Source organism: Bradyrhizobium sp. SEMIA (assembly GCF_014844175.1).
GTDB lineage: Bacteria > Pseudomonadota > Alphaproteobacteria > Rhizobiales > Xanthobacteraceae > Bradyrhizobium > Bradyrhizobium arachidis.
Genome location: NZ_CP046601.1, coordinates 794,584 through 851,290, shown reverse-complemented (window position 1 = coordinate 851,290; position 56,707 = coordinate 794,584). Strand labels below are relative to the sequence as shown.

Here is a 56,707-nt window from a genome sequence, read left to right as displayed (position 1 = left end):
CGGGATCGCCCGAGGTGACCGGCGTGCTGAAATAGTCGCCGCCGGGCCGATCGAACGCCGTCTGGGCGCGCGCGGGCCAGCTCGCAAATGCGAACGAAAGCAACGCGACGCAGGCCGCGACGCTTGCCAAGACCTTCGCCATGACGGCCCTGGTCGGGCGGCCCTTCCCCATCAGAACAGCTTTCGAGTTATTGACGACGCTCAGGTTTTTTCAGCCGGTCATTTGATCGCCGCAAACCTGTATGGGCGATGAACGGCTCAACTCCTGGGCGTTGGCCTATGTGTCTAGAAAGCGTATTCCGCGTAGGCCGGTTCCACCGAGCCGTTCCAGGGACCGTTGAACTTCTCGAGCATCTCCTCGGCCGGGGTGCGGCCGGAATCGATGATGCGATCGAGCGGCTCCAGATGCCGCGTCTCGTCGCGGCCGAGCTGGTCGATCCGGCCGCGCCGGCGCAGGCCGGCATGTGCCAGAACGAGGCATTCCTTGGCGATCTCGAACAGATAACGGTCCTTGATCCGCGCCTTGAAGCCGAAGCGCGGCACGTCGTCGCGCAAGGCCTGACGCTCGTGTGCGCTCCAGTGCTTGACGATCTCCCAGGCCGCATCGAGCGAGACGTCGTCATAGAGCAGCCCGACCCAGAACGCCGGCAACGCCGGCAGGCGGCCCCACGGACCACCGTCGGAGCCGCGCATCTCGAGATAGCGCTTCAGCCTCACTTCCGGGAAGATCGTCGAGAGATGGTTGGCCCAGTCCGACAGGGTCGGACGCTCGCCGGGAAGATTGTTGTTGCGGCCGTCGAAGAAGGCGCGGAACGAGGAGCCCGAGACGTCGATATACTCCTCGCCGCGCTTGACGAAATACATGGGCACGTCGAGCGCGTAATCGACATAGCGCTCGAAACCCATGCCGTCCTCGAACGCCCACGGCATCATCCCTGAGCGCGCATTGTCGGTATCGCGCCAGATCTCGGAGCGGAACGAGAGGAAGCCGTTCGGCTTGCCCTCCGTGAACGGCGAATTGGCGAACAGAGCGGTCGCGACCGGCTGGAGCGCGAGCGAGACGCGCAGCTTCTTGACCATGTCGGCTTCGGAGGAGAAGTCGAGATTGGTCTGCACGGTGCAGGTCCGGTACATCATGTCGAGGCCGTACTGGCCGACCTTCGGCATGTAGTTGGTCATGATCTTGTAGCGTCCCTTCGGCATCACCGGGATATCGGCGCGCGACCAGGACGGCGTCATGCCGAGGCCGAGGAAACCGATGCCAAGCGGAGCCGCGATCTCGCGCACCTGCGCCAGATGCGCCATCAGCTCGCTCTGGGTCTGATGCACGTTCTCGACCGGCGCGCCGGAGAGCTCGAACTGTCCGCCGGGCTCGAGCGAGATCGCGCCGCCGCCGGTGACGTCGTAGAGGCCGATGATGTTGCCCTTCTCCATGATCGGCTCCCAGCCAAGCAGGAGCTTCATGCCTTCGAGCAGCGCGCCGATGCCGCGCGGGCCTTCGTAAGGCACCGGACGGTGGCCTTCGAGCGTGAACGGCGTCTTCTCGTGCTCGGTACCCATGCGGAATTCGGACGGGTCCTTGCAGCCGGCCTCGAACCACGCGACGAGCTCGTCGCGCGATTGCAGCGGCGTCATATCGATCTGGTCTCGCGCCATATCAAACTCTAATCAAAAGCGCTTCGACCGAATGCGCGCGGGTGACGGGATGGTCCGCGAACCCACCGGGCGCGCGGACGTGCTGGTTTGCCGCGCGATCATCGCGTCGGCGAAGTTTCGTTGACGTTGGCGACGGGCGGCAGCTTCATCTCGCCGCACGAGCAGCCCAGGCGGTCGAGCAGACCGCTGAGCTTGACGGCGTCGGCATCTGACAGTTTCGAGCCGACATACTTCTCGATCGCGGCCGAATAGGCGCCCCACATCCGCTTCTGCAGTTCGCGGCCGGCTTCCGTGATCTCGACGAACTGGCCGCGCTTGTCGATCTTGCATTCGCGCCGGGAGGCAAGGCCCTCATCGACCAGGCGGTCGATCAGGCGCGAGGTGGAGTATTGCGGGATCAGCATCTGCCGCTCGAGTTCCACCGGCCGCAGCTCTCCGCTCGGCGCGCGCGACAATTCGAGCAGCGCGTCGTACCATGCCAGCGGCGGGAACCCCGCCTTCTTCAGGTCCTGCTCGACGCAATCGAGCACGCGGCTCTGCACCCGCATCAGGCGGATCCAGGCGGAAGTTGCCTCGGTCGATGGTTTGCGTTTCATGGTCCCGCTCAAGCTCGTCGTCCGTGTCTTACTCTATTCTATGCAGCTGCATCAATCTTGACTATTTCATGCAGGCGCATGTAGTCGTTCTTTCGCCCTAGCCAAGCAGCAAGAGGAGGAAATTCCATGAAACTGTACTATTCGCCCGGCGCCTGCTCCCTGTCCCCCCACATCGCGCTCCTGGAAGCCGGCCTGCCTTACGAGCTGGTCAAGGTCGATATCCGGGCCAAGAAGCTCGAAAACGGTGAGGATTATCTGAAGCTGAACCCCAAGGGCCAGGTCCCCGCACTGGGCCTCGACAGCGGTGAGATCGTGACCGAAGGCCCGGTGATTGTCCAGATGATCGCCGATCGGGCCTCAGCGAAGACGCTGGCGCCGGCCCATGGCAGTTCCGAGCGCTACAAGCTGCTCGAGTGGCTGAACTTCCTCACCTCGGAGGTCCACAAGAGCTTCGGTCCGCTGTTCGCGCCGGCGCTGAACGACGAGGCCAAGGCCTTCTTCAAGGATCGCGTCATGGGCAAGCTGAAATACATCGACAGCCAGCTCGCCGGCCGCGACTACCTCATGGGCCAGCAGTTCACGGTCGCCGACGGCTATCTCTTCACGATGCTGACCTGGGGCGACCGGATGAAGTTCGATCTCTCGGCGATGCCGAACCTTGCGGCCTACAAGGCCCGCGTCGCGGCGCGGCCGAAAGTGCAGGAAGCGCTGACGAAGGAAGGGCTGGCGCAGGCGAAGTAAGGACGGATCACCACTGCAACGACGAAGAGCCGGACGATGATCCGGCTCTTCGCTTGCGGAACCCGGCGGTTCGTGACGCCGCACCATCAATTTTTATGAGGATTGTCGGGGTTAACAATAACTCCGCCTTGTTTGCTCCACGAACGTCACCATCCTTGTGAGAGCAATACAGTTGGCTCAACCTCAGCTAGGGACGCGATGCGGACCGCTGAACTGGGAAGCTGTCGTGACGATCGTATTTTGTCTATTGCTCGCGAGCGGAATCACCGGACTGGCGACCGGGCTGTTCTTCCGGGTCTGGGCGTTGGTGCTCGTCTCGCCGGCCATCGCACTTCTTGCAGCGATCGTTCTGCAGAGCTCGAACTTTGGATTTTGGACGGGCATCCCGGTCGTCGTCGGCTGCCTGATGGTCGGCCAGCTCGCCTATCTGGCGGGGGCGTTCCACCTGCAAACAGGGGAACTCTCAATGCAGGACGACGCTGACGGCGAACCAGGCAAGCACAGCCAACGCCGTATCGGCGACCAGAACGAGTAGGGCCAGGCCCAGCCACGAGGGAACTTTCCTGCGCCGCCGGAGCATCTTGCGGCGCGACCACGGCCGACCCAGCAGCAACAGCGGAGCGTATCTGACCGCAACGCCGGCTGCGCTATCTTGAAACACCATGGGGCTCATTGCGGGACACCTTCAATGCTAATCGTCGCAGTGTGGATTCGTTAGCAAGAGCGGTGCCAGTGCGGAGCGGGCGTGACCGTTGCGGGGATTTGGAGCGGCCCTAGTGTGGCACGGAAACACACGAACCGATGTGACAGGCCCCAAGCCAAATGTGGCGGGATCGGTGATCCGGTCTTTTTCATTGTGAACCATTTGGCGGGCAACGTCGTCGAAGGAGCATCTCCACGAGACAATGCCCCATGAACATGATCGGGTGCGTATTGGCCGCGGCGACGAAGGTCGCTGGAAAGCCAGTCTCGCCGACGATGCGGTCTCGGGCCGCGCGTTCTCGCCGTTCGGCGACGGAAAATAAAAAGGCCGGATCAACGATCCGGCCTTTGTTGTTTCTGCGTCCTCGGAAGACCGTCAGGCCGCCGTCTTCTTCGGCGCGAACCGGCCGTAGAAGGTTTCGCCCTTCGCCGCCATCTCCTCGAGCAGCTTCGGCGGGGTGAAGCGCGAGCCGTATTTCGCCTCGAGCTTGTGGCAGAGCTCGACGAACTTCTTCGTGCCCATGAAGTCGATGTAGGACAGCGTACCGCCGGTGAACGGCGCGAAGCCAAAGCCGAGGATCGAGCCGACATCCGCCTCGCGCGGATCGGTGATGACGTGGTCCTCGACCGTGCGCGCGGCTTCCACCGCCTGCACCACCAGGAAGCGCTGCTTCAGCTCCTCGACGTCGAGCGTATCAGGGTCGAGCTGCTTCGGCTGCAGCGCCGAGAGGCCCGGCCACAGGCTCTTCGAGCCCTTGCCCTTCTCTGGATAGTCGTAAAAACCCTTGCTGTTCTTGCGGCCGAGGCGGCCCTGGTTCTCGACCATCTCCACCATCAGCTTCTTCTGATCGGGGTTGATGGCGTTGGGGCCGAGATCGGCTTCGGTGGCCTTCATGATCTTGAGGCCGAGATCGAGCGCGACCTCGTCCGACAGCGAGAGCGGGCCGACCGGCATGCCGGCCATCTTGGCGCAGTTCTCGATCATCGCCGGCGGCACACCTTCGAGGAACATCTCGTTGCCTTCGGCGACGTAGCGGCCGACGCAGCGATTGGCGAAGAAGCCGCGGCTGTCGTTGACCACGATCGGCGTCTTGCCGATCTGACGGACATAGTCGAGCGCGGTCGCGAGCGCGACGTCGCCGGTGTTCTTGCCGAGGATGATCTCGACCAGCATCATCTTCTCGACAGGCGAGAAGAAGTGGATGCCGACGAACTTGCCCTGGTCCTTGAAGCTCTCGGCCAGCGAGGTGATCGGCAGGGTCGAGGTGTTCGACGCGAAGATCACGTCCGGCTTGAGATATTCCTGCGCCTTGGCGAAGGTTTCGGCCTTGACCTTGCGGTCCTCGAACACGGCCTCGATGACGAGGTCGACGTCCTTCAGCGCCGCGTAGTCAGCCGTCGGCGTGATGCGCGCGAGCAGCGCTTCGGCATCCGTCGGCTTGGCGCGGCCCTTCTTGATCTGCTCCTCGATCACCTTCTGCGCGTGCGCCTTGCCCTTGTCGGCGCTTTCCTGGTCGCGGTCGATCAGCACGACGTCGAGGCCGGCGCGGGCCGAGACGTAGCCGACGCTCGCGCCCATGAAGCCTGCGCCGATCACGGCGATCTTCTTGACCTTGGTCGCGGGCACGTCCTTCGGACGGCGCGCGCCCTTGTTCAGCTCCTGCATCGACAGGAACAGGCTGCGGATCATCGCAGCCGCCTCCTTCGAGCGCAGCACCGAGGTGAAGTACCGCGACTCGACGCGCAGTGCGGCGTCGATCGGCAGCTGGAGGCCTTCATAGACGCAGCTCATGATCGCGCGCGCGGCCGGATAATTGTCGTAGGTCTCGCGGCGATAGATCGCGTTGCCGGCCGGGAACATCATCATGCCGGCTTTGGAGAACACGGGGCCGCCGGGCAGCTTGAAGCCCTTCTCGTCCCAGGGCGCGACAGCCTTGCCGCCGCCCTTGATCCAGTCCTTCGCGGCCTTGATGAGATCGGCGGCGGGAACGATGGCGTGGATCAGGTTCAGCGCCTTCGCCTTCTCGACGGTAACAGGATCGCCCTTGAGCAGGATCGTCATCGCATCCTGCGGCGGCACCAGGCGCGGCACGCGCTGCGTGCCGCCGGCGCCGGGGAACAGGCCGACCTTGACCTCGGGCAGGCCGAGGCGCGTTTTGGGGTTCTCAGCCGCCACGCGATAGTGGCAGCACAGTGTGATCTCGAAACCGCCGCCGAGCGCGAGGCCGTTGATCGCGGCCGCCCACGGCTTGCCTGACGTCTCGATCGAGCGCAGCACCTGCGAGAAGCGGCGGCTCTGGTCGAACAGCATCTGGTTCGCGGCGGTCTCGCCCTGCTCCTTCAGAACCTTGGCATAGGCCTGGTTCATGCCTTCGAGCATGGAGAGGTCGGCGCCGGCGCAGAACGCTTCCTTGGCGGAGGTGATGACGACGCCCTTCACCGCGGCATCGGCCGTGGTTGCTTTGACGATCGCGTCGAGCTCGCTGGTCGAGGTCTCGTCGAGCACGTTCATCGAACGGCCCGGGATGTCCCAGGTGACGAGCGCGATGCCGTCGGAATCGGTCTCAACCTTAAAATTCTTGTAAGCCATGTTGGTTGCTCCCTATCCCTAGACGCGCTCGATGATGGTCGCGGTGCCCATGCCGCCGCCGATGCACAGCGTCACCAGCGCGGTGGACTTGTTGGTGCGCTCGAGCTCGTCGAGCACGGTGCCGAGGATCATCGCACCGGTGGCGCCGAGCGGATGGCCGAGCGCGATCGCGCCGCCATTGACGTTGATCTTGGCGTTGTCGATGTCGAAGGCCTGGATGTAGCGCAGCACCACCGAGGCGAAGGCCTCGTTGAGCTCGAACAGGTCGATGTCCGACTTCTTCATGCCGGAGCGCGCGAACAGCTTCTCGGTGACGTCGACCGGACCGGTCAGCATCATCGCCGGCTCTGAGCCGATGTTGGCGAAGGCGCGGATCTTTGCGCGCGGCTTGAGGCCATACTTGCTGGCTGCCTCCTTGCTGCCGAGCAGCACGGCGCCGGCGCCGTCGACGATGCCGGAGGAGTTGCCGGCGTGATGCACGTAATTGACGCGCTCGATCTCGGGATGCGACTGCACCGCGACGCCATCGAAGCCGCCCATCTGCGCCATCATCGTGAACGACGGCTGCAGCTGCGCCAGCGACTGCATCGTCGTCGAGGGACGCATGTGCTCGTCCTTGGCGAGGATGGTGAGGCCGTTGATATCCTTCACCGGCACCACGGACTTGTTGAAGCGGCCTTCGTCCCAGGCCTTGCCGGCGCGCTGCTGGCTCTGCACGGCGTAGGCGTCGACGTCATCGCGCGAGAAGCCATACTTGGTGGCGATCAGGTCGGCCGAGACGCCCTGCGGCATGAAATAGGCGGGCACCGCCATCGACGGGTCCATCGGCCAGGCGCCGCCGGAGGCGCCGATGCCGACGCGGCTCATCGATTCGGCACCGCCGCCGATCACCAGCTCATGCTGGCCGCTCATCACCTGAGCTGCGGCAAAATTCACGGCGTCGAGGCCAGAGGCGCAGAAGCGGCTGATCTGCACGCCCGGCACGGCTTCGCCGAGACCTGCTTTCAGCGCCGCGAAGCGCGCGATGTCGGAGCCGGCTTCGCCGACCGGATCGACCACGCCGAGCACGACGTCGTCGACGGAATCTTCCGGCAGGTTGTTGCGGTCCTTCAGCGCCTTCAGCGGCACCGTGGCGAGCGCCAGCGCGGTGACTTCGTGCAGCGCGCCGTCCGGCTTGCCGCGGCCGCGGGGAGTACGAACGTGGTCGTAGATGAATGCCTCAGGCATGACGCCCTCCTGATCTGTTGTTCGAATTTCGACGGCGCGGAAGCAGCCTCAGAACGCTTCCGCCGGCAGTTCCATGATGGTGGCGCAGCCGGACTGGATGCGCGCGAGATTGGCCGCGGTCTCCGGCAGCATCCGCTCCATGAAGAAGCGGCCGGTGACGAGTTTCGTGGAGAGATAGGGGGTGGCGCCCTGCTCGGCAATCTTGACCTGGGTGACCTTGGCCATCTTCGCCCACATGTAGCCGAGGGCGACGAAGCCGAAGAGATGCAAATAGTCGGTCGCGGCCGCACCGGCATTGTCGGGCTTCATCATCGCATTCTGCATCAGCCAGGTGGTGGCCTGCTGGAGATGGCCGAGCGAAGCCGAGAGCGGCGTGATGAACGGCTTCATCGCCTCGTCGCCGCCGTTCTCCTTGGCGAAGGCCATGACCTCGCCGAAGAAGGCCATGATGGCGCGGCCGCCGTCGCGCGGCAGCTTGCGGCCGACGAGATCGAGCGCCTGGATGCCGTTGGCGCCTTCATAAATCATCGCGATGCGGGCATCGCGGACGAACTGCTCCATGCCCTGTTCGGCGATATAGCCGTGGCCGCCATACATCTGCTGCGCCTGCACCGCGTTGGCAAAGCCGTAGTCGGTGAGGAAGCCCTTCAGCACCGGCGTCATCAGACCCATGTGGTCGTCGGCGGCCTGGCGGTCCTTCGGGTCCTCGGAGCGATGGGCGACGTCGCTCTTCAGCGCGGTCCACATCACGAAGGCGCGCGCGGCCTCGTTGAAGGCGCGGATCGAGAGCAGCGTGCGGCGCACGTCGGGATGGACGATGATCGGATCGGCCATCTTGTCCGGCGCCTTGGCGCCGGTGAGCGCGCGGCCCTGGATACGCTCGCGGGCATAGGCAACGGCGTTCTGATAGGCGACCTCGGATTGCGCGAGACCCTGAACGGCGACACCGAGGCGGGCCTCGTTCATCATCACGAACATGCCTTGCATGCCCTTGTTCTCTTCGCCGATCAACCAGCCGGTGGCGTTGTCGTAGTTCATCACGCAGGTGGAGTTGCCGTGGATGCCCATCTTGTGCTCGATCGAGCCGCAGACGACGCCGTTGCGCTGCCCGACCGAGCCATCGGCATTGACCAGGAATTTCGGCACGACGAACAGTGACACGCCCTTGATGCCGGCGGGCGCGCCCTCGATGCGGGCGAGCACGAGGTGGATGATGTTGTCGGCGAGGTCATGCTCGCCGGCCGAGATGAAGATCTTGGTGCCCGTGATCTTGAAGCTGCCGTCGGCCTGGCGCACCGCCTTGGTGCGCAGCATGCCGAGATCGGTGCCGCAATGCGGCTCGGTCAGGTTCATGGTGCCGGTCCACTCGCCCGCCACCATCTTCGGCACGAAGGTCTGCTTTTGCTCCGGCGAGCCATGAACGATCAGCGCTGCGGTCGCGCCCATGGTGAGGCCGCCGTACATCGAGAACGCCATGTTGGCGGAGATCTGGAATTCGTTGACGGCTTGCGAGAGCGTCACCGGCAGGCCCTGGCCGCCGAGCTCGGTCGGCGCCGAGAGACCAAGCCAGCCGCCCTCGGCGACCTGCTTGAAGGCGTCCTTAAAACCCTTCGGCGTGGTGACGCTGCCGTCCTCAGTGCGCTTGCAGCCTTCGAGATCGCCGACGCGATTGAGCGGCTGGAGCACCTCTTCGGCGAGCTTGGCGGCCTCGCCCAGGATCGCCTCGCGCACGTCGCTCGAGGCATCGGAGAAGCCGGCGAGGTTGTCGTAGCGGTCGATCTGGAAGACGTCGTTGAGCAGGAAGTTCACGTCTTCGACGGGGGCTTTATAGATCGGCATTGCGTTCTCCCGGCATGGGGCTTGAAGTGGCGGAATTCTCTAGGATTGGGCGGCGAGCTGCTCCGCCATCAGGCGGTGCAGCATGTTGATCGCCTTGAGCGGACGCACCATCACCTTGAAATGGGTGATGCGTCCCTCGGCATCGAAGGTGATGATGTCGACGCCGTTGATCTCGATGCCGTCGATGATGGTCTTGAATTCGAGCACGGCGCCGCTCGCGTTCTTCCACTCCCCGACATAGGTGAAGCCGGGACCACCGAGCACCTTCTCGGCGCTCGCGAGATATTTGAAGGTGATGTCGCGGCCGCGCTGGGGTGAATGCACGACGGGGCTTTCGAACACGGCGTCAGGATGCAGCAGGTCCCAGAGCGCGGCGCGGTCATGGGACTTCATGAAGGCGTACCAGGAATCGAGGCCGGTCATGGTCAGGATGCCTCCCTAGATAAAAGCCTTGGCAAGAAACTCGAAAACAACCCCATGCACAGTAGCGAGGGGTTGATTCGGCTGGGTTTTCCGGTCGGGTCTCGAACCCCGACCTTGGGTCACCTCATATGCACATTGACGCATATGCACCAATGCGCATAAAGTCAAGTCAATTGGTCGGGACTTCAAGAAGGAGCTGGTGCCATGGCGCTGGGCGACGCAATCCTCGCATGCCTGACGGAACGTCCGATGACGGGCTACGAGCTCGCCAAGACATTCGACTCCTCGATCGGCTTCTTCTGGAAGGCCGATCACCAACAAATCTACCGCGAACTCTCCAAGCTGCGCGACCGCGGCTATATCCAGGGGCGCGAGGTCGTACAGTCCGGCAAACCCAATAAGCTCATCTATACGCTCACTCCGGAGGGCCGAACAGCGCTGCGGCACTGGGCCGCGCGGCCGAGCACCCCGCCCTCGATCAAGGACGACCTCTTGGTGCGGCTGCATGCGCTCGACAGCATCGATATCGAGCCCATGCGCACCGATTTGATGGACCGGCTGGAGCACCACCGCGACCGTCACGCCAATTACGAGCGCATCCTGAAGAAGCGTTTTCCGGACGGCACGGCGGAGGGCAGGCTCGACCTCGGCAATCTGCTGCTGCTCCGCCTCGGCGCCCGCCACGAGCAGATGGTGGCCGATTTCTGCGAAGAGGCGCTCGAGGCGCTGTCGGCCATGAGCGGCAAAGGCACGGTGGTGCCGCTGGAGGACAGCAAGCGCGAGGGCAAGGGCTAGGCCCAGGCTTAGAACTTCGTCACGACGGGCTTGTCATCCCAGTTGAAGCGGACGTTCACGCCGGCGCGAACGATGTCGTCGGTCAACCGGACATCGCGGGTGCTGACGGTGAGTGCACCAGTCGGGACGGCCGGGTCGACATATCGCTTGCTGCCGAAATCGACGTGAACGTATTCGAGCTTGAAGCTTACCGCGCCCCAGCTATCGGTCCACGCCGCCCATTCGCCGCCAAGACCAGCCGCGAGGCCGGTGCGGGTCTTGGAGTCCGTGACCTGCCCCTCCGGACTGGACACGGTGACCTCCGTGCCGGCGAATGCGACGCCGGCGGTGCCATAGATCAGGAACTGATCGATCGCATAGCCGATGCGGCCGCGAAACATGTCGATCCAGCGCTCCCGCGTGCTGCTCAAGGCTGTGCGATTGAAGGGTGGCAGGTCCTGCGCGGAGCCGTGCGTGTTGGTCCATGAGGCGTCGTTCTCGAATCCGAGCACCGTCTTCTCGATCTGAAAATCGCAGCCGAAAGCCCCGCCCGCGACCCCGCCGGTGAGATTGAAGGTACCTGTGAGCGTGGGACCGACGGCATCGCCGGCGCGCGCGACGTGCTCGCTCTTGCCCCAGGAGCCGCCACCCTGGACGCCGACATAGCAACTCGTCCAGTTGAAGCCTGCGGGCGCCGGCGCTTTCACCACGGGCTTTGCCGCCGGGGCATCGGCGGCAAAGGCGGACGATACCAGTCCGGCCGCCATCGCGGCCACGAGCAACCATTTCATCTCAGCAACAATCCGCTCAGGCGGAGCGCAAAACGCAGCGCTCGCTATCCCTGAGACGGGCCGGCGATGCCGGCGGCGAAATTTTTGTCGAAGGCACGCCGGTCGTTCACTCCCTCTCCCGCTTGCGGGAGAGGGTCGGGGTGAGGGCTTTCTCCTCTTGGGGGTTCTCGCCTAGAGGAGCCACCCTCTCCCCAACCCTCTCAGCGCGAGCGAAGCTCGTCGCGCCCCGCACACGGGGGAGGGAGCACACCGACCCCCGCGGTGGCGCCGCGGTTCCCGCCGCCCAACTTTAAGACACCGGCGCCGCATTCCTTAACCCGTTATTTACCGTAACAGGAAAAAGTCGGTTTTCGAGGCAGACGACCCGCGCCAAATCCGATTGTCTTTGCAACCGGCACGCGAGGGAAGGCTGGAGGCGCCGGGGTGGGGCGCTGAAGTCGGAACCGGACAGAGTCATGAATTCGCGCGTATCGTGGAGTGTTGACGGCATCGATCCATCCGTCAGGGAGCGGGCCGAAGCTGCTGCGCGTCGTGCCGGCATGTCACTCAACGATTGGCTGAACTCCACGCTCGGCGAGACTGCACCGCCGAGCTTTCGCCCGCCTTACGATCAGCGCCAGCAACAGCAGCACATGCCGAGTCAGGAGAGCCGCGAAGTCGCGGACATTCACCAGCGGCTCGACGCGATCACCCAGCAGATCGAACGGATCTCGAAGCCCGCGCCGCGCCAAGACTCTTCTCGTGAAAGAGACGTCGCGCGCGAGCAGGGCGTCGCGCGCCAGCTCAACGACGCGATCTCGCGGCTCGATGCGCGGCTGTCGCAAATCTCCCGCCCGCAGCAGCCGCAGCAAGCTCAAGCGCCGCGGCCCGCGCCCGCGCCGTCACCGGTCGAAATGCGCCAGCGCCAGGCCGATGCGGTCGAGCGTGCGGCAACACAGGTCTATCGCAGCTCACCACCCCTGAGCCCTGCCTCGTTCGACGTCGCGGTCGCCGAGATCACCGCACGCCAGAGCGAGCTCGACGGCTTTACGCCGAGGCAAATGCCGCCGCGCGCCGCGCCCTCGATTGCACCCGCAGCACCTTACGCGCCGGCCATGGCACCGCCCCCGCCCGCCTATGCGCCGCCGCAGCCGGCGCCGGATTTCTCGGCGCTCGAGCGCCATCTGCTCAAGATCACGAGCCAGATCGAATCGCTGCAGCGCCCCGACAATACCGAGCAGGCCATCTCCGCCTTCCGCGGCGAGCTCGCCGAGATCCGTCAGGCCATCACCGAGGCGATGCCGCGGCGCGCGATCGAATCGATCGAGAACGAGATTCGCTCGCTGCACCGTCGCATCGACGAGACCCGCTCCAACGGCACCGACGGCCAGGTGCTGTCGGGCATCGAGCGCGCGCTGTCCGACATCAAGCAGGTGCTGCGCACGCTGACGCCGGCCGAACAGCTCACCGGCTATGACGAGGCGATCCGCAATCTCGGCGCCAAGCTCGATCTGATCCTGCGCGCCAATGACGATCCCTCGACGGTGCGCCAACTGGAGGACGCGATCTCGGCGCTGCGCGCCATCGTCTCCAACGTCGCCTCCAACGAGGCGCTGGCACGGCTGTCCGAAGACGTGCAGCTGCTGTCGTCCAAGGTCGACCAGATCACCCGCGCGTCCGGCCACAGCGACAGCTTCGCGGTGCTCGAGCAGCGCATCGCCGCCCTCACCGCCGCGCTGGAAACGCGCGAGCGGCCGCAGCCGTCCGAAAGCACCGAGCATCTGGAAGCCGCGATCCGCGCATTGTCGGACCGCTTCGACCGCATGCAGGTCGGCAACGATTCCGCCTCGACTTTCGCTCATCTCGAGCAGCGGGTCTCGTACCTGCTGGAGCGGATCGAGGCCGCCGCCGATCCGCGCAACGGCAACTTGAGCCGCGTCGAGGACGGACTGCACGACATCCTGCGCCACCTCGAGCGGCAGCAGGCGACCTATTCCGCACTGGCCGAGAGCCGCAATTCGGCGCCGGCGGCCGATACCGGCGTGGTCGATCTCGTCAAGCGCGAACTCTCCGACATCCGCTTCAGCCAGGCCGAGACCAACCGCAGCACGCAGGACTCGCTCGAAGCCGTCCATAGCGCGCTCGGCCACGTCGTCGACCGCCTCTCGATGATCGAGGGCGATCTGCGCGCGGTGCGCTCGGCACCGCCGGCCCCTGCGCCGCAGCCGATGCCCATGTCGTCGATGCCCATGGCGTCGATGGCGATGCCGATGACCGCGCCCATGGAGTCCGCGCCGATGGTGCGCGAGCCGTGGCAACAAGCGCAGCAGCAGCCGAAATACGATCCGAAGCCCGAGCTGCCGAATCCCGCCGCCGCGCAGCACCCGCCGCATTCCGCCTTCGTCGCCGCGCCGCGCGAATTCCACGCCGCTGCTCCGGCCGCGCTCGCGTCCCGTGCGAAGGACAAGGGCCAGAGCCAGGAAGGCGGCTCGACCATCACCTCCAAGATCCGCTCGCTGCTGGTCGGCGCGAGCGTGGTCGTGATCGTGCTCGGCACCTTCAAGATGGCGATGAACCTGCTCGAGGGCGGCGGTCCGGCGCCAGCGCCACAAGCGATGGAGAATTCGTCGCCCGCACCCGCGCCGCAGCCGGCACCGCCGCCGGTCGAGACCAAGCCCGCCGCGCCCGAGCAGATCACGCCGTCAATGACCTCGCCGACGCCGATCGGCCGGCAGTCGCAGAACAATGCCGCGCCGGCCCCCATGAATAATTCCGGCGGCACTGCTTCGGTCGAAATCCCGCCCGCGCCCACAGTGCCGCCTCCGCCCGCTGCGTCGAGCGATGTGACTGGCGCGCTGTCGGGCACGAGCCGCGCGAAGCTCGGAACGATCCAGGTGCCGCCGAGCGAAAAGCTGCCTGATGCTATCGGCGGTCCCGGCTTGCGCACCGCCGCCATGAAGGGCGATGCGACCGCAGCCTACGAGATCGGCCTGCGCTTTGCGGAAGGCAAGGGCGTCGCCACGAATTACGACGAAGCCGCCAAATGGTACGACCGCGCGGCGCAGGCCGGCGTGGTGCCCGCGACCTTCCGCCTCGGCACGCTCTATGAGAAGGGCCTCGGCGTGAAGAAGGACGCCGACATCGCCCGCCGCTACTACACCCAGGCCGCCGAGCGCGGCAACGCCAAGGCCATGCACAATCTCGCGGTGCTCGATGCTGACGGCGGCGGACGCGGCGCCAATTACAAGAGCGCGGCGCAGTGGTTCCGCAAGGCGGCCGATCGCGGCGTCGCCGACAGCCAGTTCAACCTCGGCATCCTCTATGCCCGCGGCATCGGTGTGGAGCAGAACCTCGCCGAGTCCTACAAATGGTTCAGCCTCGCGGCCGCCCAAGGCGATGCGGATGCCGCCGGCAAGCGCGACGATGTGGCCAAGCGCCTCGACCCGCAATCGCTCGCCGCCGCCAAGCTCGCGATCCAGACTTTTAGCGCAGAGCCGCAGCCTGACGATGCCGTCAACGTTCCCGCCCCGAACGGCGGCTGGGACAGCGCGCCGCAGGCGAGCGCCAAGCCCGCGCCGAAGCAGGTTGCGACGAAGCGTTCGGCCTCGGCGCGCATTAAAGGCGCATCGTTTTAAGTCGACAATCGGGCCGCGTGCTCGGTGCACCCCTCCCGCTTGCGGGAGAGGTCGGCGCGTAGCGCCGGGTGAGGGCTTTCTCCTCTGGGGGAGTCTCACTGCGGAGACACCCTCTCCCCAACCCTCCCCCGCAAGCGGGGGAGGAAGCGCGCGCCTTTGTCCTGACAGCTATTGAACCCAATCTCTTCGCTCTCGCTTCACCCATTCACCACGCCCCAAATTCCCGGTCCCGCCCGGCGCCGAATTCCGCTATTGAGAGACGCGGCAATCGTTCCAACCTTCCCGCGAGCATTTCCGCGCACTCGATCCGTCTCGCCGGAGCGTGGTCCTTCGATGCAGCTCTATCTCCCGATCGCCGATCTGCCCGTCAACGTCTTCCTGGTGTTGGCGATGGGCGCGGCGGTCGGCTTCGTCTCCGGCATGTTCGGGATCGGCGGCGGTTTTCTCATGACGCCGCTCTTGATCTTCATCGGCATCACGCCGGCGGTGGCCGTCGCTTCGGTCGCGAGCCACATCGCGGCCTCGTCCTTCTCCGGCGCGATCTCTTATTGGCGGCGGCGCGCGATCGATCCGGCGCTGGCGAGCGTATTGTTATGCGGCGGCGTCACCGGGACGGCGCTCGGGGTGTGGACCTTCACGCAGCTGCGTGCGCTCGGCCAGCTCGATCTGATGATCGCGCTCTCCTACGTCGTGCTGCTCACCACGGTCGGCAGCCTGATGTTCTCCGAGGGCCTGCGCGCCCTAATGCGGACCCGGCACGGCGCGGTGCCGCCGCGGCGCACGCATAACTGGATCCACGGCCTGCCGCTGAAGATGCGGTTCAAGCGCTCGAAGATCTATCTCTCCGTGATCCCCGTGGTGATCGTCGGCATCGTGATCGGCTTCATCGGCGCCGTTATGGGGATCGGCGGCGGCTTCATCCTGGTGCCGATCATGATCTACCTGTTGCGCGTGCCGACCTCGACGGTGATCGGGACCTCGATGATCCTCACCCTCGTCACCATGCTGTTCGCGACCATGCTGCATGCGGTGACCAATCATCTCGTCGACGCCGTGCTGGCGCTGATCCTGATGGTCGGCGGCGTCACCGGCGCGCAGTTTGGCGCCCGTGCCGGCCAGAAGATCCGCGGCGAGCAGCTGCGGCTGCTGCTCGGCCTCCTGATCCTGTCGGTCGGCGTGCGCTTCGCGATCGAGCTTGTGATCCGGCCCGAGGATCTCTTCACCATCCGCGAGCTCGGGGTGACCGGATGACGCGCGCGCTTCTCGCAATCTTTCTCGTCCTGCTGCTCGGCTCGGCTGCGCGCGCCGAGCGACTGATTGTGTCGGTCTCCAACCACCGCGTCACCGTGACGCCGAACTATTCCGGCGAGGAGCTGGTGCTGTTCGGCTCGGTCGAGAGGGACGCCACGACGCCCACTGACCGCACCGCTTACGATCTCGTCGTCACCGTGATGGGCCCGCGCGCCGATATGGTGACGCGACGGAAGGAGCGCAGATTCGGCATCTGGATCAACACCGACTACCGGCAATTCCTGGAGGTGCCGAGCTATCTGGCGCTGTTCGCCAACCGTCCCTTCAACCTCATCACCTCGCCCGAGATCGCGCGCCGGCAGCAGATCGGGCTCAACAACGTGCTGCTGACCCAACGTGTCAGCGGCGACTATGCCGACGTGGTGCCGGACGATGCGTTCCGTTCCGCCTTCATCCGCCTGCGGACCGAGCGTGGACTCTATCGCGAGGATGCGAGCGCGGTGACGTTCCTGACGCCGACGCTGTTCCGCACCGGCATTCCGCTGCCGGCGGAAGTGCCGATCGGCACCTACGAGGTCGAGATCAAGCTGTTCGCGAACGGCACGCTGGTCACCAAGACCGAGACCGCGTTCGAGATCGTCAAGGTCGGCTTCGAGCAGTTCGTCGCGACCAGCGCCCGGCAGCACGGGCTGATCTACGGCCTCGTCACCGCAGCGATGGCGCTGATGACGGGATGGATGGCGTCGATCGTGTTCAGGAAGGATTGAGGGTCGTCATTCCGGGGCGCGCGAAGCGCGAACCCAGAATCCGTCCATCGGTGGAGTTGGTGGCGCGATGGATTCCGGGCTCGACGCTTCGCGTCGCCCCGGAATGACAGCTACGGCGGCTCGATCACTGTCGGCACGCCCGGCTCCAGCAGGCGCAGCCGCGTCCCGAAGCCGAGCACGTCAAACGTCTTGCGCAGGTCCTCGCTGTTCTGGCGGAAATGCGCCCAGCCCTCGGTATGCAGCGGCACGATCATCGCGTCAGGAAAGGCGCGCGCGGTCTCGATGGTGTCGTTGGTGTCCATGGTGAGATGGAACGGCCCGCGCGTTTGCGCCGCCCCCGCGAACGGCAGCACCACCCGACATTTGAAGCGGCGCGCGACCTCGGCGACGCCGTCGAACCAGGTAGTGTCGCCGCTGATATAGATGGAATGCGTGTCCTTGCGGCTCGACTGCACCACGAAGCCGATGACGTCGCCCGACAGCGGCTCGATGCCGGCCGGACCGTGACGCGCCGGTGTCGCGGTGATCGTGAGCCTGTTGCCGTCATCGTCCTTCAGATGCGCGGTGGCCCAGGGCGCGAGGCCCTCGACATGGCCGCCGAGGCGTTTTGCGCCGGCTTCGGTCGTCAATGCGCGCGGCGCTTTGAGGAGGAAGTCGCGGCCGGAATTGTCGAGATTGTCCGAATGCTGATCGTGGCTGAGCAGCACGGCATCGATCGGACCGATCGCATCGGGCTTCATTGCGGGACCGATGGTCTTCTCCAGCTTCACATGCGGCAGCTGGTAGGCGCCAGGCGCATCAAAGGTGGGGTCGGTGAGCAGGCGAAAACCGTCGATCTCGATCAGCGCAGTGGGGCCGCCGATCAGGGTGATGGAAATGGGCATGAGGAACTCCTCTTACGCGACGGCCTTTGCCGGCCGCGTCACCAGGTAAATGCCGAGCGCCACCGGAATGATCCCCAGGAGGTCGCGCATCTCGATGTGCTCGCCGAGCACGATGTAGGCGAACAGCATGCCGAGCGGCGGCATCAGGAAATGATAGGCGCTGGCGGCGGTCGCGCCACACACTTTCAGGAGATGAAACCAGAGCCAGTAGGCGAGGATCGAGCCGCCGAGCACCAGGAACGCGAAGGCGCCGATCAGGCTCGGCGTGAAATCAATCGCGTGGACGTCCGCAAAGGTGAGCGCGATCGGCGTCAGCACGATGCCGGCCGCGAGGTTCTGCACGCCGTTGCCGATCCACAACGAGCCCTTCGGCGCCAGCAGCTTGAACAGGATGGTGCCGGCGACGATGGAGGCAAGCGAGGCCAGCGTGAAGACGATGCCGTGGAGACTATCGGTGCCGACCGACAGGCGATGCCAGACGATCAGGGTGACGCCGATGATGCCGAGCGACAGGCCGCCCGCCTTGCGCCAGCTCATGCCCTCGCCGAGCAGCAGCGCGGCGAGCGCCGCGGTGAACACCGGATTGGCCGAGACGATCAGGCCGCCGAGGCCGGCGGAGACCGATTGCAGGCCGGTGTAGCCGAGCCCGAGATAGAGCGCATTGTTGGCGATGCCGAGGACGGTGAAGATCACCGCATCGCGCCATGACAGCGACCAGTCGCCGCGGACCATCGTGGCGCCGAGGATCAAAATGCCGGCGAGCGAGAAGCGCGCCGCGAGCAGGATCAGCGGTGGGCAATGGGTGACGCCGATCTTGCCGGCGACGAAGGCGTAGCTCCAGAGCAGGCAGAACAGGCCGATATAGAGCGGCAGCGCATTGAAGCGGCTGCGGGGGACGGACATCGAAGGGGCAAGCGACATGACATTTCTCCTGAGCCTTCGACATAGGGGGACGGCTTGCCATTTGGAAATTAAATGATTAACTGCCGATCAGTTGATTTTCGAATGGAGGCGGCCATGCTCGATCTGGAGCTCCTGCGCAGCTTCGTCTCGGTGGTCGAGGCCGGCGGCTTCACCCGCGCCGGCGAGCGCGTTCACCGCACACAGTCGACCGTCAGCCAGCAGATCAAGCGGCTGGAGGAGGATGTCGGCCAGGTGCTGCTGCACCGCGACGGCAAGGACGTGCGTCCGACCGAAGCCGGCGAGCGGCTATTGTCTTATGCGCGGCGCCTGCTCTCGCTCGCGGAAGAGGCGCGCGACATTCTGCGCGAGCCTGGCGGCGAAGGCGCGATCCGGTTGGGCATCCCCGAGGATTTCGCGGCGTATCGTCTCGCGAAGCTCTTGGGCGCGTTCTCGCGCTCGCATCCGGGGCTGCGCCTCGATGTGCGAGCCGACCAGAGCAAGAACCTGTCGCGCGATCTCGAACGCGGCGAACTCGACCTCGCGCTGTTCAAGCGCGGCGCCGGCGAGAAGGGCGCGATCGCGGTGTGGCCGGAGCGGGTGCACTGGGTCACCAGCAAGAGCCATCCGGTCGACGTCAATGTGTCGTCGGTGCCGCTGATCGGCTTCCCGCTCGGCTGTCTCTATCGCGCCGGCGCCATCCACGCACTGGAAAGCGCCGGTCGCCCCTGGCACATGGCCTATTCGTCATCGAGCCTCGCCGGCATCCAGGCAGCCGTGGCCGCCGGCATGGGCCTCAGCATCTTGTCCGAGATGTCGATCCAGTCCGATCACCGCGTGCTGACCGCGAAGGACGGTTTTGCTCCGATCAACAGGACCGAGGTCGCGCTGATGGCCGCGCCCGATGCGAGCCCGGCAACTCTGCGGCTTGCGGATCGTCTCGCCGAGTTCTGCGATACGGTGCAGGCGAAGGCAGCCTGAGCGCGCGAAGCGCCCGGCCTCAATTCGTCGCCGACACCAGCCTGTCGCCGCACGCATTGGCGTAGAACTTGCCGCCGCATTGACGCTTGATGACGGCGCAGCGGGCTTGGGGCGAGGCATTTTGCGGGACAGTAAAGCTGCAGCTGAGACCATCGGCGCTGCGGCCGGGCTTGCCGGCGGCGAACGCGGCGCTGGAGGCGGTGATGCAGACCACGAGCAGGGCCGCAGCGGCGATTTCGATCAGCAGTCGCATCATGGGCGTCTCTCTCCACACTGATGGCTGAATCCGACCGCAATCTAGCACGGAATCCAGGTTTCTCCGTGCATGCCCGGGTTCCCAAACCGGCCCATTCCTTGCATAATTTTACGCCAGCGCAGTGCATGCGCGCGCCGGCGATGGTTCCGGCGCAGCGGCAAGACGCGTAGGGTGAGTAGCAGTTTTTCGACCAGGAAGTGACGGCCTTGCAAGATCAATCGTTCCAGCCCAGTTTTCCCGCGCCCGGGCAGCCCATCGACGAACTCGCGCTGGCCGAGATCAAGGGCGCAATCCTGGCGAAGCTGCGCCTTGCCATCGGCAAGGACGCCGGCATGGCGACGAAGCACGACTGGTACCAGGCCGCGGCGCTGGCGCTGCGCGACCGCATCGTGCATCGCTGGCTCACCGCCGAGAAGCGCAGCTACGATGCCGGACGCAAGCGCGTCTATTATCTCTCGCTCGAATTCCTGATCGGCCGCCTCTTCACCGACGCGCTCAACAATATGGGCCTCTTGAAGATCTTCGAGGTCGCGCTCGGCGATCTCGGCGTGTCGCTGCCGGACTTGCGCAAGTGCGAGCCGGACGCGGCGCTCGGCAATGGCGGCCTCGGCCGTCTCGCCGCCTGCTTCATGGAGAGCATGGCGACGCTGTCGATCCCCGCGATCGGCTACGGCATCCGCTACGATTACGGCCTGTTCCGCCAGATCATCAATCAGGGCTGGCAGCAGGAATATCCCGACGAATGGCTGAGCTTCGGCAACCCCTGGGAATTGCAGCGGCCCGAGGTGATCTACGACGTCAATTTCGGCGGCGGCGTCGAGCATGTCGACGACAAGGGCCGCGACCGCGCGATCTGGCATCCGGCCGAGACCGTGCAGGCGATCGCCTATGACACGCCGATCGTCGGCTGGCGCGGTCAGCACGTCAATGCGCTGCGGCTGTGGTCGGCGCGCTCGCCCGATCCGCTCAAGCTCGATGCCTTCAACAAGGGCGATTACGTCAGCGCCAGCGCCGAGCAGGCGCGAGCGGAGGCGATCTGCAAATTCCTCTATCCCAACGACGAGAGCCCGGCGGGCCGCGAGCTGCGGCTGCGCCAGGAATATTTCTTCGTCTCGGCTTCGCTGCAGGATCTGGTGAAGCGGCATCTTGCGTCCGACGGCCAGCTGCGCAGCCTGTCGTCGAAGGTCGCGGTGCAGCTCAACGACACCCATCCGAGCCTTGCCGTCACCGAGCTGATGCGGATCCTCGTCGACCTGCACAATTTCCGCTGGGACGAAGCCTGGAAGATCACGGTCGCCACACTCTCCTACACCAACCACACGCTGCTGCCCGAGGCGCTTGAGACCTGGCCGGTCGAGCTGTTCGAGCGGCTGTTGCCGCGGCATCTCGAGATCATCTACCGCATCAACGTACAGCACCTCGCGCTCGCCGAAGCGCGCGCGCCCGGCGACATCGACTTCCGCGCCTCGGTCTCGCTGATCGACGAGAAGAGCGGCCGCCGCGTGCGCATGGGCCAGCTCGCCTTCGTCGGCTCGCACCGCATCAACGGCGTCTCGGCGATGCATTCCGACCTGATGCGCGAGACCGTGTTCCACGATCTCAACCATCTCTATCCCGGCCGCATCACCAACAAGACCAACGGCATCACCTTCCGCCGTTGGCTGATGCTGGCGAACCCCAAGCTCACCGACCTGTTGCGCGAGACCTGCGGCGAGGCCGTGCTCGACGATCCGACCCAGCTCTCGCTGATCGAGGCGCGCGCCAGCGACGTCGAATTCCAGAAGAAATTCCGCAGCGTCAAGCTGCACAACAAGGCCGCGCTGGGTCGCCTGATCGGCGAGCGGCTCGGCATCAAGGTCGACCCGAGCGCGCTGTTCGACGTGCAGATCAAGCGCATCCACGAATACAAGCGTCAGCTGCTCAACGTCATCGAGACGGTCGCGCTGTATCAGTCGATCAAGGACGATCCCAACGGCAATTGGGTGCCGCGGGTGAAGATCTTCGCCGGCAAGGCGGCGGCGAGCTACCGCTACGCCAAGCTGATCATCAAGCTGATCAACGACGTCGCCGAGGTCGTCAACAACGATCCCGCCATCGGCGGCAAGCTGAAGGTCGTCTTCCTGCCCGACTACAATGTCAGCCTCGCGGAAGTCATCATTCCAGCGGCCGACCTCTCCGAGCAGATCTCGACTGCCGGCATGGAAGCCTCCGGCACCGGCAACATGAAGCTGGCGCTGAACGGTGCCATCACCATCGGCACGCTCGACGGCGCCAATATCGAGATCCGCGACCAGGTCGGCAGCGAGAACATCGCGATCTTCGGCATGGAGGCCGGCGATGTGATGATCCGCCGCAAGCAGGGGCTGGATGCCTCCGACGTGATCCGCAGGTCGCCGAAGCTGCAGCGCGCCATCAACGCGATCGGCACCGGCGAGTTCTCGCCTGGCGATCCCGGCCGCTTCGAATCGATCGCACACGCGCTGCGCTATCTCGACCATTACATGGTCAGCGCCGATTTCGATTCCTATTACGAGACCCAGCGCGCGGTCGATGCGCGCTGGCTGGTCTCGCCGGCCTGGACGCGCGCCTCCATCCTCAACGTCGCGCGCATGGCGTGGTTCTCCTCGGACCGCACCATCCGCGAGTATGCGCAGGAGATCTGGAACGTGCCGGTCAATCCGATCACGCCGCCGTTCCAGGACGCAGAGGACCAGCGCGGCGCCACGGCCTGATTTTTCCGCGGCGTGAAATCGGCGTTACGCGACAGGTAATTGCACAGACAGGCGATGGCTGTGATATGACGACCGTCATTCCGAGGCGGCTCGCAGAGCCGAACCCGGAATCTCGAGACGGAAACGAACATGCACGCCAAGCTCCCGCACCCCTTCGACGACGCCACCCGCATCACGGCGGGTGACTCGAGTTGGCAGGGGCATACCAGCGACGATTACTGGGCCTTTGTCGGCCCGTTCGGCGGCGCCACGGCCGCGACCATCCTGCGCGCGCTGATCGAGCATCCGCAAGCCGCCGGCGATCCGCTGGCGCTGACCGTCAATTACTGCGCGCCGATCGCCAAGGGCCCGTTCGATCTCGACATCCGTCTGGTGAAAGCCAACCGCTCGAGCCAGCACTGGAGCGTCGAACTGTCGCAGGGCGGCGGCGAGGTCGCAACGCTCGCCACCGCCGTGTTCGCCGAGCGCCGGCCATCCTGGGAGCACAGGGTGGCGCAATATCCCGAGACAAAGCCGTTCGAGCAGACTCTGCCGTTCCCGAAGATCCAGGCGTCCTGGGCCAACCAGTATGAATTCCGCTTCGTCGAGGGCGAGATGCGCATCGGCCCGCCGCAGGCGGAATTCGCCAGCACCTATTCAAAGCTCTGGATCAGCGACCGCGAGCCGCGCAGGCTCGACATGCCCTCGCTGATGTCGATGTCGGACGCCTTCTTCGGCCGCATCTTCCACGCCCGGCGCGAGCTGGTGCCGTTCGGCACGGTGTCGCTGACGACCTATTTCCACACCGACAGCGAGGAGCTCGCCGCAGAGAACATCACGCGTGTGCTCGCGACGGTGGACTCGAAGATCATGCACAAGAGCTACGCCGACCAGAACGCCGAGCTGTGGTCGCCGAACGGCCGGCTGCTCGCGACCACGACGCAGATCGCGTATTTCAAGGCGTAGCTGCTCTTCCCCTCTCCCCGTTCTTACGGGGAGAGGGTTGGGGTGAGGGGCTGCTTCCGCGAATACAATAAAAGACGGACTCGCGGAAAGGCTGCTTCCGACGATACACGTAAAAGACGGACTCGACGGAAGCTCCCCTCACCGCCGCGCTACGCGCGTCGGCCTCTCCCGCGCGCGGGGAGAGGCGAAGGTCCGCAAAACAAAAAAGGGCGGCCTTGCGGCCGCCCTTTTGCATTGAAGACGGAGCGATTACTCCGCCGCGAGCTTCACGTCGGGCGCCGCGGCGCGCACTTCGGCGTCGACCTGGGCCTCGAACTTGGCAAAGTTCTTCTGGAACATGCCGACCAGCGCGCGGGCGGTCTTGTCGAACTCGTCCTTGTCCTTCCAGGTGTTCACCGGGTTGAGGATCTCGGCCGGCACGCCCGGCAGCGCAGTCGGGACCGCGAAGCCGAAATATTTGTCGGTGCGGAATTCGACGTTGCGCAAGGAGCCGTCGAGCGCGGCGGTGAGCAGCGCGCGGGTCACCTTGATCGGCATGCGCGAGCCGGTGCCGTACTTGCCGCCGGTCCACCCCGTGTTGACCAGCCAGCAATCGACATTGTGCTGGGCGATGAGGTCGCGCAGCATGTTGCCGTAAACGCTGGGGTCGAGCGGCAGGAAGGGCGAGCCGAAGCAGGTCGAGAATTCCGGCTGCGGCTCATTGCCGAGACCGCGCTCGGTGCCGGCGACCTTGGCGGTGTAGCCGGAGAGGAAGTGATACATCGCCTGCGCCGGCGACAGCTTTGCGATCGGCGGCATCACGCCGAAGGCGTCGGCGGCGAGCATCACGACGTTCTTCGGCTGCGGCGCACGGCCGGTGCGCGAGGCGTTCGGGATGAAGTCCAGCGGATACGCCGAGCGCGTGTTCTCGGTCTTGGAGCCGTCGTCGAAATCGACCACGCGGGTGTCTTCGTCGAGCACGCAATTCTCGAGCACTGCGCCGAAGCGGGTCGAGGCCGCGTAGATCTCGGGCTCGGCTTCCTGCGAGAGCTTGATGCACTTGGCGTAGCAGCCGCCTTCGAAATTGAAGACGCCGTTCGGGCCCCAGCCGTGCTCATCGTCGCCGATCAGCGTGCGGTTCGGATCGGCCGACAGCGTGGTCTTGCCGGTGCCGGACAGGCCGAAGAAGATCGCGGTGTCGCCGTTCGCGCCGACATTGGCCGAACAGTGCATCGGCATCACGCCGCGCTCGGGCAGATAGTAGTTCAGTGTGGTGAAGACCGACTTCTTCATCTCGCCGGCATAGTAAGACCCGCCGATCAGGACGATCTTGCGGGCGAAATCGATCGCGACGACGTTCTCCGACTTGCAGCCGTGCCGTTTGGGATCGGCGCGGAAGCTCGGCATGTCGATGATGGTGAGCTCCGGCGTGAAGCTCGACAGCTCGACCGCCTCGGGGCGGATCAAGAGCGTGCGGATGAACAGCGAGTGCCAGGCGAGCTCGGTGAAGACGCGCGTCTTGATCCGGTAGGCCGCATCGGCGCCGCCGTAGAGATCCTGCGCGAACAGGCTCTTGCCTTCGGCGTGCTTGAGGAAGTCCTGATAGAGCGTCTCGAACTGCTCTGCGGTGATCGACTGGTTGCCGGCCCACCACATCTTCTTGTCGGTGGTGGCGTCACGCACCGTGAACTTGTCCTTCGGGCTGCGGCCGGTGAACTCGCCGGTGTCGGCGCAGAGCGCACCGTCGGCGGAGAGCACCGCCTCGCCCGCGGAGAGCGAGTATTGATAGAGTTGCGGCGCACCGAGGTTCCAGTGAACCTGCTTGAGATTCTTTAAGCCGAATTTGTCGGCACCGAAGGCACCGTTGCGCACGCCCGTCTCTTGCACGAAAAAATCCTCCTAGAACCCGCGACACTCAGCGCGGCCAAGCTTTGGCACCATCGCGGTCACCGTTAATAATAGACCATCCGGCCTCGGCTGGGCGACCTAATACTGATGAACGCTGGCGTTGCCAAGCTGATCCCGCAGGATTTGGTTTATTCAAGGACCGCGCCAAACGTCGCGCATGTCAGCTCTGAGCAGGCGCATCATAAAATCGCAAATGATCGCGCAACCAAATACGCATTTCTGCGTTGTTTGAGGTTTTTGCGATGCACAACCCAAGCACGGACTTCAAGTCCGGCCTATCGTACCTCTCCTTCGCCGACGAGTGCGAACGGTCCCCACATCGCGGGGTAGGCATTGCGCGGTGACGAAGTGTCATCAACGTAGGTTAACATCGCGCGGCGCAAGGCTTCGGCACGCCCGATCTTTGGTTCGTTTTTGAGCAACTCGAAAGTCGACGTGGTCAGGCGGGTGGCAGCTTCCGAATCCACCGCCCAATGCGAGACCAGCAGCGCGCGGGCGCCGGCGTAGAAGAACGCGCGCGCCAGCCCCGACAGCGCCTCGGCGCCGGGCTTGTCGCCGGCGATCGTGTTGCACGCCGACAGCACCACCCAATCCGCATTGAGCTTGAGCTGGGCGACCTCGCTCGCGGTCAACAAGCCGTCGTCGAGCTCGGTGGGCTGATCGGGAATGGAGAGCGCGAGCGAGGGCTCACCAAGTCCCTTGATGTCGCCGGCAACGAGGCCGTGGGTGGCGAAGTAGATGATGCTGTATTGAGCAAGCGCTGCACGCTTCAGCGTCGTCTCGCTGGCGTCACGGCCGAGATGGATGTCGGCATCGGTGGCGCCGACATCCTTCGCCACCGCGTTCAGCTCGTCGGCGGTGTCGGGCAGCTGCGGCAGCGCTTTTGCAAGCTGCGCGCGATCGACGCCGGCACCGCGCCAGAAGTCGGTATAGGCGGTGGTCGCAATGTTGCGCGCGGCGACCTTGCCGCTTGCGGCGCGCCGATCGGCCGGGCCTTCCAGCGCCGGGTTGAAGACGGGATCGCCAAAGCCGGTCATCGGCTTGACTCCCTGATCCCGGCGCGCAAACGCACGCAGCGATTTCAGGCTGATCACCGACGGCAGCACCGACACCGCCTGACGCCGCAGCAGCCAGGCGGCGCTGCGATAGCCTTCGAGCGTGTCCGGGATCGCAGCCTGCGGCTTCTCCGTGACCAGCAAGTGAAACGGCAACGCGGTAAGCGCCGCCGACGGCACCACCAGCAGGTTGCGCTTGTCCTTCGTCAGCGCCTCGACCGGGCCGAGCAACGCGACATAGAGCTCGTTGGCAAGCGCAAGGTCGAACAGTCCCGATTTGCCCGAGCCATCGCGCGCCTTGCCGACGTCGAGCCCCTTGCGGAATGCGGTGACCTTTTGCGTCAGCGCGTCCGCACCGAGCGGAATCTCTTTCCAGTCGACGCCCTCACGCGTGATCGCGATGACATAGCTCTGCTTGTCGACAACGGAATAGAGCACCATCGCCTCGTCGGCAGACAGCAAGGGCTGGATGTCCTTCAACGTCAGCGGCAGCGGATTGGATAGCGAGGCATAGTCGGGAAACTCGACCGCGAGCGTGTTCTGCAAGCCCGCACGCTCCTTGGCGATCGCGGTGATCCGGGCGCGGCTGCGCTGCTCGGCGGCAAGATCCCGCTGGGCGGATTGCTTCGACACCGCGGCGATGATCGCCTTGTCGAGCGCCTCGGTCTCGGCCGCGAGGTCCTGGTCCTTGCGCACGAGTTCGGCGAGCCGGTCGCTGCCCGCGGCGAGCCGGACCGCAAGCTTGTTCACGGCGGAGGCGGCGGAGGATTGCGTGCCGCGCTGGATCGCGGCCAGCGCCTCATCGAGCGCCTTGTCGTCTGGCAGCAGGGATTGCTGGCGCGCCGCGAACAGGATCGGCAACACCACGCGCAGCTGCGCGCGGTTGGCCGCGAGCGTCTTTTCGGCGAGCGGCAGCGCATCGGCTGTTCGTCCCGACGCCTGAAGGAAGGCGGCGAGATTGCTGGTCGAGGTCGCGACATCGGGATTGTCAGGTCCGAGCGCACGCTCGCGGATCGCCAGCGCGCGGCGATAAAGCGGCTCGGCCTCGGCATAGCGCCGCTCGTGCTGATAGAGCCCCGCGAGATTGTTCAGCGAGCGGGCCACGTCCGGATGATCCGGTCCAAGCACCTTCTCGCGGATTGCGAGCGAGCGCTTGATCGGCGCTTCGGCCTCGGCATCGCGGTTGAGATCGCGATCGACCTGGCCGATGTTGTTCAGGACCGTGGCAACCGCGGGATGCTCGGGCCCGCCGACTTTCTGATAGATCGCGAGAGCGCGCTGGAATAGCGGCTCGGCCTCGGCATGCCGCTCCTGCTTCACATAAAGCGTGGCGAGATTGTTGAGGGCCCGGCCGACATCGGGATGCTCGCGCGACAGGCCTTTTTCGCTGACGGTAAGCGCGCGCTTGAACAGCGGCTCGGCTTCAGCGAAGCGGCCCTGGCGCTGATAAAGCGCGGCGAGATTGGTCAACTCCGCCGAAACCAGTGGCGTTTCGAGACCGAGCGCCTTTTCCATCAGCGCGATGGCGCGCTTGTAGAGCGGCTCGGCGAGGTCATCCCGCCCCTGGCCGGCATAGACCTGGCCGAGATTGTTGAGCGCGGCAGCGAGCTCGCGGCCGTTGTCACTCTCCAGGCGCGTGGCCATGCCTTGCGCGAGCGGCAGCGCTTCCGAATACTTCCCGGCACTGATGAGCGCGCTAATCCGCGCGCTTTCCGCGGCAAGGCCTTTCTGGGCAAGACTGGGAGTGGCAAGCGATATCGTGGTCGCGAGTGCCAAACCCGCAACCAGCGTCAAACGACGGCGTGTCATGAACCCTCTCGCGGCCGACTTCGAACCATTACGGTCTTGGGTCGCAGCGATGGGGGGCCGCGTTCAAACGGCTGCGCTTCAGTCCACCATTGTGCGCGCTTCGCCAGCGAGGCGGACCAGCATCTTGCGCAGGCCTGTGCCGTCGGTCACGCGCTCCGGAAAATCCAGCCGGAGCGCGGTCTGGCCATCCTGCATGTCGAGGCCTTCGGGATCGCAGCCGGTGCAGCGCCAGTCGCCGGCGGGGGCGCCGAGGAGCTTTGTTGCATAGAGGCCCATGGCGTCGCGATGGTCGGCGTTCATGTGCTCGACGGCCCCCTCCTCCGCCGCGAGCAGATCCTCGGCGCCAGTGAGGTCGGTGAGGAACTGTTCGGGCTTGAGGTCGACGATCCGGCCGAAGCCCGCAACCAGATGGGTTCCCGTCGGGCGAATCCGGAAGAAGGAGAAATCCTTAAATGAAACAAAAGCTTCCGCGGACGGATGGGCATTGAGATACCGTCGCTGGAGGAGATCCTTGTCCGCCCCGGCCCCTTCGGCCCGGCCCGACAGCATGATCCGGGCGCCTTCCAGGGGATCGCCGGCGGCGCGCTCGTCCAGCATCAGGGAGACCCTGTTGTCGGCCAGGATATTCCTGGTGTGCACGGCTAAACCGGAGATCAGCAGGATCGGCGAGCCGTCCGGATGGCTCGCCAGATTGACCAGGGAACAATAGGGATCGCCTGAGCCCGCCATCAACGTTGCGAGAGCGCCCTGCCGCGACCGCCGCAGCAGCGATTTGGCGAGCTTTTCGGGAGCGAAATCGGGGGTCGGTTGCATCGGCTTTCTCGGCTCAGGTGGTTGCAAGGTGGGTCTTTTTTCGGGTAAACGGGGGTCTGGTTATGGGTCGAGATGCGGCGAATCTGCCGTGTTTCGTGGAACTTGGTCACACTTCAGCCCAGCTTGCATTGCTCGGTGACAAGGTTCGTACGCCACTTTGGCACCCATGTATGCGGCGCATCACTGGATTGCTCGCCGTTTCAAGCCACGACCCAAACGGAAAGCAGAAAGCAGAGGCTCATGCCCACAATCGCTTTGGTCGACGACGACCGCAACATTCTCACATCCGTCTCGATCGCGCTGGAAGCCGAAGGCTACCGCATCATGACCTACACCGACGGTGCCTCCGCGCTTGACGGCTTCCGCACCACTCAGCCCGATCTTGCCATCCTCGACATCAAGATGCCGCGCATGGACGGCATGGAGACGCTGCGGCGCCTGCGCCAGAAGTCCGACCTGCCGGTGATCTTCCTGACGTCCAAGGACGAGGAGATCGACGAGCTGTTCGGCCTCAAGATGGGCGCCGACGATTTCATCCGCAAACCGTTCTCCCAGCGCCTCCTGGTCGAGCGCGTCAAGGCGGTGCTGCGCCGCTCGGCGCCGAAGGACCCGACCGTCGCGCCGAAGGAGAACGACGCCAAGGCGCTCGATCGCGGCCTTTTGCGCATGGACCCCGAACGGCACACCTGCACCTGGAAGAACGAGCCGGTGACGCTGACCGTCACCGAATTCCTGATCCTCCAGGCGCTCGCGACCCGGCCCGGCGTGGTGAAGAGCCGCAACGCGCTGATGGATGCCGCCTATGACGACCAGGTCTATGTCGACGACCGCACCATCGACAGCCACATCAAGCGGCTACGCAAGAAGTTCAAGGTGGTCGACAACGAGTTCGAGATGATCGAGACGCTGTACGGCGTCGGCTATCGTTTCAAGGAAGCCTGAAGCTCAGCGCGCCTTCGCGAAAGATTGAGAGCATCGCCGGTTCTCGTTTCATCGGGACCGGGATCGCTCCAAGGCGCGACCGGGACGACGCTTTGGATTGCTGTTTGAGGATGATCCTTTCGGAAAACCGCTGCACACTTTTCCGGATCATGTTCTAGGATGCGAGGACCCTTCGCACGAGATGCCTAACGCGGGCGTAAGCATTGCTTGACCGAACGCAGCCTGACGAGAACCAGAACGCCGGGGATATCGGATCCGACGGCGTTCCGGAGCACGTTGCCGACGACAAGCCGGCCGCGCAGGGCTGGCGGCCGCTGAACTGGCTGAAGCGCGCCGGGCAGTTCTTCTTCGCGCTGTCCTTCTCGAGCCTGACCCGCCGGATCGTCTCGCTCAACCTCGCCGGCCTGGTCGCGCTGGTGGCGAGCATCCTGTACCTGTCGCAGTTCCGTGCCGGCCTGATCGACGCGCGCGCGCAGAGCCTGCTGGTGCAGGGCGAGATCATCGCCGGCGCGATCGCAGCCTCCGCGACCGTGCAGACCAACGCCATCACCATCGATCCCGACCGCCTGCTCGACCTCAAGACCGGCGACAGCTATGGCGGGACCGACGATTCGCTCGATTTCCCGATCAACCCGGAGCGCGTGGCGCCGGTGTTGCGCACGCTGATCTCGCCGACCAAGACCCGCGCGCGGATCTTCGATCCTTACGGGACCTTGCTGCTCGACAGCCGTGACCTCGACAACGTGCTGAGCTTCCCGCTGCCGCCGCCGTCGCAGAAGCCCGGCCTCGTCGAGCGCGGCATGGTCGCGATCCGCACCTGGCTGAACCGCGGCGACCTGCCGCTGTATCGCGAGCTCGGGCGCGAGAACGGCAATGGCTATGCGGAAGTGAGCGACGCGTTGCAGGGACAGAAGCGCTCGATGGTGCGGGTCAATTCGCGCGGCGAGGTGATCGTCTCGGTCGCCGTGCCCGTGCTGCGCTCGCGCGCCATCCACGGTGCGCTGATGCTCTCGACCCAGGGCGACGAAATCGACCAGATGGTGACCGCGGAGCGCCTTGCCATCCTGAAGGTCGGCGGCGTCGCCGCCGCCGTCATGATCATGCTGTCGCTGCTGCTGGCGAGCACGATCGCCGGGCCCGTACGCCGGCTCGCCGACAGCGCCGAGCGCGTCCGCCGGCGCATCAAGGCCCGCATCGAGATTCCCGACTTCACCCGCCGCCGCGACGAGATCGGCCATCTCTCCGGCGCGCTGCGCGACATGACCAGCGCGCTGTACAGCCGCATGGAGGCGATCGAGATGTTCGCCGCCGACGTCGCCCACGAATTGAAGAACCCGCTGACCTCGCTGCGCTCCGCGGTCGAGACGCTGCCGCTGGCGCGCAACGAGAACAGCCGCGCCCGCCTGCTGGAGGTGATCGAGCACGACGTCAAGCGGCTCGACCGCTTGATCTCCGACATCTCCGACGCCAGCCGTCTCGATGCCGAGCTCCAGCGTCAGGATGCGATCCCGGTCGATCTGCGCCGTCTGCTGACGACGCTCGTCTCCGTCGCAAACGAGACCAAGCTCGGCCACGGCGTCGCGGTCGAGACACGGTTCGAGGGCCGCGGTCCGACCGACACCTTTGCCGTGACCGGCCATGATTCGCGGCTTGGACAGGTGGTCTCCAACCTGCTCTCCAACGCGCAGTCGTTCTCGGAAGCCGGCAATAAGGTGCGCCTCACCTGCCGCCGCGTGCGCGGAGAGATCGAGATCGTGGTCGACGATGACGGCCCCGGCATCCGCGACGATGCGCTGGAGCGCATCTTCGAGCGCTTCTACACCGACCGGCCGCATCAGGGCTTTGGCCAGAACTCCGGCCTCGGCCTGTCGATCTCCAAGCAGATCGTCGATGCCCATGGCGGACGGATCTGGGCCGAGAACCGCGCAGGCCCGGTGGACGAGGACGGCGCACCGACCGTTGCCGGCGCGCGCTTCGTGGTGAGACTGCCGGCGCTATGAGCCAAGGCAGCTTGAACGAAGGCGGACCCAGCATTCACGCCTCCGCAGTCAAGGTCGGCAATCTGGCGGTGCTGATCCGCGGTCCGTCGGGCTCCGGCAAATCGCGCCTCGCCTTCGATCTGATCATGGCGGGGCGATCAGGCATGGTCGAACCGGCCGTCCTGGTCGGTGACGACCGTGTCCATCTGGCGACACTCGGCAAGGAAATTGAGGTCCGTCACGCACCGACACTCGCCGGCCTGATCGAGATCAGGGGCCTCGGAATCCGTCGCTGCGACTTCGTGGAGCGTGCGACCGTCGGTCTCGTGGTCGATCTGGACGCTCAGGACGCCGAACGGCTGCCTCGGGCAGAATCCCTGAAAACCAGCATTTTGGGTGTCGAAATACCGCGAATCCCCGTCGGCCGCGACTATTCGCCCCTCCCTTTGGTTGTCGCGGCCTTGACCACTACCAAGAGTTAACCTTCTGCTAAGCCCTGAGGCGATTGTTTGAAGGGAAATGGTAACCATATGAACCCCACTATCGCGGCCGAGTAGACCGGCGCAGCTCCCCTCATCCATCCGTCTAGATTCAGGGAGATACGCAACATCCCCTCTTGCGCGGGGGCTCTGGATGGTCAAAGTGGCGCGTTCGTGCGGTGCACCAAAAGCGCCCGCGAGGAGTTTTCCGATGATTGGTCTAGTACTTGTGACCCACGGGCGCCTTGCCGACGAATTCAAGGCAGCGCTTGAGCATGTCATGGGCCCACAAAAGCAAATCGAAGCGATCACGATCGGCGCCGAAGATGATTCCGATCTCTGCCGAAGCGACATCATCGAAGCGGTTAACCGCGTCGATTCCGGCGACGGCGTTGCGATCCTCACCGACATGTTCGGCGGCACGCCGTCCAACCTTGCGATTTCCTGCATGAGCCGGCCCAAGGTCGAAGTGCTCGCGGGAATCAACCTTCCCATGCTGGTGAAGCTCGCCAAGGTGCGCGAGGAGCGTTCGCTGCCCGACGCAATCGCAATGGCCCAGGAAGCGGGCCGCAAATACGTCACCATCGCCAGCCGCGTGCTCGCCGGCAAATGAGCGAAGAGGCGCCGCAAGCGGGGACGGGCGTGCCCGCGGGCGCGATTTCCAAAGAGCTTCTGATCATCAACAAGCGCGGCCTGCATGCGCGGGCTTCGGCGAAGTTCGTCCAGGCGGTCGAGCGCTTCGATGCGCAAGTGTGGGTGACGCGCGGCGGCGAGACCGTCGGCGGCACCTCGATCATGGGCCTGATGATGCTCGCTGCAGGCCCGGGTACGACGATCACGGTCGCGGCGGCCGGAGCGGAAGCGGAAGCTGCGCTTGCCGCGATCACCGAGCTCGTTGAGAGCAAGTTCAACGAGGAAGGGGTTTAGGCCCTCCACGCGCTCAGTGCCGTAGGGTGGGCAAAGCGAAGCTGCCCACCACGTCTCATGATTGTCGAAAGGTCGTGGGCACGGCGCTTCGCGCCTTTTCCCACCCTACGGCACTACGGCACCTTCGGTCACTTCGCCGGCGGGGCGATGTAGACGTTCCAGCTCATCGACGGGCCGGCCTTGCCGTGGGTGAAGCGGCGCGTCGTCATCACGATGCGCTCCGCATTCGGCGCGACCTCCGCCACCCATTTCTCGAACGCGGGCAGGCGGCCGTCGGTCGGGTCGAACACGCCGATGAAGCCGTACTTCTTCGCGTCCTCGCGCGAGGTCAGCCCGGAATCCCAGGCCTCCAGCGGCATCAACGCCGCCGGGTGATCCGCGCTGTAGAACACCAGCGGCTGGATCTGTTCCATGGTGCCGGCAACGACGGCCCAGCGCGAGCCGAAGCGGGTGTGCCAGGCCTGCGTCAATTCGCGCGCGAGATCCGAGCGCGCGCCATAGATCGCGGCGTTGCCGGCATTGGCCGCCATCTCGCGCGCGGCGATCCAGGGCGAAGCCGCCAGCGTCGCGACGCTCAGCACGAGCCAGATCGCGGCGATGTTGAACAGCACCGCGCTCTGCACCCGCAGCGCCGGGATCGCGACCAGCGCCACCGGCACCAGGAAGAACAGCGAGATGCCCCAGTCCGTCTTCATGTAGATGCTGAAGGCGAGCGCGCCGAGCGGCGGGCCGACCGCGACGATGATCTGGACGATCCAGACATTCAGCGCCTGCGCAACATTGACGCCGGGATTTTCGCCGCGCGCCCAGGCCCGCGTGACGATGCGCAAGGGCGCACGCACGAGCAGCCTGAGCCACGGCGGCACCAGCGCCATCGCGAGCGCAGCGAGCGCCACCGGCAGCGCCAGCAGCGCGAAATTATGCAGGGCATAGCCGGCCACGAGCTGATGCACGAGGCCAGCATCCTCGAGGCTGTAGGTGTCGCCGGCATAGGTCAGCGGCACGAAATGCGCCTCCGCCAGCCAGACGATGTGCGGGATCATCGCCACCACCATCGTCGCGATCGCCACCCACGGCGTCGGCGACAACAGGAACCTCATGCGATCCGGATGGATCAGCGCGGCAAGGCCGATGGCGCCGATCATGGTCAGCACCCAGTATTTGGTCATCAGCGCCAGCGCGCCGGCAAGGCCGAGCCAGACGCCGGATTGCCACGTCCGCTTCTCGAAGGCGTTGAGATAGGCCAGCACCAGCAGCGGCAGCGTGACGAGCTGGAGCAAATCCGCGTTGTACTTGAAACCCTTGAAATTGAAGATCGGGTAGAGCGCGACCATCACCACGACCAGGAACGCGCGCCGCGCATCCACCACGCGCAAGGCAACCAGCCAGCAGATCACCATGCCGACGCCGACGGTCGCCATCGCCAGCGCATAGGTCGCCCAATCCGCCGCCGGGAACACCTTGAACCAGAGCCCGGCGACCCAGCCCGACAGCGGCGGGTGCTTGCCGTAGCCCCAGAGGAATTTCTGGCCCCAGCCATAGGCTTCTGCGACGTCCATATGAACGTCCTGCGCTGCCTTGAGATTGATCAGGATGAAGGTCCACAGCACCGCGTGCAGGATCGCGAGCTGGATCACCAGCCACAGCCGCGCCTCGGGGCGGATCGCGCAGGCGACCAGCCAGGACCGGAAGCGGTTGTAACTCAAGCGGGTCTTCGCCCGCGCTCTGGCCGTGGGAAGAGAGGTGGTCGACATGGCCCGCTTGCTAGCGCGTTTTGGCCCCGCTTGGAATCAGCTTGGCGTGAACAAAGACCCTGAAAATACAGCAATATGGTTGCCGCACGGGGATGTGAGTGGTATCCCGCGCCCATGACGACCGTCCCCATTTCCAACATCCGCAATTTCTCCATCGTCGCCCATATCGACCATGGCAAATCGACGCTGGCCGACCGCCTGATCCAGATGACCGGCGGCCTCTCCGACCGCGAAATGGCGGGCAAGGAGCAGGTGCTCGATTCCATGGACATCGAGCGCGAGCGCGGCATCACCATCAAGGCGCAGACGGTGCGCCTGTCGTACCGCGCCAAGGACGGCAAGGATTACATCTTCAACCTGATGGACACGCCCGGCCATGTCGACTTCGCCTACGAAGTCTCGCGGTCGCTGGCGGCCTGCGAGGGTTCCCTCTTGGTGGTCGACGCCAGCCAGGGCGTCGAGGCGCAGACGCTCGCCAACGTCTACCAGGCGCTCGACAACAATCACGAGATCGTCCCGGTCCTGAACAAGGTCGACCTGCCCGCGGCCGAGCCGGAGAAGATCAAGCAGCAGATCGAGGACGTCATCGGCATCGACGCCTCGGATGCGGTGATGATCTCGGCCAAGACCGGCCTCGGCGTTCCCGACGTGCTGGAAGCCATCGTCACCCGCCTGCCGCCGCCGAAGGGCGACCGCGATGCAACCTTGAAGGCGCTGCTGGTCGACAGCTGGTACGACGTCTATCTCGGCGTCGTCGTGCTGATCCGCGTCGTGGACGGCGTCATGAAGAAGGGTAGCCGCGTGCGCATGATGGGCACGGGCGCGGCCTACGACGTCGAGCGCGTCGGCTTCTTCACGCCGAAGATGCAGCAGGTCGAGGAGCTCGGCCCCGGCGAGATCGGCTTCATCACCGCCGCGATCAAGGAAGTCGCCGACACCCGCGTCGGCGACACCATCACCGACGACAGGAAGCCGGTCGCCGACATGCTGCCCGGCTTCAAGCCGGCGATCCCCGTGGTGTTCTGCGGCCTGTTCCCGGTCGACGCCGACGACTTCGAGACGCTGCGCGCCGCGATGGGCAAGCTGCGCCTCAACGACGCCAGCTTCTCCTTCGAGATGGAGACCTCGGCCGCGCTCGGCTTCGGCTTCCGCTGCGGCTTCCTTGGCCTCTTGCACCTCGAGATCATCCAGGAGCGGCTGTCGCGCGAGTTCGATCTCAATTTGATCGCGACCGCGCCGAGCGTCATCTACAAGATGAAGCTCACCGACGGGACCGAGCTCGAGATCCACAATCCCGTCGACATGCCCGACGTGGTCAAGATCGCCGAGATCGACGAGCCCTGGATCGAGGCGACGATCCTCACGCCCGACGAATATCTCGGCAGCGTCCTGAAGCTGTGCCAGGACCGCCGCGGCTCGCAGAAGGAGCTCACTTACGTCGGCTCCCGCGCCATGGTGAAATACGACCTGCCGCTCAACGAGGTCGTGTTCGACTTCTACGACCGCCTCAAATCGGTCTCCAAGGGCTACGCCTCGTTCGACTATCATCTCACCGACTACAAGCCGGCCGACCTCGTCAAGATGCAGATCCTCGTCAACGCCGAGCCGGTCGATGCGCTCTCGATGCTGGTGCATCGCACCCGCGCGGAAGGGCGCGGCCGCGCCATGGTCGAGAAGATGAAGGAGCTGATCCCGCCGCACATGTTCCAGATCCCGATCCAGGCGGCGATCGGCGGCAAGGTGATCGCGCGCGAGACGGTGCGCGCGCTGCGCAAGGACGTCACCGCAAAGTGCTACGGCGGCGACATCACGCGTAAACGAAAACTTCTGGAGAAGCAGAAGGAAGGCAAGAAGAAGATGCGGCAGTTCGGCAAGGTCGACATCCCGCAGGAAGCCTTCATTGCCGCGCTGAAGGTGGACAGCTGAGACCGTCGTAGATCAGTTCGCCGACCTCGTGCCCGGGCCTGTCCCGGGCATTTTCGTTGTTGGAGCCGCGGAGAAGCCGACCGGACGACAAAAATGTCGAAAACAACCCCATGCACAGTAGACTTGTTCGGATTGATGATTTTTGATTTTCAGAATTGAGCTTGCTCCGTCGGGCAAAACAGGGGCATAATGCAATCCTCGCGGTGTGTGGCACATCGCCATTCCCAGGCACGCCAATTGGCGCGAGCCCGCAAGCCCTTCTCCGCATTGATGCTCCGCGATGGATTCCGGGCTCGCGCGTAGCGCGCCTGGCAATGACGATGCGGCGAAGAGCTTGATCATCGCGACGGGATAGATCGCGTTCACGGCAGGGTGGCAAAGCGCGTATAGCCGCCAGCCTTGCCCTCCGCCGCCCGATAGGCCACCATCCCAGCGCGCACCACCAACAAAACCAAGCGCGAGGAAACGCATGAGCAAGCCGTCGGGCTTCGACTATGGCTGGGTCATTGTCGCCGCGGGCGCGCTGATGACCTGTGTCGGGTTCGGCACGATGCTGTCGCTGGCGGTGTTCTTGCAGCCGATCTCGGAAGCGATGGGATGGTCGCGCGCCGGGGTGTCGGCAGCGGCGACGCTGGATTTCCTCTGCATGGGGGTGGCCGCGTTCCTGTGGGGCACGCTGTCGGACCGGTTCGGCACGCGCATCGTGGTTCTCGCAGGAAGCGTTCTGCTCGGGCTCGGTCTCGTCACCGCGAGCCAGGCGACGAGCTTGTGGCAATTCCAGCTCAGCTTCGGCGTGCTGATCGGGATTGCCGCCGGCAGTTTCTACGCGCCGATGATGGCGCTTGCGAGCGCGTGGATCGAGAGGAATCGCAGCCTTGCGGTGGCGCTGGTCTCCGCCGGCATGGGCGTGTCCCCGGTGACAATCGCGCCGACCGCAAGCTGGCTGATCACGGCCTATGACTGGCGCACCGCGATGCTGGTGATCGGCTGTGCTGCCTGGGCGCTGCTGATTCCAGCCTGCTTCCTGGTGCGTCCGGCGCCGGCAACGGCGGGCGCCGCCACCACAGACGCAGGACCCGAAGTCGAGCTGACAGCGGCGCAGGCGCTGCGCACGCCGCAATTCATCGCGCTCGCGGCCGCGCATTTCGCCTGCTGCGCCGCACATTCAGGCCCGATCTTCCACATGGTGTCTTACGCGATGGTATGCGGCATCGCGCCGCTGACAGCAGTGACGGTCTACAGCGGCGCCGGCGTCTCAGGCCTCGGCGGACGCCTGCTGCTCGGCGCACTCGCCGATCGCATCGGCGCAAAACCCGTGCTGGTCGGCGGCCTGTTCGTGCAGGCGATGTGCATCGCGACTTATCTCGCGGTGGCCCAACTCGGCGAATTCTATGCGCTATCGGTTGTGTTCGGTCTCGCCTATGGCGGCGTGATGCCGCTCTATGCGGTGCTGGTCCGCGAATATTTCGGCGCGCGCATCATGGGGACCGTGTTTGGCGCGGTGTCGGCGTTCGCGAGCCTCGGCATGGCACTCGGCCCCTGGGCCGGCGGGCTGGTGTTCGACAGTTTCCAGCAATACACGTGGCTGCATGTCGGCTCCTTCGCGATCGGGCTTGCCGCCGTTGCGGTGGCGCTGAGCTTTCCGACCAAACGGAGGCAGACACTCGGGCTTGGCCGCGCGACGGCGTGAGGAAGGACGCATGAGCAGGCGTTTGCTGCTGCTTTGGATCGTTCTTTCTTTGCTTTGGGGCTGTGTCGCTGGCTCGATGGCCATCCTTGTTTGGAAGGGAGATGCCCATGCGCGCGCTTACGAGCGCGCATCGGCTGCGGTCTGGGCCAAGTACGATAGTGACTGTGCGTCGTTCAAGACGAAGGCACCTTTGTGCGATTTTCCTCCCGCCAAGCCACCTGTTTCTGCGATTCCGAACTTCGCTTATCCAGCGGTGGTTTTGGGTCCTCCTCTCGTGCTCTTCTTCTTTGGCTGGGTGTGGCTCGGGGTAACTAGCGGCTTGCGCCGATAAACACACAGCGGCGAGCAAAGCGAAGTCCAATTACCGCTTTCTTCCCATCGAGGTAGCTCTAAATTTTTCACCCTGCATAGGAATATTTGCAACAATATAAGCGAGCGGCTGCCTCGCGATGCACGCCGACTTTCTGGGTGGCAAATGAGCAATTGGCGTGCATCCGTGCACCATAATTACAGGGTATTCATCCTCGCAAATGAGCAATTGGCGTGCATCCGTGCACCATAATTACAGGGTATTCATCCTCGACAACGAAGGCCACATCATCAACCGCGCGCACCTATCGTCGCAAAATGACGAAGCTGCAAAGGAACGCGCCAGGCACTTCGCCAGCTCCGGGCTGGCCGTGGAGTTGTGGGACGGCCCCCGCAGGATCGCGACCGCTATCGAAAGCCGGACGATGCGAGCAATTGCGTGTTCGCGATCACGGCGCATCGCCACCGTCGACGTCGTCCACGATCTCGCTGCCGCTGAAACAGTCTGGCGCAGTCTTGAGAGTCCAAACCATTCCGCAACACCGTACCAACGGTTCGATTTTCTCGCCGCTTGGCAGCGGCAGGTCGGTGAGCGCGCCGGGCTTTCGCCGTTTCTCGTGATCGCCAGTGATGACGACGGCAGGCCGCTGGTCCTGCTGCCGCTCGTGTTACGAACGGTCCTCGGGATACGCTGCGCTTGCTTCATGGGCGGGAGCCATTCAACTCTCAATATGGGCCTGTGGGAACGCGACTTCGCGGCGGCAGCAACCGAACATGATCTCTACTCCTTGATAGCGATGCTCGCCGCGCGCGACGAAGCCGACGCGCTCGTGCTGCGCTCGCAGCCGACCTACTGGTTCGAACTGCAAAACCCGCTGAAACTGCTGCCTCACGAGCCCTCGACCTGCCCCTGCCCAGTGCGCACGATCGAGCCCCGCGCCACACCGGTGAGCCTGATCAGCGAAGCTCTCCGTCGCCGGCTGCAGCGCAAGGAGCGAAAGTTGCAACGGCTTGCCGGCTATCGCTATCATATCGCGTCTGATGACGCTGACATTACCCGCCTGCTCGACTGGTTTTTCCAGGTCAAGGCGCAACGAATGGCCCAAAGGAAGCAGCCATTCGTGTTCGCCGAACCTGGCGTGCAGGAATTCATTCGCGCTGCCTGCATAACTCGGCTGGCCGACGGCGGCCGCGCGATCGAAATCCATGCGCTCGAATGCGACGAGGAAGTGATCGCGGTCTTCGCCGGTGTCTCGGACGGCCACCGCTTCTCCATGATGTTCAACACCTATACCGTGTCGCAGAATGCGAGGTTTAGCCCTGGCCTGATCCTCATGCGCGAAGTTATCGATCATTTTGCGGGTCAGAACTATCGCGCCTTCGACTTCGGTGCCGGCTCGTATGATTACAAGCTGCTCTTCTGCAAGGACGAGGAGCCGATCTTTGACAGTTTCATCCCGCTCAGCGTGCGTGGCCGCTTCGCCGTCGGCGCGATGTCCGCCGTCAAGAAGGCTAAACGGTTTATGAGAAGTAATCCGGCGCTGCTCGACGTCGCTCGGAACCTGCGCAGCAGATTCCAGCGTGCAAGAACTTCCGAACAACTTCTCTGAGTTTCTTACTTCAACACTGCTAGTCAAGTTCTGACACACACGGACAGGCTGTCATCGACGCGACCATCGCCGCTACCCTGGGCAGATTGCAGGGAAAATACCTTCAAGGCTCTGGAAAACTCGGCGCTCACGTTTTTGGAGTGCTATGCGGTGCCGCGATACTTCTTCGACGTCAGGAGCGGATTGGCCTTCTACCCCGATGAGGAAGGCGTGGAATTGCCTTCGCAAGCAGATGCTGAGGCAGAGGCTCTAGATTCCCTGGCGCAATTGGCCCGCGATCTGGCGAAGGAAGCTCCAGGACAAGACCATCGGCCAGATGTTGCCATCGAGGTCAGAACAGCGTCAGGCCCGGTCTTTCAGGCTGCGTTGCTCTTCGCGGCTAATAGAACCACGTTGCAATAATGCGCTCGGGAAGGCTGCGTTGCTCTTCGCGGCTAATAGAACCACGTTGCAATAATGCGCTCGGGACGGAGTGATCGAGACTGGCGGCCGCACAGCGCTTCGGCGCGCTCACCGAAATCCGAACGAATGTCGGACCGGTCGAGCGGACATGTGACCTATGTCTGCAAGCGACCCAAAGCGGACGTCCAACGTCCGCCATTTATTGAGCTTCTACATAGCGAATAATGCTCTGGTTCTGAACGTTTGCGACCAGTTCATCCGCGCGGGACAAAAGCCGACGGAGCAAGGGTGATGGATTTGCCCGATTGTATCCCAGGGCGAGGTTCGTAGGATGGGTAGAGCGAAGCGAAACCCATCGCGCCGACGCGACATCTCACAGTTTTCGTCAAGTTGGTCCGATCGTGCGGATGGTGTTTGATGGGTTTCGCTTCGCTCTACCCATCCTACAAGTGCCAACGCCGGGATCCACCGAGTCAGATCATCCTCACCCGATCGCGAAATCGGCTGCGGTCTCCGCGTGGATCGCCGTCGTGTCGAATGTCTCGACCGTTGTGTCGTCCGCGCCGACCAGCATCGTGATCTCGGTGCAGCCGAGGATGATGCACTCGGCGCCCGCGGAGACGAGCGCCGCCATCACATCCTGGTAGCGGCGACGTGAAGGATCGGCGACGACGCCAAGGCACAGCTCGTCATAGATGATGCGGTTCACGTCGGCCCGCTCATCGGCGGGAGGCACGAGCACGTCGAGGTCGTGCGCGCGCAGCCGGTCGATGTAGAAGGTCTCCTCCATCGTGAACCTGGTACCGAGCAGCCCGACGCGCCGGTAGCCTTTGGACCGGATGCGCTCTGCCGTCGCGTCGCCGATGTGGATGAAGCGAATGGTCAGCTTCGACGTGATGTCGGGCGCCAGCTTGTGCATCGTGTTCGTGCACAGCGCGATCGCCCGCGCGCCGGCCTTTTCGAGGCGCCGCGCGACCTCGGCGAGGCTCGCCGCCGCTTCCGCCCAGCGGCCGGCATACTGCATCTCCTTGATCTCCTGGAAATCGTAGGAATACATCAGCAGCGGAGCTGAATGCAGCTTGCCCATGCGGTCGCGGACGCGCTCGTTGATGAGCTTGTAATAGAGCGCGGTGCTCTCCCAGCTCATGCCGCCGATCAGGCCGATGGTTCGCATCCTAGCGTCTCCGATGAATTGCGCGCTCGGATCGTAGACGAAGACGTGGAAGCTCGCCATCTCGATGCGGGGTGTAGGAACTTCCGCCAACAACCTTGCCGTTTATTAGGAATTCCGCGAAGCTGGGCAGCGTAAGGCGAGACGAACCATGATTTCAGGGAGGACGTATTCCATGAAGATCGTAGTGGCAGCCGATTTGGCGTCATCGTTGGTGTCGACCGCAAGTGCTCGGGACTCCCCGTTCCGCAAGGAGCTGAAGCGGGGCGACCTGACCGGCACCAACATGGAAATCATCACGAGCATCAGCGAAATAAAGCCCGGAGAGACGTCGACCCGGCACATCCACCATGGCGACGAATCGTATTACTTCCTCGAAGGCGGCACGATTGAGCTGCCGGACGGAAAGCAGGTGCCTATCCCAACAGGCTCTGTCGGCTTGAACGCAAGGGACGTACCGCACGGCGCCTACAGGGTCGTCGGTGACAAGACGATCAAGCTGCTGACCGTCCACATCGTCGACAAGGGCAAGCCGCTTTACGACACGCCGCCGAATAGCGCGGAAGATGGGATGAGCTCTGCGAAGCGCGGCCGGCCGCCCGTTGACGCAGCCGCGCCCCGACGCTAAATGGCCATGTCGGAAAAGGCAGACTTGGTCTGGTAAGCCCAAGTCCTCTCGGTAACGAAAGCTCTGGTCTTTGGCCTCGCGCCCGAGATCCCCACGACGAACAACGGTCGCCAGTCAGGCGATCCCTCGTTCGTCCGTGAGGTCCTCGGGTTCGGGAAACGCTCCGGTCGAACATCGACAACGGAGCGATTCATGCAAAATCCCGACACCATCCCCTATGACGTCATCATTGCCGGCGCAGGTCCGGTCGGCCTGTTCCTGGCCTGTGAGCTCAGGCTTGCGGGCTGCTCGGTGCTGGTGCTGGAGAAGGCGCAGGATCCGCATTCGCCGCTCAAGGGCCTGCCGTTCGGGCTGCGCGGGCTTTCGGTGCCGACCATCGAGAGCCTCGATCGCCGCGACCTGCTGGACGATCTCACACGCCGCGCCGCCGGCCGCGACACGCCGGCGGCCGCGCACTGGATGCAGCAGCAGCGCCGCCCGGGCGGCCATTTCGCCGGCATCCAGTTCTTCCACGACCAGATCGACAGCGCGCAATGGCCGTATCGCCTGCCCGGTCCGATCGGCAGCATCGCGGCCGACATGGCGAGCATCGAGGCCGTTCTCGCCATGCGCGCGGGGACGCTGGGCGTCGAGATCCGGCGCGGCTGCGGCGTCGAGGCTCTCACGCAATCGGACGATGGCGTCACCGTTGCAACGGCTGGCGGAATGGTCCGGGGTCGCTGGCTGGTCGGCTGCGACGGCGGACGCAGCATGGTGCGAAAGACCGCCGGTATCGGTTTCGCCGGCACCGATCCGGAATTCACCGGCTATTCCGCGCTGGTCGAGCTGGCCGACCCGGCCGCACTCGCGCCGGGCCGCCATTACACGGCGTCGGGCATGTACACCTATGCGGCGCCCGGCACGATCGCCATGGTCGATTTCGACGGTGGCGCCGCTCACCGTAGCGAACCGGACCGCGGCCATGTCGAGGCGGTGCTGCGCAAGATCTCGGGCCTCGACGTGAACGTGACGGCCCTTCAGCTCGCCACCACCTGGACCGACCGCGCGCATCAGGCGACCTGCTATCGCGAGCGCCGCGTCTTGCTGGCGGGCGATGCCGCCCATATCCATTCGCCGCTGGGCGGCCAGGGCCTGAACCTCGGCCTTGGCGATGCCATGAACCTCGGCTGGAAGCTCGCCGCGACCATTCGCGGCAATGCTTCGGCCGGCCTGCTCGACACCTATGCGGCCGAGCGGCAGCCGGTGGGAGCACAGATCCTCGACTGGTCGCGCGCCCAGGTCGCCCTCATGCGTCCGAGCAGGAGCTCGCGCGCGTTGGAGGCGATCATCCGCGACCTCATCGACACGCGCGACGGCGCGACCTATTTCGCCGAGCGCGTCTGGGGCGTCTCGCTCCGCTACGATCTCGGCGATGCCCATCCTCTGGTGGGCCGCAGCGCGCCCGATTTCGCACTCGCCGATGGAAGGCGGCTGGGCGAGCTGCTCAGGACAGGACGAGGGCTGCTGCTGGACTTCGGCGCCCAGCCATCGCTGCAGGCGCTTGCGCGCTGCTGGATCGGCCGGATCGATCATGTTGCAGGCGAGCCTGAGGATCGACTGGGGTTGAGCGCTTTGCTCGTGCGCCCGGACGGCATCGTGGCGTGGGCCGGCGGGGAGCCGCCTGACCTCGATGAAGCGGCTCGCGCTACGGTGCGATGGTTCGGTGAACCCGTGAGGCTACCGTAGCGCCCTGCAGGCCCTTACGACGCTTTCTGCTTCGCCGCGACGTAACGTGCAAAATTGTCGAGGATCGCCTGCCAGCCGCCCTTCTGCTGCTCGACCGAGTGAGTCTCTTCAGCATCGAAGACGACGCGGACGGTGACGCCCTTCGGACCGGGGACGAACTCGACCTCGGCCTTGCGATCGCCGAACGCATATTCGATCAGCTTGTGCTCGACGATCGTCGTGTAGGTGCCGGCGAAGTCAAAACCCATGCTGCCGTCCTTGGCCTCCATGCGCGACGAGAAGAGGCCGCCCTCCCGCAGGTCCACCGTCGCCTTGGTCGTGTGCCAATCGTCGGACGCGGCGTTCCACCTCACGATGTCGGCCGGCGTCGTATAGGCGCGCCAGACCTGATCGATGGGGGCGGCGACGCTGGTTTCGACGGTGATCCTCATGGGCATTGCTCCAGTTGCGGCTCTGATGGCTCGAATTGACGAAATCACTTTCACATGTGCCGGGTCCGTGTCCAGCACGTCCCGGGACGTGTCTCCCCAAGGACGATCGAGACCGGTCCGTGCCGACATGGTGCGGCCGTCAATTCGCAAAAAAGTTGGAAAAATGTCGTCGGCACGACTGCTCGCCGCCCGCTGGGGGCTGTCGGGGCGCATTGCGCTCCCCAGGCAACGCTATCGACGGGGCGCCGAGAGCTCGTAATTCACGCAGTCCATCTTGATGTCGTACGGACCCTGATAGATGCCGTCGCTGACCCACCGATAGACCTTGCGGTAGGTGGTGATCTGCTCCGAGCGCGGTTGATGGCCGGCCGGACGGTTGACATCGGAGATCGTCTTCGACGACGTCTCGGTCAGGGTCAGCTTCTCGTCGGGATGGTCGTCACGCTTGAACACCATCGTCGCGGCAAGCCCCGAATTGTTGTCGGTTGCGCTGAAGCTCGCGCTCAAAAGCTGATCGTTGACCGCCCCGAGCAGCGGCCCGCCGACCCAGCCCTTCGGCAACATGATCAGCGAGGAGCGATTGAAGATGATGACCGGTGCATCGCCGCTCGGCAGCACGCCCCGGCAGCCGTAACGCCATTCGCTGGCCGCGACCGGCGAAGCATTCGCCATGAACGCAAATGTGATCAGGCCAGAGAGAATGGAGCAAATCGGACGATTCTTGGCGATGGCGGAAATCAAGTCGCGCATGGCTGGTCAGATCGGCCTTGTCTTGCCTCGAATGGCCATCGACCGTTTCAGGACCTGTTGGGCATCGGCATAGCGCCCCTGATCCCGGTAGAGACCGGCGAGGTTCTCCAGCACCTCCGCCAGATCCGGGTGGTTCGGCCCGAGCATCTTCTCCATCGCGGCCGCCGATCGCTTGAACAACCGCTCGGCCTCGGTGTTGCGGCCCTGACGCGCGTAGAGCGCGGCCAGATTGTTCTGCGCCTGCGCGACGTCGGGATGATCGGGACCGAACGCCTTCTCGGTCACCGCCATCGCCCGCTTGAGCAGCCGCTCGGCATCGGCATAGCGATGCTGGTGGATGTAGGCATCGGCCAGATTGCTCATCAGCACGGTGGCTTCGGGATCGTCGGGGCCGAGCGCTTTCTCGAGGATGGCGAGCCCGCGCTTGAACAGCGGCACCGCCTGGTCGTACCGCCCTTCATTGCTGTAGACGGCGCCGAGATTGCTCAACGCCAGCACCACCGACGGATCATTGGTTTTCTCGCCAATGGCGATCGACCGCTTGAGCAGCGGCTCCGCTTCCGCGTAACGCTCTTCCGCGCGGTAGAGATCGCCCAGATTGTTCAGCACCATCGCGACTTCGGCATGATCCGGACCGAGCGTCCGCTCCCGGATCGCCAGCGCGCGCTTGTACAGCGGCTCGGCGACCGCGTATTGCCCGAGATTATAGTGGATCGTGCCGAGGTCATTCAGCGGCATCGCGACGTTCGCATCGTCGGGGCCGAACTCCTTCTCACGAAGGGCCAGGGATTTCTGGGCCAATGGCAGCGCTTCGGTGTACTTCCCGGCCCGGTAAAGCTGCTTCATCTGCCGCGTGAGCGTGCCCGCCTCGTCCTCTTCGGCATGGGACGGCGCGGCGAACGACAGGCTCAGGGCGAGCGCGGTGACCGCGACACGGATCGATGCTTTCAGGGCCTTCATCGCGCGCTCCTTCGTCGCGGCTTTTCGGGACTTACGCGCCGTTGGTGCGTCCGGAGGCCGGAGAGGTTCAATGCAGGCGCGGCGCCGGCGGACCCGATCACGTCGGGGGACGCCGCGGCGGTTGAACCAACCGCAAATCCAGCCGCACCAAACCAGGTCGCACCAAAGCATCATCGTGCATCCCGCCGATCGATGCGCGACACCGATGAAACGGGTCCATGCATGCGGTTCTTCCTGTGTGAGGTCGTTGCTCGCATCGTCGCGATCTATCTGTGCGTCGATTGCGGCCGCATGCTGCGGGACGGCTATACGGAGCGCGAAATCAGGGCTTTCAGTCCCGATCTCGTGGACTGGCTGCTGGACTGGTCGCGACAGGTGGTCCAGAGGGACACCGCGCCGGTCTCCTACTGGATGGAAATGGGCCACCAGGCCGTGTGCCTCGCGGCGTGCCTCGTCGTTGCGATCTTCGGGTGGTGGCTGCCGAACGGCTGAGAGGCCCTTTGGCCGAACCCGATGTCACTGCACCTCAAGCGCGGGCAGACCGGGCGGCGGCTTGCGCATGTTCGACGCCTGTTCATAGGCGTAGGCGAGACGCAGCAGCTTGTGCTCGCTCCAGGCGCGGCCAGCGAAGGTGACGCCGAGCGGATAGTCGGGCGTGTCCTTTGCCGTCGGCTCCCGAGACGAAACCGCCCGGTACCGCGACGCTGGGATAGCCCGCCCTGGCGGCAATCGCCGCTCCGGTCGCGCCGGGGAACAGGACGGCGTCCAGCTTGTGCTGGTTCATGTAGGCGTCCATGCCGCGCGTCCTGGCGGTGAGGAGGTCCATCGCGCGCGCCGATTTGTACTCGCGCTCGCTCAAATCGCCCCTGGTGCTGTTGGCGGCGAGGAACAGGTCGTGGCCGAAGCGCAGCGCCTTGTCGGCATGAGCCTCGTTGAAGGCAACGATGTCCGCGATGGTCTTGATGTCGGTGTGGGTCGCCCAATCCTTCAGGTAGAGGTTGAGATCATGCTTCAGCTCGTAGAGGAAGACGATCCGCTGCACGACCGCATTGCCCTTGTTACCGCTCAGCGGATTGCGATTGAGCACGGCCATGATCGTGCCCGGTCCGCTCATCCAGCCCGCCGCCGACATGCTGGCCCGCACGATGACGGCGCCGAGATCCTCGAGCATCTTGATGGTCTCGGCCATTAACTTCGTAGCGTCAGGCGGAAGCTTGCCGTAGTAGGGATCGTTCAAGGGATCGGCGGGATCGCTCGGCACGCCGATGCGCGCGCCCTTCATCGCATCGCGTGCGAGGTCGGCGGTGTAATCGGCGGGCCTCTGCTGCCGCTCCGTCACGGGATCGAGGGGATCCTTGGCCGCCAGCACATTCAGCAGCATCGCTGCATCGCGCACGGTGCGCGTCATCGGCCCGGCGGTGTCCTGGCTGTGCGCGATCGGCACGATGCCGGCGCGGCTGATCAAACCAACGGTCGGCTTCACGGTGACGAGGCCATTGCGGCTGGCAGGGTGCAGCAGCGAGCCTGAGGTCTCGGTGCCGATCGAGGCCGCGCACAGGCCGGCGGCGACAGCTGCCGCCGAACCCGAGCTCGAGCCACCGGGGTCGACGACCGGGATGCCCCGATCATCCAGCAGCGTCGGCACGTAGGGATTCTTCACCTGGCCGCCGAGCGAGGAATAGCCCCCCGGCATATCGATCGCGAGGATGTTGGCGAACTCCGTCAGGTTCGCCTTGCCGAGGATCACGGCGCCGGCGTTTCGCAGCAGCTTGACGATGGTGGCGTCACCCTTGGCGCGCGCGCCGTCCAGCGCCAGCGAGCCCGCTGTGGTCGGCTGCTTGTCGCCGGTGGCGATGTTGTCCTTCAGCAGGATCGGCACGCCCGCGAGCGGCCGTTTGGCCGACGGCCTGACGCCGTCGAGCTTGCCCGCGATCGCGCGTGCGTCGGGATTGAGCGTGCGGACGGAATTGAGCATGAGCCCGTTGCGGTCATAGGCCGCGATGCGCGCAAGATAGGCCTCAGTCAGCGCCGTGGCGGTGACGTGCCCGCCCGCCAACGCATCGACGATGTCGCCCATGGATGCGTCCTCGAGCGTCAGCCCGGTCGCCACGGCGCGTGTGACGGCCGGGGCGGGGCGAGCGTCGCGTCGGGGTGGCTTCGTCATGCGGTGCCTCTTGGACGGTACCTTACGAATATGCTACCAACGGTAGCATTAACTGCGATTGCGCGACAAGCTCATGGCCATGAACTACACGATCCGGCCCGCACGCGAGGACGACGCAGCTGACATCAGCGGCGTGATCCTGCGCGCGCTGCGCGAAACCAACGCGAAAGACTATACCGACGAGATCATCGCGCGGGTCGCGCGCAGCTTCAGTCCGGACGCCGTGCGGCAGCTGATCGGAAGGCGCCGCGTTTTCGTCGCCAGCATCGGCAGCCGCATCGTCGGAACGGCAAGCCTCGACGGCAGCGTGGTGCGCACGGTCTTCGTCGCTCCCGACGTTCAGGCGCGCGGGATCGGCAAGCTGCTGATGGCGGAGATCGAGCAGACGGCGCGGGCGAGAAACATTCCCTCGCTGACCGTTCCTTCGTCGGTCACCGCCGAGGCTTTCTACGCAAAGCTCGGGTTCAGTGCCGTGCGCGACAGCTATCATGGTGACGAGCGCACGATCATCATGGAGCGGCGGCTGGATGATCCGACCTAGGCCGGTCTAAGCGCCGTCATCCTGAGGCGCGAGGCATGCGATGCGAACGCAGCGCAGGCCGAGCCTCGAAGGATGAACGGCCACGATGCAGCCGGGCCGTCGCCCTTCGAGGCTCGCCCAGCGGCGCATTCGCGCCGCTCAGCTCGCACCTCAGGGTGACGGGGGGGCAAGTTGGTGGCCTGCAAATCAGGCCCCGGATGTAATCTTGATCCCAGGCATCAAATAGATCACCATCGCGCATCTACCGCTCACGGCAGAAGGAGCGAGGAAGCGCAGCAATGAACGCAACTCCCGGAGTGGGCCTCATCGAGCGTACCCGCGCTCTCGCGCCGCTGATCGCGGGCGAGGCGGATGAGATCGAGCGGACGCGGCGGCTGACGCCGGCGGTCACCTCCGCGCTGATCGAGAACGGCCTCTATCGCGCGCTGCTGCCGCAAAGCCTCGGCGGCGCGGAAGCCCCGATCGAGAGCTTCATGCAAATGCTGGAGGAGGTGGCGAAGGCGGATGCGTCCACGGCCTGGTGCCTCGGCCAATGCAGCGTCTGCGCGATGATCGCGGCCTGGCTCGATCACGATACCGCGCAGGAGATCTTCAACACACCGCCCGGCATCCTCGCCTGGGGCGCGATCGCACACGAGGCGCGCGCCGTCGCGGGCGGCTATCGGGTCACCGCGCGCTGGGATTTTGCCTCGGGCTCGCGGCAGGCGAGCTGGCTGGGCGCGCATGTGCGCATCGTCGATGGCGACGGAGTGCCGCGCAAGAATGCCGAGGGATCGCCGGAGGTGCGCACCATCCTGTTTCCGGTCGCAAGCGCGGTGCTGCACGACGTCTGGCAGGCGATCGGGCTCGCCGGCACCGGCACGGATTCCTACGAGGTGCGCGACCTGTTCATCCCCGAGCGCTTCACCGCGTTCCGCGACGTGACGCCGGCGCTGCGCGAGCCGGGTCCGCTCTACAGGATCGGCACCGGCTCGACGTTCAGTCTCGGTTTTGCCGCGGTCTCGCTCGGCGTCGCGCGTGCCACGCTGGATGCGGCCATCGCGCTCGCGCGCGGAAACATCAGTCGCTCGCGGCAAGCGCCATGCGGGACAACGGGGCGGTCCAGGGCCTGATCGGCCGCACCGAGGCGGATCTGCGCGCCGCGCGCGCCTATCTCTATGCGACGGCGAATGCGATGTGGCGCGATCTCGTCGCGACCGGCGAATTCAGCGCGGCGCATCGCAGCGCGGTGCGGCTCGCGGCGACCTGGACGATCCACCAATCGGCAAAGGTGGTCGACACCGCCTATCACATGGCCGGCGCGACGGCCGTGTTCCGCAGCAATCCGTTCGAGCGTCGCTTTCGCGACATGCATGCGATCGCGCAGCAGATCCAGGCGCGGGATACGCATTACGAGGATGTGGGGAAGGTGATCCTGTCGACGCCCGCGCCGTAGTCCGCTCGTCCTCTCAAGTTCGGCGCCATGTGGCGATCGCACCAGGGCGTGCAGGGCTGGATTTCCGGCGCTGCTCAACCCAATTTGATCATGCAGCTCAGCCGCTTGAAGTAGCGTATCGCAACGGCATCCGGTCCGGTGCATTCAGGGGATTGGCGACAAGCAAAGGGGGATGATATGCGTCGGATTCCAACCGTGATCAGTATGATCCTCTTCACGTTGGCCGTGGCAGATACCGCGTACGCGGAGCAGGTCTATTACCTTCACGACCCAGGCGGCAACACCGCCGCACACATCTACACATATACGCACGTCAATGCGGAATATGATCGCGTCGTGATCGATGGCCGCTGCAAATCGTCTTGCACGACGGTTCTTGGGGTCGTTCCGCTCAACAAGATCTGCATCACCCCGAGCGGCTACTTCATGTTTCACGCGGCGCATCACGGCGACCGCAGCATCAATCCGGGCGAGACTCAGCTGATGATGTCGTCCTACGCGCCCGAGGTTCGCGACTGGGTGATGAAGCACCACGCGCTCGACCAGGTTGACCCCTACACGTACCTGTACGCCAGGAACGTGACGTTCATCCGGCACTGTCCCCGGTAGGGTTGACGGCAACGCCGGTGAGATCGTCGGAAGACCTGTACCCCCTCACCCGGAATCCGCGCTATGCGCGCATTCCGACCTCTCCCCGCAGACGGGGAGAGGTGAAGCCTCACGCCACCAGCGCGGCGTCCTCGTCGACGGCATCGATGCCGCGTTGTGCGGCCAGGAGGCTGATGATCTCCGCATTCGGGCGGGCCTTGCTGAACAGGAAACCCTGCCCTTCGTCGCAGCCCTCGGCGCGCAGACAACTCAGCTCGGCTTCGGTCTCGACGCCCTCGGCGGTGATGGTGACACCCAAACCTTTGCCGAGACTGACGATGGAGCGGATGATCGCCTGCGCCTCGCGGTTGGCGCCGAGGTCGCGCACGAAGGACTGGTCGATCTTGATCTTGTCGAAGGGGAAGCTGCGCAGATAGCTGAGGCTGGAATAGCCGGTACCGAAATCGTCCATGGAGATGCGCACGCCGAGCGCGCGCAGCGCATGCAGCGTCGCCAGCACCTGGGCGCTCTTCTCCAGGAGCAGCGTCTCGGTGATCTCGAGCTCGAGCCGGCGCGGCGGCAGGCCGGACTGCTTCAGCGCGTCCGTCACCATCGAGAGCAGGTTGCCGCTGCGGAACTGCAGCGGCGACAAATTGACGGCGACGCGGACGTCGTCGGGCCAACTCGCGGCATCCAGGCAGCCCCGGCGCAGCATCAATCCGCCGAGCGGATTGATCAGGCCGGTGTCCTCGGCGACCGGGATGAACTCGGCCGGCGAGACCATGCCGCGCTCGGCATGCGGCCAGCGCACCAGCGCCTCGAAGCCGGTGATGCGGCCGCTCTGGAGATCGATCAGCGGCTGGTAATAGGGGCGCAGCACGTCGCTCTGGATCGCATCGCGCAGCTCGACCTCGATCTTGCGGCGGCTCTGCGCTTTCGCATCGAGCGCGGCCTCGAAGAAGGCGAAGCTGCCGCGCGCATCCTGCTTGGCGCGCGACAACGCCATGTCGGCGCTCTTGAGCAGCTTCTCGGAGTCATCGCCGTCGCCCGGCGCCATCGCGATGCCGATCGAGGCGCCGATCACCACGGAATGGCCGTCGAGCAGATAGGGGTCGGAAATGGCCTCCAGCAGGCGTTTTGCGAGGCCCGCCGCATCCTCGGGTCGCGTCAGCCCGCTCTGCACGATCGCGAACTCGTCGGAGTTGAGCCGCGCCAACGCGTCCTCTTCGCGCAGCGTCGAGCGCAGCCGTTTGGCGACGCCGCGCAAGAGCTTGTCGCCGATCGCATGCCCGAGCGTGTCGTTGACCGCCTTGAAATTGTCGAGCCCCAGCATCAACAGCGCGACCTTCTCGGCGCTGCGCCGTGTGTGCAGCAGCATCTCGTCGACCTGCTGGCGCAGCAGATTGCGGTTGGGCAGGCCGGTCAGGCCATCGTGCTGGGCCATGAAGGCGAGCCGCGCCTCGGCGCGCTTGCGCTCGGTGATGTCCATCAGCGCGAGCAGCACCGCGGGCCGCTCGGCATAGGTCAGTTCGCGCGAATAGATCGCAAGGTCGATCAGCGCGCCGTCGGCCTTGACGTGCTTCCAGGTGCGCGCGACCTGCTCGTCGCTGGAGCGATCGGAGGTCCAGGGTGGCTCGCTCTCGAAGGCCTGCAAGGCTCGGATCGTCAGCTTCTCGAACTCGGCGCGGCTATAGCCGTAATGCGCGATCGCGGCGTCGTTGACGCCGAGGATACGCTCGTCGTCCAGCGCACAGACGATCATGGGCACGGGATTGCCGTCGAACAGCAGGCGGAACGAGGCCTCGCGCCGCTTCAACTCGGTGATGTCGACGCGCAGGCCGACGACGCCGCCGTCCTCGGTGCGACGCTCCTCGATCAGGATGACGCGGCCGTCCGACAGCGTCTGCTCGTGGCGCTTGCCGGGCTCGTAGAGCTTTTTCAGCCGCTCGGCGATCCACTCGTCCTCGTGGCCGGCGGCTTCCGGATAGTCGCCGCGGGCGACGCCGACGCGCAGCGTGTCTTCCAGGCGCGCGCCCTCTTCGAACAGATCGGCGGTCTTGCTGTAGATCTCGGAATATTGCTTGTTCCAGAGGACGTAGCGGCCTTCGGGGTCGAGGATCACGATGCCCTGCGGCAGCAGGTCGACGGCCTGGCGCAGCCGCTCATGCGATTTACGCGCTTCGATGATGGCAGCTTCCGCGCGGCTCTGCACGAGCAGGTCTCGTTCGGCAGGGCGCACGCGCGTAAAGCGCGGCTTGCGAGGCTGTTGGCCAGCCCGGGCGAGCACATTGCGCTTTCGCTTTTTTGTTTTTTGGGACCCCAAACTCAACTTCACACGTCCTAGCCGCGCCCAGCGGCCGCAAGTGTTGGAGCAAGTGTCTGAAAAAAAAGTAATCTTGGGCGGCCCGGCCACGGCGGGCTCCGGTCCCGCATGCTCCCGTCTGCCTGTTTGCAGGGCGCAGGCCGCGTCTACGGACACACCAGGCCCACCGGCGCGTCGCAATCAGCACGCGATCTGGCGCAAAATTGCGCGCCTGCGTGAATCGTTTCCGGGATCGCGCGCGATTGCATGCGGGCCGGGTCTATTCCTCACGCCGCGCACGAATTTTGGTCAATGCAGTCTAAGGTTATCGGGCCGTTAAAAATCGGCCGACCGACACAGAATTTTGCAACGGCCTAGTTGGAAATGTGGATCGTGGTGTTGCGCGCGCCGTGAAGGCGGCGCCCACGAGCCTAATTCTTAACCCTGACGCGGCGTTGGGTTATAAGGATGTCAGCATGAGTCCCCGCCGCATCGCTCCCCTCCTGCTCGTCATGACGCTCCTGGCCGCCGGCGACGCGCTGGCCCAGGACAAGGGCAGCGTCACCCCGAAGCCGCTGCCGCCGCTGGCCAATCCCAACGATCCGCATCTCGGCGCCAAGGAGCTGTTCGCGCGAAAACTGCTGCCCTCGACGGGGCCGGCGCATGTCATCGGCTCCTACACCAAGGGCTGCATCGGCGGCGCCATGCAGATGCCGCTCAACGGCGACAACTGGCAGGTGATGCGGCTGTCGCGCAACCGCAACTACGGCTATCCTGACATGATCGCGCTGATCAAGCGCCTGGCTGCCAAGGCGCACAAGGACGCGGGCTGGCCGGGCATTTTGGTCGGCGACATCGGCCAGCCGCGCGGCGGCCCGGCGCTGTCGGGCCATGCCAGCCACCAGATCGGGTTAGACGCCGACATCTGGCTGACGCCGATGCCGGACCGGCGGCTCTCGCGCGAGGAGCGCGAGGAGATGTCGGCGGTGATGATGGTGCGGCCGGACCGGCTCGACGTCGATCCGAAGGTGTTCACACCTAGCCATGTGCTGGTGCTGCGCGACGCGGCACAGGAGCCGGCGGTGCAGCGCATCTTCGTCAATGCCGCGATCAAGAAGGCGCTGTGTCGCGAGGCCAAGGGCGACCGTTCGTGGCTGTCGAAGATCAGGCCGTGGTGGGGCCACGACTATCACTTCCACATCCGCATGCGCTGCCCGGCGGGCGCCGGCGACTGCGAGGGCCAGCCGTCGCAATCCGACGACGAGGGCTGCAAGCCGTCCGACCTCGCTTATTGGTTCTCGGACGCCGTGCTGCATCCAAAACCGCCGCCGGAGCCGCCGAAGCCAAAGCCGCCGATGACGCTGGCGCAGATGCCCGCGGCCTGCAAGGCGGTGCTGCATGCAGGGGATGCGAAGCCGTAGGGCAGTTGGGCGTGCTGCCGCCTCCCTCTCGGTGTCGTCCCGGGGCGCGAAGCGAGCCCGGGACCCCTGCGCGAGCGCTTGCGCTCGTCGCATAACCACAGGAAGACGTGTGGCCCGAAGCAGGTCACTCCGAATCCCCGTAACACACCTGACTGTGGCTATGGGTCCCGGATCGGCGCTCCGCTTCGCTGCGCTTGTCCGGGACGACAGTTGCGATTGGGCGCGCGACCCGAGATGACGAAGTAGTTGGTTGGTTCGCTCCAATCAAATGCGCTAAGATCGGTTTGCCGCCCTGGCCGTAAGCCCGCGGCATCCCGGGATGCGCATCCCGTTTCACGCGAAGACTTTCCGCAAGCCGCGCCCGCGCGCGGCCAACGATGAGATTTGACATGCGCATCCTCGCCCTCCTCGCTGTGCTTTCGCTCAGTGCGACCTCCGCTCTGGCCGCCGAGGAGCCGAGCGGCTGCGACAAGTTCAAATGGCCGATCGAGCGTGAGCGCGCGGCGCTGACGGCGCCGGACCGGACCAAGCTGGCCGTCGGGGCGAGCCAGGCTGCGCTGCCGGCGGCCGCCATCACGCTGGGGCTGGTCGCGCCTCAGGACGCCAAGCTGCCGACGCCGCCGGAGCGGGCGCCGAAGGACGGCACCTTCGCCGGCTTCACCAGCATCAAGGCGGCGAAGGCCGGGCTCTACACGATCAGCCTCTCCTCCGGAGCCTGGGTCGACGTGGTCCAGGACGGGCATTTCCTCAAGCCCGTGGCCTTCAGCGGCGCCACCGATTGCCAGGGCATCCGCAAGACCATGAAATATGAGCTCTCGGACAAGCCCTTCGTGCTCCAGGTCAGCGGCGCCAAGGACAATTCGCTGTCGATCGCGATCCTGCCGGCGCAATAGATTAGACAAACGGTCGCCTTTGACCTGAAGCCCCAGCCTGCTATCTTCGCAACTGCGATATCCCCGCCGGCCGTAAGCCGCTGCGGGGACGCGTGGAACAGCGCTTCCGCCCGTCGCGACCAGACTTAACCCAACGCCAGATTTGCGCGTGCGCCTGCGCGCGCGAGCTCGCACGGAGCGCATCCATGATTCGTATTGCCGGACTTTTCACCGCCTTCGTCATCCTCGCGGGCGCGAGCCTCTCGCCTGCCAGCGCCGAGGACAAGACCATCACCGTGTTCGCCGCGGCCTCGATGAAGAACGCGCTCGACGAGGTCGATGCCGCCTACACCGCCAAGACCGGCGTCAAGTTCAGCGTCTCCTATGCCGCGAGCTCGGTGCTCGCCAAGCAGATCGAGCAGGGCGCGCCGGCCGACGTGTTCGTCTCGGCCGATACCGACTGGATGG

General features: G+C 65.0%; 47 protein-coding genes and 3 pseudogenes (2 of these 50 running past the window's edge). 28 read left to right on the top strand and 22 right to left on the bottom strand.

Features of this window, described 5'->3' with window-relative positions:
* The 3 genes from FOM02_RS04045 to FOM02_RS04035 form a co-directional block, all read right to left on the bottom strand.
* On the bottom strand, window positions 1-172 hold the start of the coding sequence (locus FOM02_RS04045; protein WP_027561952.1) for a PAN domain-containing protein. Its footprint begins 407 nt before the window's first position; the window shows 172 of its 579 coding nt (coding positions 1-172); the start codon lies at window positions 170-172; its stop codon lies off the left edge, out of view.
* 113 nt (window positions 173-285) lie between these two features.
* Window positions 286-1,656, bottom strand: a complete 1,371-nt coding sequence (locus FOM02_RS04040; RefSeq protein WP_027561951.1) for a glutamate--cysteine ligase — start codon at window positions 1,654-1,656, stop codon at window positions 286-288.
* A gap of 98 nt (window positions 1,657-1,754) precedes the next feature.
* Window positions 1,755-2,252, bottom strand: coding sequence for a MarR family winged helix-turn-helix transcriptional regulator (locus FOM02_RS04035; protein WP_027561950.1), 498 nt, complete (start codon window positions 2,250-2,252; stop codon window positions 1,755-1,757).
* A 126-nt stretch (window positions 2,253-2,378) separates the two neighbouring features.
* Between FOM02_RS04035 and gstA the strand changes: the two genes are divergently transcribed.
* Window positions 2,379-2,993, top strand: coding sequence for a glutathione transferase GstA (gene gstA / locus FOM02_RS04030; RefSeq protein ID WP_027561949.1), 615 nt, complete (start codon window positions 2,379-2,381; stop codon window positions 2,991-2,993).
* 226 nt (window positions 2,994-3,219) lie between these two features.
* On the top strand, window positions 3,220-3,528 hold the full coding sequence (locus tag FOM02_RS04025) for a hypothetical protein (protein ID WP_231164161.1): 309 nt from the start codon (window positions 3,220-3,222) through the stop codon (window positions 3,526-3,528).
* 543 nt (window positions 3,529-4,071) lie between these two features.
* Here FOM02_RS04025 and FOM02_RS04020 read toward each other — a convergent pair.
* From FOM02_RS04020 to FOM02_RS04005, 4 genes are read right to left on the bottom strand one after another with little or no spacing between them, the layout of a single operon-like run.
* The gene (locus FOM02_RS04020) at window positions 4,072-6,285 is read right to left on the bottom strand and encodes an FAD-dependent oxidoreductase (protein ID WP_027561947.1); all 2,214 of its coding nucleotides are present in this window, start codon (window positions 6,283-6,285) and stop codon (window positions 4,072-4,074) included.
* Between the two features lie 18 nt (window positions 6,286-6,303).
* Entirely contained in the window at window positions 6,304-7,512 is a 1,209-nt protein-coding gene (locus FOM02_RS04015) for an acetyl-CoA C-acetyltransferase (protein ID WP_027561946.1), read from the bottom strand.
* A 48-nt stretch (window positions 7,513-7,560) separates the two neighbouring features.
* Window positions 7,561-9,351, bottom strand: a complete 1,791-nt coding sequence (locus FOM02_RS04010; RefSeq protein WP_027561945.1) for an acyl-CoA dehydrogenase C-terminal domain-containing protein — start codon at window positions 9,349-9,351, stop codon at window positions 7,561-7,563.
* Window positions 9,352-9,390: 39 nt separating this feature from the next.
* Complete coding sequence (locus FOM02_RS04005; RefSeq protein ID WP_035730637.1) at window positions 9,391-9,774, bottom strand: nuclear transport factor 2 family protein; 384 nt, start codon at window positions 9,772-9,774, stop codon at window positions 9,391-9,393.
* A gap of 204 nt (window positions 9,775-9,978) precedes the next feature.
* On the opposite strand from FOM02_RS04005, the gene FOM02_RS04000 reads away from it, so the two are divergent.
* The gene (locus FOM02_RS04000; protein WP_027561943.1) at window positions 9,979-10,569 is read left to right on the top strand and encodes a PadR family transcriptional regulator; all 591 of its coding nucleotides are present in this window, start codon (window positions 9,979-9,981) and stop codon (window positions 10,567-10,569) included.
* 8 nt (window positions 10,570-10,577) lie between these two features.
* Here FOM02_RS04000 and FOM02_RS03995 read toward each other — a convergent pair whose 3' ends face one another.
* On the bottom strand, window positions 10,578-11,339 hold the full coding sequence (locus FOM02_RS03995) for an outer membrane protein (protein ID WP_027561942.1): 762 nt from the start codon (window positions 11,337-11,339) through the stop codon (window positions 10,578-10,580).
* Between the two features lie 455 nt (window positions 11,340-11,794).
* On the opposite strand from FOM02_RS03995, the gene FOM02_RS03990 reads away from it, so the two are divergent.
* From FOM02_RS03990 to FOM02_RS03980, 3 genes are all read left to right on the top strand, one after another.
* Window positions 11,795-14,953: a hypothetical protein gene (locus FOM02_RS03990; protein ID WP_265441456.1), complete on the top strand. Its 3,159-nt coding sequence runs from the start codon at window positions 11,795-11,797 to the stop codon at window positions 14,951-14,953.
* Window positions 14,954-15,286: 333 nt separating this feature from the next.
* Window positions 15,287-16,204 (top strand): sulfite exporter TauE/SafE family protein, encoded by a 918-nt coding sequence (locus FOM02_RS03985; protein ID WP_027561941.1) that lies wholly within the window; start codon window positions 15,287-15,289, stop codon window positions 16,202-16,204.
* Window positions 16,201-16,971, top strand: coding sequence for a TIGR02186 family protein (locus tag FOM02_RS03980; RefSeq protein ID WP_027561940.1), 771 nt, complete (start codon window positions 16,201-16,203; stop codon window positions 16,969-16,971). The genes FOM02_RS03985 and FOM02_RS03980 overlap by 4 nt, the downstream gene beginning before the upstream one ends.
* A gap of 110 nt (window positions 16,972-17,081) precedes the next feature.
* Here FOM02_RS03980 and FOM02_RS03975 read toward each other — a convergent pair whose 3' ends face one another.
* The gene (locus FOM02_RS03975; protein WP_027561939.1) at window positions 17,082-17,855 is read right to left on the bottom strand and encodes an MBL fold metallo-hydrolase; all 774 of its coding nucleotides are present in this window, start codon (window positions 17,853-17,855) and stop codon (window positions 17,082-17,084) included.
* A 12-nt stretch (window positions 17,856-17,867) separates the two neighbouring features.
* The gene (locus FOM02_RS03970; RefSeq protein WP_027561938.1) at window positions 17,868-18,776 is read right to left on the bottom strand and encodes a DMT family transporter; all 909 of its coding nucleotides are present in this window, start codon (window positions 18,774-18,776) and stop codon (window positions 17,868-17,870) included.
* A gap of 96 nt (window positions 18,777-18,872) precedes the next feature.
* Here FOM02_RS03970 and FOM02_RS03965 point away from each other — a divergent pair, with 96 nt between their 5' ends.
* Window positions 18,873-19,736: a LysR family transcriptional regulator gene (locus FOM02_RS03965; RefSeq protein WP_027561937.1), complete on the top strand. Its 864-nt coding sequence runs from the start codon at window positions 18,873-18,875 to the stop codon at window positions 19,734-19,736.
* A gap of 19 nt (window positions 19,737-19,755) precedes the next feature.
* On the opposite strand, the gene FOM02_RS03960 is transcribed toward FOM02_RS03965, so the two are convergent.
* Window positions 19,756-19,989, bottom strand: coding sequence for a hypothetical protein (locus FOM02_RS03960; RefSeq protein WP_027561936.1), 234 nt, complete (start codon window positions 19,987-19,989; stop codon window positions 19,756-19,758).
* A gap of 209 nt (window positions 19,990-20,198) precedes the next feature.
* Between FOM02_RS03960 and FOM02_RS03955 the strand changes: the two genes are divergently transcribed.
* Together FOM02_RS03955 and FOM02_RS03950 are read left to right on the top strand one after the other, a co-directional pair.
* Window positions 20,199-22,724 (top strand): glycogen/starch/alpha-glucan phosphorylase, encoded by a 2,526-nt coding sequence (locus FOM02_RS03955; protein ID WP_051378298.1) that lies wholly within the window; start codon window positions 20,199-20,201, stop codon window positions 22,722-22,724.
* A gap of 129 nt (window positions 22,725-22,853) precedes the next feature.
* Entirely contained in the window at window positions 22,854-23,669 is an 816-nt protein-coding gene (locus tag FOM02_RS03950) for an acyl-CoA thioesterase (protein ID WP_027561935.1), read from the top strand.
* A gap of 249 nt (window positions 23,670-23,918) precedes the next feature.
* On the opposite strand, the gene FOM02_RS03945 is transcribed toward FOM02_RS03950, so the two are convergent.
* The 3 genes from FOM02_RS03945 to FOM02_RS03935 form a co-directional block, all read right to left on the bottom strand.
* Complete coding sequence (locus FOM02_RS03945) at window positions 23,919-25,535, bottom strand: phosphoenolpyruvate carboxykinase (RefSeq protein WP_027561934.1); 1,617 nt, start codon at window positions 25,533-25,535, stop codon at window positions 23,919-23,921.
* A gap of 296 nt (window positions 25,536-25,831) precedes the next feature.
* On the bottom strand, window positions 25,832-28,420 hold the full coding sequence (locus FOM02_RS03940; RefSeq protein ID WP_027561933.1) for a CHAT domain-containing tetratricopeptide repeat protein: 2,589 nt from the start codon (window positions 28,418-28,420) through the stop codon (window positions 25,832-25,834).
* 78 nt (window positions 28,421-28,498) lie between these two features.
* The gene (locus FOM02_RS03935; protein ID WP_027561932.1) at window positions 28,499-29,233 is read right to left on the bottom strand and encodes a HugZ family protein; all 735 of its coding nucleotides are present in this window, start codon (window positions 29,231-29,233) and stop codon (window positions 28,499-28,501) included.
* A 240-nt stretch (window positions 29,234-29,473) separates the two neighbouring features.
* Here FOM02_RS03935 and FOM02_RS03930 point away from each other — a divergent pair, with 240 nt between their 5' ends.
* The 5 genes and pseudogenes from FOM02_RS03930 to FOM02_RS03910 all read left to right on the top strand — a co-directional run bounded on the left by FOM02_RS03930 (window position 29,474) and on the right by FOM02_RS03910 (window position 33,560).
* Window positions 29,474-30,175, top strand: a complete 702-nt coding sequence (locus FOM02_RS03930; RefSeq protein ID WP_008542552.1) for a response regulator transcription factor — start codon at window positions 29,474-29,476, stop codon at window positions 30,173-30,175.
* 203 nt (window positions 30,176-30,378) lie between these two features.
* On the top strand, window positions 30,379-32,175 hold the full coding sequence (locus FOM02_RS03925; RefSeq protein ID WP_322596951.1) for a sensor histidine kinase: 1,797 nt from the start codon (window positions 30,379-30,381) through the stop codon (window positions 32,173-32,175).
* Between the two features lie 11 nt (window positions 32,176-32,186).
* A pseudogene (locus FOM02_RS03920) lies at window positions 32,187-32,654 on the top strand (HPr kinase/phosphorylase).
* A 190-nt stretch (window positions 32,655-32,844) separates the two neighbouring features.
* On the top strand, window positions 32,845-33,246 hold the full coding sequence (locus tag FOM02_RS03915; protein WP_024339151.1) for a PTS sugar transporter subunit IIA: 402 nt from the start codon (window positions 32,845-32,847) through the stop codon (window positions 33,244-33,246).
* Window positions 33,243-33,560 carry an HPr family phosphocarrier protein gene (locus FOM02_RS03910; protein ID WP_027561929.1) on the top strand — a complete coding sequence of 106 codons (318 nt, stop codon included), beginning with the start codon at window positions 33,243-33,245 and terminating at the stop codon, window positions 33,558-33,560. Before FOM02_RS03915 ends, FOM02_RS03910 begins: the two co-directional genes overlap by 4 nt.
* A gap of 128 nt (window positions 33,561-33,688) precedes the next feature.
* On the opposite strand, the gene FOM02_RS03905 is transcribed toward FOM02_RS03910, so the two are convergent.
* Window positions 33,689-35,314, bottom strand: a complete 1,626-nt coding sequence (locus FOM02_RS03905) for a glycosyltransferase family 39 protein (protein WP_027561928.1) — start codon at window positions 35,312-35,314, stop codon at window positions 33,689-33,691.
* Window positions 35,315-35,428: 114 nt separating this feature from the next.
* Between FOM02_RS03905 and lepA the strand changes: the two genes are divergently transcribed.
* From lepA to FOM02_RS47050, 5 genes are all read left to right on the top strand, one after another.
* Window positions 35,429-37,240, top strand: coding sequence for a translation elongation factor 4 (gene lepA / locus FOM02_RS03900; protein WP_027561927.1), 1,812 nt, complete (start codon window positions 35,429-35,431; stop codon window positions 37,238-37,240).
* Between the two features lie 469 nt (window positions 37,241-37,709).
* The gene (locus tag FOM02_RS03895) at window positions 37,710-38,930 is read left to right on the top strand and encodes an MFS transporter (protein WP_265441455.1); all 1,221 of its coding nucleotides are present in this window, start codon (window positions 37,710-37,712) and stop codon (window positions 38,928-38,930) included.
* A gap of 10 nt (window positions 38,931-38,940) precedes the next feature.
* On the top strand, window positions 38,941-39,261 hold the full coding sequence (locus FOM02_RS03890) for a hypothetical protein (protein WP_141263303.1): 321 nt from the start codon (window positions 38,941-38,943) through the stop codon (window positions 39,259-39,261).
* 403 nt (window positions 39,262-39,664) lie between these two features.
* Entirely contained in the window at window positions 39,665-40,849 is a 1,185-nt protein-coding gene (locus tag FOM02_RS03885) for a GNAT family N-acetyltransferase (RefSeq protein WP_265442292.1), read from the top strand.
* Between the two features lie 150 nt (window positions 40,850-40,999).
* Window positions 41,000-41,251 carry a DUF6894 family protein gene (locus FOM02_RS47050; protein WP_028146499.1) on the top strand — a complete coding sequence of 84 codons (252 nt, stop codon included), beginning with the start codon at window positions 41,000-41,002 and terminating at the stop codon, window positions 41,249-41,251.
* A gap of 199 nt (window positions 41,252-41,450) precedes the next feature.
* On the opposite strand, the pseudogene FOM02_RS46750 reads toward FOM02_RS47050, so the two are convergent.
* Window positions 41,451-41,582: pseudogene (locus FOM02_RS46750) on the bottom strand (LysR family transcriptional regulator); the annotation flags it as partial.
* Window positions 41,583-41,735: 153 nt separating this feature from the next.
* Entirely contained in the window at window positions 41,736-42,425 is a 690-nt protein-coding gene (locus tag FOM02_RS03875) for an aspartate/glutamate racemase family protein (protein WP_027564251.1), read from the bottom strand.
* A gap of 172 nt (window positions 42,426-42,597) precedes the next feature.
* Here FOM02_RS03875 and FOM02_RS03870 point away from each other — a divergent pair, with 172 nt between their 5' ends.
* Together FOM02_RS03870 and FOM02_RS03865 are read left to right on the top strand one after the other, a co-directional pair.
* Window positions 42,598-43,050 (top strand): cupin domain-containing protein, encoded by a 453-nt coding sequence (locus FOM02_RS03870; protein ID WP_108914706.1) that lies wholly within the window; start codon window positions 42,598-42,600, stop codon window positions 43,048-43,050.
* 192 nt (window positions 43,051-43,242) lie between these two features.
* On the top strand, window positions 43,243-44,775 hold the full coding sequence (locus FOM02_RS03865; protein ID WP_027564250.1) for an FAD-dependent monooxygenase: 1,533 nt from the start codon (window positions 43,243-43,245) through the stop codon (window positions 44,773-44,775).
* Window positions 44,776-44,789: 14 nt separating this feature from the next.
* On the opposite strand, the gene FOM02_RS03860 is transcribed toward FOM02_RS03865, so the two are convergent.
* From FOM02_RS03860 to FOM02_RS03850, 3 genes are all read right to left on the bottom strand, one after another.
* On the bottom strand, window positions 44,790-45,206 hold the full coding sequence (locus FOM02_RS03860; RefSeq protein ID WP_027564249.1) for an SRPBCC family protein: 417 nt from the start codon (window positions 45,204-45,206) through the stop codon (window positions 44,790-44,792).
* Between the two features lie 231 nt (window positions 45,207-45,437).
* Window positions 45,438-45,956 (bottom strand): hypothetical protein, encoded by a 519-nt coding sequence (locus FOM02_RS03855; RefSeq protein ID WP_027564248.1) that lies wholly within the window; start codon window positions 45,954-45,956, stop codon window positions 45,438-45,440.
* A 6-nt stretch (window positions 45,957-45,962) separates the two neighbouring features.
* Window positions 45,963-46,916 carry a tetratricopeptide repeat protein gene (locus FOM02_RS03850; protein WP_027564247.1) on the bottom strand — a complete coding sequence of 318 codons (954 nt, stop codon included), beginning with the start codon at window positions 46,914-46,916 and terminating at the stop codon, window positions 45,963-45,965.
* A 222-nt stretch (window positions 46,917-47,138) separates the two neighbouring features.
* Between FOM02_RS03850 and FOM02_RS03845 the strand changes: the two genes are divergently transcribed.
* Window positions 47,139-47,408, top strand: coding sequence for a hypothetical protein (locus FOM02_RS03845; RefSeq protein WP_027564246.1), 270 nt, complete (start codon window positions 47,139-47,141; stop codon window positions 47,406-47,408).
* Between the two features lie 82 nt (window positions 47,409-47,490).
* Here FOM02_RS03845 and FOM02_RS03840 read toward each other — a convergent pair whose 3' ends face one another.
* The gene (locus tag FOM02_RS03840) at window positions 47,491-49,080 is read right to left on the bottom strand and encodes an amidase family protein (protein ID WP_231164164.1); all 1,590 of its coding nucleotides are present in this window, start codon (window positions 49,078-49,080) and stop codon (window positions 47,491-47,493) included.
* 79 nt (window positions 49,081-49,159) lie between these two features.
* On the opposite strand from FOM02_RS03840, the gene FOM02_RS03835 reads away from it, so the two are divergent.
* The 3 genes and pseudogenes from FOM02_RS03835 to FOM02_RS03825 all read left to right on the top strand — a co-directional run bounded on the left by FOM02_RS03835 (window position 49,160) and on the right by FOM02_RS03825 (window position 51,665).
* Entirely contained in the window at window positions 49,160-49,621 is a 462-nt protein-coding gene (locus FOM02_RS03835) for a GNAT family N-acetyltransferase (protein WP_027564245.1), read from the top strand.
* A gap of 278 nt (window positions 49,622-49,899) precedes the next feature.
* A pseudogene (locus FOM02_RS03830) lies at window positions 49,900-51,056 on the top strand (acyl-CoA dehydrogenase family protein).
* Window positions 51,057-51,260: 204 nt separating this feature from the next.
* A complete protein-coding gene (locus FOM02_RS03825) occupies window positions 51,261-51,665 on the top strand; it encodes a hypothetical protein (protein WP_231164431.1) in 405 nt (134 codons plus the stop codon).
* 109 nt (window positions 51,666-51,774) lie between these two features.
* Here the strand turns inward: FOM02_RS03825 and FOM02_RS03820 are convergent, their stop codons facing one another.
* Window positions 51,775-53,931: an EAL domain-containing protein gene (locus FOM02_RS03820; protein ID WP_027564242.1), complete on the bottom strand. Its 2,157-nt coding sequence runs from the start codon at window positions 53,929-53,931 to the stop codon at window positions 51,775-51,777.
* A gap of 491 nt (window positions 53,932-54,422) precedes the next feature.
* Here FOM02_RS03820 and mepA point away from each other — a divergent pair, with 491 nt between their 5' ends.
* The 3 genes from mepA to modA all read left to right on the top strand — a co-directional run.
* Complete coding sequence (gene mepA / locus FOM02_RS03815; protein WP_027564241.1) at window positions 54,423-55,367, top strand: penicillin-insensitive murein endopeptidase; 945 nt, start codon at window positions 54,423-54,425, stop codon at window positions 55,365-55,367.
* A 389-nt stretch (window positions 55,368-55,756) separates the two neighbouring features.
* The gene (locus FOM02_RS03810; protein WP_265441454.1) at window positions 55,757-56,260 is read left to right on the top strand and encodes a hypothetical protein; all 504 of its coding nucleotides are present in this window, start codon (window positions 55,757-55,759) and stop codon (window positions 56,258-56,260) included.
* A gap of 185 nt (window positions 56,261-56,445) precedes the next feature.
* Window positions 56,446-56,707 carry the start of a molybdate ABC transporter substrate-binding protein gene (modA, locus tag FOM02_RS03805; protein ID WP_027564239.1) on the top strand. 524 nt of this gene lie beyond the right edge of the window, so 262 of the gene's 786 nt are visible here — the first part of the coding sequence; it begins with the start codon at window positions 56,446-56,448; its stop codon lies off the right edge, out of view.

What these genes read in the sequence shown, in the direction of transcription:
- FOM02_RS04040 (WP_027561951.1), bottom strand. Translation starts at nt 1,656, where the DNA reads ATGGCGCGAGACCAGATCGATATGACGCCGCTGCAATCGCGCGACGAG.
- FOM02_RS04035 (WP_027561950.1), bottom strand. Translation starts at nt 2,252, where the DNA reads ATGAAACGCAAACCATCGACCGAGGCAACTTCCGCCTGGATCCGCCTG.
- gstA (WP_027561949.1), top strand. Translation starts at nt 2,379, where the DNA reads ATGAAACTGTACTATTCGCCCGGCGCCTGCTCCCTGTCCCCCCACATC.
- FOM02_RS04020 (WP_027561947.1), bottom strand. Translation starts at nt 6,285, where the DNA reads ATGGCTTACAAGAATTTTAAGGTTGAGACCGATTCCGACGGCATCGCG.
- FOM02_RS04015 (WP_027561946.1), bottom strand. Translation starts at nt 7,512, where the DNA reads ATGCCTGAGGCATTCATCTACGACCACGTTCGTACTCCCCGCGGCCGC.
- FOM02_RS04010 (WP_027561945.1), bottom strand. Translation starts at nt 9,351, where the DNA reads ATGCCGATCTATAAAGCCCCCGTCGAAGACGTGAACTTCCTGCTCAAC.
- FOM02_RS04005 (WP_035730637.1), bottom strand. Translation starts at nt 9,774, where the DNA reads ATGACCGGCCTCGATTCCTGGTACGCCTTCATGAAGTCCCATGACCGC.
- FOM02_RS04000 (WP_027561943.1), top strand. Translation starts at nt 9,979, where the DNA reads ATGGCGCTGGGCGACGCAATCCTCGCATGCCTGACGGAACGTCCGATG.
- FOM02_RS03995 (WP_027561942.1), bottom strand. Translation starts at nt 11,339, where the DNA reads ATGAAATGGTTGCTCGTGGCCGCGATGGCGGCCGGACTGGTATCGTCC.
- FOM02_RS03990 (WP_265441456.1), top strand. Translation starts at nt 11,795, where the DNA reads ATGAATTCGCGCGTATCGTGGAGTGTTGACGGCATCGATCCATCCGTC.
- FOM02_RS03985 (WP_027561941.1), top strand. Translation starts at nt 15,287, where the DNA reads ATGCAGCTCTATCTCCCGATCGCCGATCTGCCCGTCAACGTCTTCCTG.
- FOM02_RS03980 (WP_027561940.1), top strand. Translation starts at nt 16,201, where the DNA reads ATGACGCGCGCGCTTCTCGCAATCTTTCTCGTCCTGCTGCTCGGCTCG.
- FOM02_RS03975 (WP_027561939.1), bottom strand. Translation starts at nt 17,855, where the DNA reads ATGCCCATTTCCATCACCCTGATCGGCGGCCCCACTGCGCTGATCGAG.
- FOM02_RS03970 (WP_027561938.1), bottom strand. Translation starts at nt 18,776, where the DNA reads ATGTCGCTTGCCCCTTCGATGTCCGTCCCCCGCAGCCGCTTCAATGCG.
- FOM02_RS03965 (WP_027561937.1), top strand. Translation starts at nt 18,873, where the DNA reads ATGCTCGATCTGGAGCTCCTGCGCAGCTTCGTCTCGGTGGTCGAGGCC.
- FOM02_RS03960 (WP_027561936.1), bottom strand. Translation starts at nt 19,989, where the DNA reads ATGCGACTGCTGATCGAAATCGCCGCTGCGGCCCTGCTCGTGGTCTGC.
- FOM02_RS03950 (WP_027561935.1), top strand. Translation starts at nt 22,854, where the DNA reads ATGCACGCCAAGCTCCCGCACCCCTTCGACGACGCCACCCGCATCACG.
- FOM02_RS03940 (WP_027561933.1), bottom strand. Translation starts at nt 28,420, where the DNA reads ATGACACGCCGTCGTTTGACGCTGGTTGCGGGTTTGGCACTCGCGACC.
- FOM02_RS03935 (WP_027561932.1), bottom strand. Translation starts at nt 29,233, where the DNA reads ATGCAACCGACCCCCGATTTCGCTCCCGAAAAGCTCGCCAAATCGCTG.
- FOM02_RS03930 (WP_008542552.1), top strand. Translation starts at nt 29,474, where the DNA reads ATGCCCACAATCGCTTTGGTCGACGACGACCGCAACATTCTCACATCC.
- FOM02_RS03915 (WP_024339151.1), top strand. Translation starts at nt 32,845, where the DNA reads ATGATTGGTCTAGTACTTGTGACCCACGGGCGCCTTGCCGACGAATTC.
- FOM02_RS03910 (WP_027561929.1), top strand. Translation starts at nt 33,243, where the DNA reads ATGAGCGAAGAGGCGCCGCAAGCGGGGACGGGCGTGCCCGCGGGCGCG.
- FOM02_RS03905 (WP_027561928.1), bottom strand. Translation starts at nt 35,314, where the DNA reads ATGTCGACCACCTCTCTTCCCACGGCCAGAGCGCGGGCGAAGACCCGC.
- lepA (WP_027561927.1), top strand. Translation starts at nt 35,429, where the DNA reads ATGACGACCGTCCCCATTTCCAACATCCGCAATTTCTCCATCGTCGCC.
- FOM02_RS03895 (WP_265441455.1), top strand. Translation starts at nt 37,710, where the DNA reads ATGAGCAAGCCGTCGGGCTTCGACTATGGCTGGGTCATTGTCGCCGCG.
- FOM02_RS03890 (WP_141263303.1), top strand. Translation starts at nt 38,941, where the DNA reads ATGAGCAGGCGTTTGCTGCTGCTTTGGATCGTTCTTTCTTTGCTTTGG.
- FOM02_RS03885 (WP_265442292.1), top strand. Translation starts at nt 39,665, where the DNA reads ATGCGAGCAATTGCGTGTTCGCGATCACGGCGCATCGCCACCGTCGAC.
- FOM02_RS03875 (WP_027564251.1), bottom strand. Translation starts at nt 42,425, where the DNA reads ATGCGAACCATCGGCCTGATCGGCGGCATGAGCTGGGAGAGCACCGCG.
- FOM02_RS03870 (WP_108914706.1), top strand. Translation starts at nt 42,598, where the DNA reads ATGAAGATCGTAGTGGCAGCCGATTTGGCGTCATCGTTGGTGTCGACC.
- FOM02_RS03865 (WP_027564250.1), top strand. Translation starts at nt 43,243, where the DNA reads ATGCAAAATCCCGACACCATCCCCTATGACGTCATCATTGCCGGCGCA.
- FOM02_RS03860 (WP_027564249.1), bottom strand. Translation starts at nt 45,206, where the DNA reads ATGAGGATCACCGTCGAAACCAGCGTCGCCGCCCCCATCGATCAGGTC.
- FOM02_RS03855 (WP_027564248.1), bottom strand. Translation starts at nt 45,956, where the DNA reads ATGCGCGACTTGATTTCCGCCATCGCCAAGAATCGTCCGATTTGCTCC.
- FOM02_RS03850 (WP_027564247.1), bottom strand. Translation starts at nt 46,916, where the DNA reads ATGAAGGCCCTGAAAGCATCGATCCGTGTCGCGGTCACCGCGCTCGCC.
- FOM02_RS03845 (WP_027564246.1), top strand. Translation starts at nt 47,139, where the DNA reads ATGCGGTTCTTCCTGTGTGAGGTCGTTGCTCGCATCGTCGCGATCTAT.
- FOM02_RS03840 (WP_231164164.1), bottom strand. Translation starts at nt 49,080, where the DNA reads ATGACGAAGCCACCCCGACGCGACGCTCGCCCCGCCCCGGCCGTCACA.
- FOM02_RS03835 (WP_027564245.1), top strand. Translation starts at nt 49,160, where the DNA reads ATGAACTACACGATCCGGCCCGCACGCGAGGACGACGCAGCTGACATC.
- FOM02_RS03825 (WP_231164431.1), top strand. Translation starts at nt 51,261, where the DNA reads ATGATCCTCTTCACGTTGGCCGTGGCAGATACCGCGTACGCGGAGCAG.
- mepA (WP_027564241.1), top strand. Translation starts at nt 54,423, where the DNA reads ATGAGTCCCCGCCGCATCGCTCCCCTCCTGCTCGTCATGACGCTCCTG.
- FOM02_RS03810 (WP_265441454.1), top strand. Translation starts at nt 55,757, where the DNA reads ATGCGCATCCTCGCCCTCCTCGCTGTGCTTTCGCTCAGTGCGACCTCC.